At 38.8% G+C, this 57,671-nt stretch carries 45 protein-coding genes and 1 rRNA gene (1 of these 46 running past the window's edge); 24 read left to right on the forward strand and 22 right to left on the reverse strand.

Annotated elements, in window-relative coordinates:
- The 5 genes from ACSQ7D_RS08410 to purE form a co-directional block, all read right to left on the reverse strand.
- Positions 1–1,499: ribosomal RNA gene (locus ACSQ7D_RS08410) — 16S ribosomal RNA — on the reverse strand; the annotation flags it as partial.
- Between the two features lie 332 nt (positions 1,500–1,831).
- A complete protein-coding gene (locus ACSQ7D_RS08415) occupies positions 1,832–2,821 on the reverse strand; it encodes an aspartate-semialdehyde dehydrogenase (protein ID WP_437135931.1) in 990 nt (329 codons plus the stop codon).
- Positions 2,822–2,840: 19 nt separating this feature from the next.
- Entirely contained in the window at positions 2,841–4,769 is a 1,929-nt protein-coding gene (locus tag ACSQ7D_RS08420) for a LysM peptidoglycan-binding domain-containing protein (protein WP_437135932.1), read from the reverse strand.
- A 59-nt stretch (positions 4,770–4,828) separates the two neighbouring features.
- Positions 4,829–6,376, reverse strand: a complete 1,548-nt coding sequence (gene guaA / locus ACSQ7D_RS08425) for a glutamine-hydrolyzing GMP synthase (RefSeq protein WP_437135933.1) — start codon at positions 6,374–6,376, stop codon at positions 4,829–4,831.
- Positions 6,369–6,854 carry a 5-(carboxyamino)imidazole ribonucleotide mutase gene (purE, locus tag ACSQ7D_RS08430; RefSeq protein WP_048746778.1) on the reverse strand — a complete coding sequence of 162 codons (486 nt, stop codon included), beginning with the start codon at positions 6,852–6,854 and terminating at the stop codon, positions 6,369–6,371. The genes guaA and purE overlap by 8 nt, the downstream gene beginning before the upstream one ends.
- A gap of 913 nt (positions 6,855–7,767) precedes the next feature.
- Between purE and clpB the strand changes: the two genes are divergently transcribed.
- The 7 genes from clpB to ACSQ7D_RS08465 all read left to right on the forward strand — a co-directional run bounded on the left by clpB (position 7,768) and on the right by ACSQ7D_RS08465 (position 17,219).
- On the forward strand, positions 7,768–10,362 hold the full coding sequence (gene clpB, locus ACSQ7D_RS08435) for an ATP-dependent chaperone ClpB (RefSeq protein WP_437135934.1): 2,595 nt from the start codon (positions 7,768–7,770) through the stop codon (positions 10,360–10,362).
- A 107-nt stretch (positions 10,363–10,469) separates the two neighbouring features.
- A complete protein-coding gene (gene dnaK, locus ACSQ7D_RS08440; RefSeq protein WP_437135935.1) occupies positions 10,470–12,374 on the forward strand; it encodes a molecular chaperone DnaK in 1,905 nt (634 codons plus the stop codon).
- A 395-nt stretch (positions 12,375–12,769) separates the two neighbouring features.
- Positions 12,770–13,777 carry a DHH family phosphoesterase gene (locus ACSQ7D_RS08445; RefSeq protein WP_437135936.1) on the forward strand — a complete coding sequence of 336 codons (1,008 nt, stop codon included), beginning with the start codon at positions 12,770–12,772 and terminating at the stop codon, positions 13,775–13,777.
- Positions 13,778–13,783: 6 nt separating this feature from the next.
- Positions 13,784–14,356 carry a gliding motility-associated peptidyl-prolyl isomerase GldI gene (gldI, locus tag ACSQ7D_RS08450; protein WP_437135937.1) on the forward strand — a complete coding sequence of 191 codons (573 nt, stop codon included), beginning with the start codon at positions 13,784–13,786 and terminating at the stop codon, positions 14,354–14,356.
- 25 nt (positions 14,357–14,381) lie between these two features.
- A complete protein-coding gene (locus ACSQ7D_RS08455; protein ID WP_437135938.1) occupies positions 14,382–15,512 on the forward strand; it encodes a peptidylprolyl isomerase in 1,131 nt (376 codons plus the stop codon).
- Positions 15,513–15,620: 108 nt separating this feature from the next.
- Positions 15,621–16,130 carry an IS1096 element passenger TnpR family protein gene (locus tag ACSQ7D_RS08460; RefSeq protein ID WP_048746766.1) on the forward strand — a complete coding sequence of 170 codons (510 nt, stop codon included), beginning with the start codon at positions 15,621–15,623 and terminating at the stop codon, positions 16,128–16,130.
- Between the two features lie 30 nt (positions 16,131–16,160).
- A complete protein-coding gene (locus tag ACSQ7D_RS08465) occupies positions 16,161–17,219 on the forward strand; it encodes a nucleoid-associated protein (RefSeq protein WP_009411811.1) in 1,059 nt (352 codons plus the stop codon).
- 77 nt (positions 17,220–17,296) lie between these two features.
- Here ACSQ7D_RS08465 and ACSQ7D_RS08470 read toward each other — a convergent pair whose 3' ends face one another.
- Together ACSQ7D_RS08470 and murB are read right to left on the reverse strand one after the other, a co-directional pair.
- Entirely contained in the window at positions 17,297–18,304 is a 1,008-nt protein-coding gene (locus ACSQ7D_RS08470; protein ID WP_437135939.1) for an aldose epimerase family protein, read from the reverse strand.
- A gap of 83 nt (positions 18,305–18,387) precedes the next feature.
- The gene (gene murB / locus ACSQ7D_RS08475) at positions 18,388–19,371 is read right to left on the reverse strand and encodes a UDP-N-acetylmuramate dehydrogenase (protein ID WP_437135940.1); all 984 of its coding nucleotides are present in this window, start codon (positions 19,369–19,371) and stop codon (positions 18,388–18,390) included.
- A 523-nt stretch (positions 19,372–19,894) separates the two neighbouring features.
- On the opposite strand from murB, the gene ACSQ7D_RS08480 reads away from it, so the two are divergent.
- The 8 genes from ACSQ7D_RS08480 (at position 19,895) to ACSQ7D_RS08515 (ending at position 30,666) form a co-directional block, all read left to right on the forward strand.
- Entirely contained in the window at positions 19,895–21,430 is a 1,536-nt protein-coding gene (locus ACSQ7D_RS08480) for a helicase HerA-like domain-containing protein (protein WP_009411808.1), read from the forward strand.
- Positions 21,430–21,975, forward strand: coding sequence for a hypothetical protein (locus tag ACSQ7D_RS08485; protein WP_009418708.1), 546 nt, complete (start codon positions 21,430–21,432; stop codon positions 21,973–21,975). The genes ACSQ7D_RS08480 and ACSQ7D_RS08485 overlap by 1 nt, the downstream gene beginning before the upstream one ends.
- Positions 21,976–22,058: 83 nt before the next feature.
- On the forward strand, positions 22,059–23,183 hold the full coding sequence (gene ribB / locus ACSQ7D_RS08490; RefSeq protein ID WP_437135941.1) for a 3,4-dihydroxy-2-butanone-4-phosphate synthase: 1,125 nt from the start codon (positions 22,059–22,061) through the stop codon (positions 23,181–23,183).
- A 28-nt stretch (positions 23,184–23,211) separates the two neighbouring features.
- Positions 23,212–24,108, forward strand: coding sequence for a DUF4835 family protein (locus ACSQ7D_RS08495; protein WP_437135942.1), 897 nt, complete (start codon positions 23,212–23,214; stop codon positions 24,106–24,108).
- Between the two features lie 5 nt (positions 24,109–24,113).
- Entirely contained in the window at positions 24,114–25,772 is a 1,659-nt protein-coding gene (gene recN, locus ACSQ7D_RS08500) for a DNA repair protein RecN (RefSeq protein ID WP_437135943.1), read from the forward strand.
- A gap of 44 nt (positions 25,773–25,816) precedes the next feature.
- A complete protein-coding gene (locus ACSQ7D_RS08505; protein WP_437135944.1) occupies positions 25,817–26,782 on the forward strand; it encodes a polyprenyl synthetase family protein in 966 nt (321 codons plus the stop codon).
- 60 nt (positions 26,783–26,842) lie between these two features.
- On the forward strand, positions 26,843–27,373 hold the full coding sequence (locus ACSQ7D_RS08510) for a DUF4136 domain-containing protein (RefSeq protein ID WP_009418713.1): 531 nt from the start codon (positions 26,843–26,845) through the stop codon (positions 27,371–27,373).
- Between the two features lie 116 nt (positions 27,374–27,489).
- Complete coding sequence (locus ACSQ7D_RS08515) at positions 27,490–30,666, forward strand: efflux RND transporter permease subunit (protein WP_437135945.1); 3,177 nt, start codon at positions 27,490–27,492, stop codon at positions 30,664–30,666.
- Between the two features lie 469 nt (positions 30,667–31,135).
- On the opposite strand, the gene ACSQ7D_RS08520 is transcribed toward ACSQ7D_RS08515, so the two are convergent.
- Entirely contained in the window at positions 31,136–31,876 is a 741-nt protein-coding gene (locus ACSQ7D_RS08520; protein WP_437135946.1) for a 16S rRNA (uracil(1498)-N(3))-methyltransferase, read from the reverse strand.
- A 129-nt stretch (positions 31,877–32,005) separates the two neighbouring features.
- Between ACSQ7D_RS08520 and ACSQ7D_RS08525 the strand changes: the two genes are divergently transcribed.
- The 3 genes from ACSQ7D_RS08525 to ACSQ7D_RS08535 are packed head-to-tail and all read left to right on the forward strand — an operon-like array spanning position 32,006 to position 35,180.
- Positions 32,006–32,308 (forward strand): hypothetical protein, encoded by a 303-nt coding sequence (locus tag ACSQ7D_RS08525; protein ID WP_002671767.1) that lies wholly within the window; start codon positions 32,006–32,008, stop codon positions 32,306–32,308.
- An 18-nt stretch (positions 32,309–32,326) separates the two neighbouring features.
- The gene (gene bshC / locus ACSQ7D_RS08530) at positions 32,327–33,925 is read left to right on the forward strand and encodes a bacillithiol biosynthesis cysteine-adding enzyme BshC (protein ID WP_437135947.1); all 1,599 of its coding nucleotides are present in this window, start codon (positions 32,327–32,329) and stop codon (positions 33,923–33,925) included.
- A gap of 34 nt (positions 33,926–33,959) precedes the next feature.
- Positions 33,960–35,180 (forward strand): aminotransferase class V-fold PLP-dependent enzyme, encoded by a 1,221-nt coding sequence (locus tag ACSQ7D_RS08535; RefSeq protein ID WP_437135948.1) that lies wholly within the window; start codon positions 33,960–33,962, stop codon positions 35,178–35,180.
- A 32-nt stretch (positions 35,181–35,212) separates the two neighbouring features.
- Here ACSQ7D_RS08535 and ACSQ7D_RS08540 read toward each other — a convergent pair whose 3' ends face one another.
- From ACSQ7D_RS08540 to ACSQ7D_RS08555, 4 genes are all read right to left on the reverse strand, one after another.
- Entirely contained in the window at positions 35,213–37,942 is a 2,730-nt protein-coding gene (locus tag ACSQ7D_RS08540) for a PD-(D/E)XK nuclease family protein (protein WP_437135949.1), read from the reverse strand.
- A gap of 26 nt (positions 37,943–37,968) precedes the next feature.
- Positions 37,969–38,595 carry a rhomboid family intramembrane serine protease gene (locus tag ACSQ7D_RS08545; protein WP_437135950.1) on the reverse strand — a complete coding sequence of 209 codons (627 nt, stop codon included), beginning with the start codon at positions 38,593–38,595 and terminating at the stop codon, positions 37,969–37,971.
- A gap of 12 nt (positions 38,596–38,607) precedes the next feature.
- Positions 38,608–40,086 (reverse strand): YfcC family protein, encoded by a 1,479-nt coding sequence (locus ACSQ7D_RS08550; RefSeq protein WP_437135951.1) that lies wholly within the window; start codon positions 40,084–40,086, stop codon positions 38,608–38,610.
- 129 nt (positions 40,087–40,215) lie between these two features.
- Entirely contained in the window at positions 40,216–40,368 is a 153-nt protein-coding gene (locus tag ACSQ7D_RS08555) for a hypothetical protein (protein WP_437135952.1), read from the reverse strand.
- A 231-nt stretch (positions 40,369–40,599) separates the two neighbouring features.
- Here ACSQ7D_RS08555 and metG point away from each other — a divergent pair, with 231 nt between their 5' ends.
- Positions 40,600–42,666, forward strand: coding sequence for a methionine--tRNA ligase (gene metG / locus ACSQ7D_RS08560; RefSeq protein ID WP_437135953.1), 2,067 nt, complete (start codon positions 40,600–40,602; stop codon positions 42,664–42,666).
- A 32-nt stretch (positions 42,667–42,698) separates the two neighbouring features.
- Here metG and ACSQ7D_RS08565 read toward each other — a convergent pair whose 3' ends face one another.
- From ACSQ7D_RS08565 to ACSQ7D_RS08600, 8 genes are all read right to left on the reverse strand, one after another.
- Entirely contained in the window at positions 42,699–43,574 is an 876-nt protein-coding gene (locus tag ACSQ7D_RS08565; protein ID WP_437135954.1) for a DMT family transporter, read from the reverse strand.
- Between the two features lie 8 nt (positions 43,575–43,582).
- The gene (locus ACSQ7D_RS08570; protein ID WP_437135955.1) at positions 43,583–43,948 is read right to left on the reverse strand and encodes a diacylglycerol kinase family protein; all 366 of its coding nucleotides are present in this window, start codon (positions 43,946–43,948) and stop codon (positions 43,583–43,585) included.
- A 15-nt stretch (positions 43,949–43,963) separates the two neighbouring features.
- Positions 43,964–44,662 (reverse strand): polyprenol monophosphomannose synthase, encoded by a 699-nt coding sequence (locus ACSQ7D_RS08575; protein WP_437135956.1) that lies wholly within the window; start codon positions 44,660–44,662, stop codon positions 43,964–43,966.
- Between the two features lie 118 nt (positions 44,663–44,780).
- Positions 44,781–46,043, reverse strand: a complete 1,263-nt coding sequence (locus ACSQ7D_RS08580; RefSeq protein ID WP_181832143.1) for an aminotransferase class I/II-fold pyridoxal phosphate-dependent enzyme — start codon at positions 46,041–46,043, stop codon at positions 44,781–44,783.
- A 34-nt stretch (positions 46,044–46,077) separates the two neighbouring features.
- Positions 46,078–47,079: a PLP-dependent cysteine synthase family protein gene (locus ACSQ7D_RS08585; protein WP_437135957.1), complete on the reverse strand. Its 1,002-nt coding sequence runs from the start codon at positions 47,077–47,079 to the stop codon at positions 46,078–46,080.
- 48 nt (positions 47,080–47,127) lie between these two features.
- On the reverse strand, positions 47,128–47,493 hold the full coding sequence (locus tag ACSQ7D_RS08590) for a hypothetical protein (RefSeq protein WP_009418728.1): 366 nt from the start codon (positions 47,491–47,493) through the stop codon (positions 47,128–47,130).
- Between the two features lie 20 nt (positions 47,494–47,513).
- Positions 47,514–48,383, reverse strand: a complete 870-nt coding sequence (locus tag ACSQ7D_RS08595; protein WP_437135958.1) for a nucleoside phosphorylase — start codon at positions 48,381–48,383, stop codon at positions 47,514–47,516.
- Positions 48,384–48,431: 48 nt separating this feature from the next.
- Positions 48,432–50,888: an ATP-binding response regulator gene (locus ACSQ7D_RS08600; protein ID WP_437135959.1), complete on the reverse strand. Its 2,457-nt coding sequence runs from the start codon at positions 50,886–50,888 to the stop codon at positions 48,432–48,434.
- A 315-nt stretch (positions 50,889–51,203) separates the two neighbouring features.
- On the opposite strand from ACSQ7D_RS08600, the gene ACSQ7D_RS08605 reads away from it, so the two are divergent.
- The 5 genes from ACSQ7D_RS08605 (at position 51,204) to ACSQ7D_RS08625 (ending at position 55,821) form a co-directional block, all read left to right on the forward strand.
- On the forward strand, positions 51,204–51,437 hold the full coding sequence (locus ACSQ7D_RS08605; protein ID WP_437135960.1) for a hypothetical protein: 234 nt from the start codon (positions 51,204–51,206) through the stop codon (positions 51,435–51,437).
- Between the two features lie 3 nt (positions 51,438–51,440).
- Entirely contained in the window at positions 51,441–51,575 is a 135-nt protein-coding gene (locus ACSQ7D_RS08610) for a hypothetical protein (RefSeq protein WP_437135961.1), read from the forward strand.
- Positions 51,576–51,809: 234 nt separating this feature from the next.
- Positions 51,810–52,361, forward strand: coding sequence for a DUF4199 domain-containing protein (locus ACSQ7D_RS08615; protein WP_437135962.1), 552 nt, complete (start codon positions 51,810–51,812; stop codon positions 52,359–52,361).
- 422 nt (positions 52,362–52,783) lie between these two features.
- Complete coding sequence (locus ACSQ7D_RS08620; protein ID WP_437135963.1) at positions 52,784–53,923, forward strand: heparan-alpha-glucosaminide N-acetyltransferase domain-containing protein; 1,140 nt, start codon at positions 52,784–52,786, stop codon at positions 53,921–53,923.
- Entirely contained in the window at positions 53,920–55,821 is a 1,902-nt protein-coding gene (locus ACSQ7D_RS08625) for a S9 family peptidase (protein ID WP_437135964.1), read from the forward strand. The genes ACSQ7D_RS08620 and ACSQ7D_RS08625 overlap by 4 nt, the downstream gene beginning before the upstream one ends.
- A 46-nt stretch (positions 55,822–55,867) precedes the next feature.
- On the opposite strand, the gene cysK is transcribed toward ACSQ7D_RS08625, so the two are convergent.
- Both cysK and ACSQ7D_RS08635 read right to left on the reverse strand, forming a co-directional pair.
- The gene (gene cysK / locus ACSQ7D_RS08630; protein ID WP_437135965.1) at positions 55,868–56,776 is read right to left on the reverse strand and encodes a cysteine synthase A; all 909 of its coding nucleotides are present in this window, start codon (positions 56,774–56,776) and stop codon (positions 55,868–55,870) included.
- Positions 56,777–56,861: 85 nt separating this feature from the next.
- Positions 56,862–57,671: the 3' portion of a serine O-acetyltransferase gene (locus ACSQ7D_RS08635; RefSeq protein ID WP_002671719.1), read on the reverse strand. 33 nt of this gene lie beyond the right edge of the window; only the last 810 of its 843 coding nucleotides appear in the window; its start codon lies beyond the right edge, outside the window; the stop codon is at positions 56,862–56,864.

Raw genomic sequence — 57,671 nt, forward strand, 5'->3', positions numbered from 1 at the left:
CACCTTCCGGTACGGCTACCTTGTTACGACTTAGCCCCAGTCACTAGTTTTACCCTAAACAGCTCCTCGCGGTAACCGTCTTCAGGTACTCCCAGCTTCCATGGCTTGACGGGCGGTGTGTACAAGGCCCGGGAACGTATTCACCGGATCATGGCTGATATCCGATTACTAGCGATTCCAGCTTCACGGAGTCGAGTTGCAGACTCCGATCCGAACTGTGACCGTCTTTATAGATTCGCGCCTGCTCACGCAGTGGCTGCTCTCTGTAACGGCCATTGTAGCACGTGTGTAGCCCAAGATGTAAGGGCCGTGATGATTTGACGTCATCCCCACCTTCCTCTCGGTTTGCACCGGCAGTCCCATTAGAGGGCTCGACTCTACTCGTTAGCAACTAATGGCAGGGGTTGCGCTCGTTATAGGACTTAACCTGACACCTCACGGCACGAGCTGACGACAACCATGCAGCACCTTGAAAACTGTCCGAAGAAAAAGGTATCTCTACCCCTGTCAGTCCCCATTTAAACCTTGGTAAGGTTCCTCGCGTATCATCGAATTAAACCACATGCTCCACCGCTTGTGCGGGCCCCCGTCAATTCCTTTGAGTTTCATTCTTGCGAACGTACTCCCCAGGTGGGATACTTATCACTTTCGCTTAGCCACTCAATCCTTAAACCAAACAGCTAGTATCCATCGTTTACAGCGTGGACTACCAGGGTATCTAATCCTGTTCGCTCCCCACGCTTTCGTCCATCAGCGTCAATTAATTGTTAGTAATATGCCTTCGCTATCGGTGTTCTGTGTAATATCTAAGCATTTCACCGCTACACTACACATTCCAACTACTTCACAACCATTCAAGACCAACAGTTTCAAAGGCAGTTGCTCAGTTGAGCTGAGCGCTTTCACCTCTGACTTATTAGCCCGCCTACAGACCCTTTAAACCCAATGATTCCGGATAACGCTCGCATCCTCCGTATTACCGCGGCTGCTGGCACGGAGTTAGCCGATGCTTATTCGTAAGGTACCGTCATCAAACTACACGTAGTCCTTATTCTTCCCTTACAAAAGCAGTTTACAATCCATAAGACCTTCATCCTGCACGCGGCATGGCTGGATCAGTCTTCCGACCATTGTCCAATATTCCTCACTGCTGCCTCCCGTAGGAGTCTGGTCCGTATCTCAGTACCAGTGTGGGGGACATCCCTCTCAGAACCCCTATCTATCATCGCCTTGGGGAGCCGTTACCTCTCCAACTAGCTAATAGAACGCATACTCATCTTTCACCACCAAGGCTTTAATAGTTGTGTGATGCCACACTACTATACTATGGGGTATTAATCCAAATTTCTTCGGGCTATCCCCCAGTGAAAGGCAGATTGTATACGCGTTACGCACCCGTACGCCGGTCTCAGTTACCCGAAAGTAACTTCCCCCTCGACTTGCATGTGTTAGGCCTGCCGCTAGCGTTCATCCTGAGCCAGGATCAAACTCTTCATCGTTAAAATCTTTTATATCTTCTAACCGATTCTTAGTTATTGACTTCAGGTTTCACTCAATTCTTTAAATCTTTTTTGTGCTGTACAACATTATGTCAATGTACGTGTTGTTTTTTCCGCTCCAAAGGCATTACTATCCTCTTTTGCGGGTGCAAAGGTATAACCTTTTTATTTTCCTACAAAATTTTTATACATTTTTTTTTGAAAAAGTTTTATGTGTTTTAGTAAGTGGTTGATTATAAGATTTATAAAATTTTGTATATTTTATTTTCTTATTATCAATGTAACACTTTTTTATATTTTCTAAGCATTAATACTTTTCAAATACATCATTACTATAACAGTCTATGTGCGATGAGATACTCAGCAATCTGTATGGTATTAGTAGCAGCTCCTTTGCGCAGGTTATCAGCTACTACCCATAAGTTAAGAGTATTAGGTTGGGACTCATCACGACGGATACGTCCTACAAATACATCATCTTTGCCGTGAGCGTACAGTGGCATAGGGTAAGTATTCGTATCAGTGTTATCCTGCACCTTAATCCCAGGCGATTGTGCTAAGAGTGCACGCACTTCATCAACATTAAAATCCTTTTTCAATTCTACATTCACCGCTTCACTATGTCCGCCTACTACCGGTATGCGCACCGCTGTAGCTGTTACTGCAATACTGTCGTCTCGGAGTATCTTTTTAGTTTCACGCACCAATTTCATTTCTTCCTTGGTATAACCATTATCTTCAAACACGTCACAATGAGGAATCACATTGCGGTGTATTGGGTAATGATAAGCCATCTCGCCTTTTTCTCCTTTGTATTCGTTTTCTAACTGGCGTACGGCTTTCACTCCTGTACCTGTAATCGACTGGTAAGTAGAGACTACCACACGCTTGATACCGTATTTCTTTTGTAAAGGAGCTAAAGCTACGAGCATCTGTATCGTAGAACAATTAGGGTTTGCAATAATCTTATCGTCTTTCGTAAGCACATCGGCATTGATTTCAGGAATTACCAATTTTTTAGTATCGTCCATACGCCACGCCGATGAGTTATCTACCACTGTTGTCCCTACTTGGGCAAACTTAGGTGCCCATTCTTTAGAGACGGTAGCTCCTGCTGAAAAAAGAGCTAAATCGGGTTTGAGCGATACGGCTTGTTGTAAGCCTATCACAGTATATTCAGTTCCTTGAAAAGTAATTTTCTTCCCTACTGACTTCTCTGATGCTACCGGAATTAATTCGGTTACGGGAAATTTGTGTTCTGCAAGTACTTCTAACATCACGTTACCTACCATTCCGGTAACGCCTACTACTGCTACTCTCATTTTTAATTATAATTTAGTTTTATTTTAATTCTTTTACTTCCATATTGTCATACTGTACAATATACACGCCTTGGTTTTCATAGCCACCTCCCTTATAAGCATTTTTTAAGTAGGCAAATTTATTCTCTAAGTAAGAAGTCTCTCCTATACGTGTATTGGCACTGGTAAGATTGCCCGATACTCCCAAACGCAATACAGCATCCATAGTAAGGTCAAATCCGCGAATAGCATACTTATTAGGTAGAATACCATAAGTCTTTAAATATCGCGCAGAAAAACTATCTGTACCATTAGAATATTTATTTACAGTAGGATAAGTAAAGCGTAAATCGGATAGCTGGTTGTTAGAAAGATTATTAGAATCGTATACTGAACCTCTATCCACAGTCGCCAACATAATCTTAGGGAAGGTGTTGTTCCTTTTAGATTTAAGCGCATTGTGCAACAAACGCACTGCCATCGACACGTAACCTATATCATTCGACTGTAATAAGACCACATTTTCCTTGTTGTAGTTTAGAGCATTAACAAATCCATTAGCCGACATTTCAGTTACTACCTTAGCATTAGGAAATGAACGCTCTAATTTCTCACGCAAAGAACTATTCTTGCTATCAGCTAAGATAATCATATTCTCATCTGAATAGTTTTTGTTCAGATAGTCAATCATTTGTGCTTGCAACACCTCATCGTTCGGTAAGGTCTGATACACATTAGGATTGAGAGTTATATTCTTATTAGATAAAGGAGCTAATAATATCGTATTGTTACTTGTAACCAATGATGCTAAAGTATTAAACGATTTGGTGGTAAAAGGACCTATTACCACTTGTGAGTTCTGTACTGAGGCATTAGAAGCTATCTTCTTTAAGTCACCTTCACTATCGTATACATTCACTTTAAACTTATATCCCATTTTTTGAAGGGAGTCCAAAGCTATTAGGGCTCCTGAATAGAAATCGGTAGCCACAGGAGTTAGTTTATTTTCAGTAAGTCGAGATTTTATAATAGCAACTTGTCCAGTGCTGACATCCGATAGTTTAAAGGGTAAAATATAAGATATCTCCTTCACATTGGCTGGTGAAGATGCTGAACGCAAGGTATTGTTAGAATTCTGAAAGTTGTAGTTTGCTGTATTATTCTGTGAAGCACTCTTATAGTGTTCGTAATTCTCTTTGGGTATCCATATTTGAGCATCGCTTTTCAATCCATCTTTAAGACTAGGATTTAGTTTCACAAGCTCAGCCTCCGATAAACCGAACTTGCGTTCTAAGCTGTAAAATCCTTCCCCTCTCTCTACAAGGTAAAGCACTACTTCTTTCTTAGTATTAGGGCGAGCTGGTGGTTCAAGCTCTGTACTATCAGTAGAAGAGGCTGGCACCCAGATTTCTTGCCCTTCTCTTATACTATTAGGGTTGAAACCTTTTTCGTTTTTGTTCAGCTTTTCCAATTCCTCTACACTCACATTGTGGTTTTTAGCGATGCGCCAAAGTGTTTCTTGTGGTTTTACTACGTACCGTTTTTGTCCTTGTACACTTTTTTGTACCATTTCAGCTGTTTTGCTAAATAGCGGAATAGTAATGCGCTCACCCTCTTGTAACTCTCTTATATAGAGGTCTAAATTATAGCGCTTTAAATCATCAATAGTGATGTTGTATTTTTGCGACAAACCAAAAAAAGTCTCACCTCCTTTTACCAAGTGAGTTGTAAACCCTACAGGACGTTGAGTGTTGTAATGCTTCACTTTACTGATAGGAATATTGATAGTCATTCCCTTTTGTACTCCATCTTTAAGTCCAGGGTTGAGTTTTAAGATGTCAGCAGGCGAAAAGCGATAGGTCTTAGCTATATTTTCAATACTTTCATAGTTATTTGCTGTGTACGTTTGCGGTTGTGCATAGGCAACTCCTAAGCACAATAACAAAGCTAATGTAAAAAGTTGTTTCATAATATTGTCTTATGATTTAATTTTTTAGTGTTAATTGATAATTCTAAATTGTTTATTGTCTATTCCCATTCTATCGTGGCAGGCGGTTTACTGCTGATATCGTATACCACACGGTTTACGCCTTTCACCTTATTGATAATATCGTTAGACACTTTTTGCAGAAATTTATAAGGTAAGTCTACCCAATCTGCCGTCATACCGTCTATGCTTTCCACAGCGCGCAAGGCTACCACACGTTCGTAAGTACGTTCGTCTCCCATTACTCCCACACTGTTGATAGGCAGTAAAATAGCCCCTGCTTGCCACACTTTGTCGTATAGGTTGTTTTCTTTCAGTGCGTTGATGAATATAGTATCTACTTCTTGCAAAATAGTTACCTTTTCGGCAGTGATATCTCCCAAAATGCGGATAGCCAATCCAGGTCCTGGAAAAGGGTGTCTGCCTAATAGTTCATCGCTGATGCCTAAACTGCGTCCTACTCTTCGCACTTCATCTTTGAAGAGCATACGCAAAGGCTCTACTACTTTCAATTTCATATAGTCGGGTAAGCCTCCTACGTTATGATGTGATTTGATAGTCGCTGAAGGTCCCTTTACTGATAGTGATTCAATCACGTCAGGATAAATAGTGCCTTGCGCCAACCATTGAGCATCGGTAATTTTATGAGCCTCATCATCAAATACTTCAATAAAAACGCGCCCTATGGTTTTGCGTTTCTCCTCGGGGTCGGTTTTGCCTGCTAAGGCAGTAAGGAAACGCGATGAGGCATCTACACCCTTCACGTTCAGTCCCATACCCTCATATTGTTTCAGTACGTTTTCGAACTCGTTTTTGCGTAAGAGTCCATTATTTACAAAAATACAATGTAATTGCTTGCCAATCGCTTTGTTAAGTAATACAGCAGCTACCGTAGAGTCTACTCCTCCCGATAAGCCTAATATCACTTTCTCATTACCCACTTGTGCTTTTAGCTGGGCAACCGTCATCTCTACAAAGTTGTCGGACGTCCAATTAGGGGTAAGTTTCGCTATTTTGAAAAGGAAGTTAGCTAATAGCTTCATTCCATCGGCTGAGTGGGTCACTTCGGGGTGAAACTGAATTGCGTAGGTTTCTTCTCCTTCTATGCGATAAGCAGCGTTCACTACATCAGGAGTACTCGCCAAACAAACCGCCCCAGTAGGCAATTGTTTGATAGTGTCACTATGGCTCATCCACACTACACTTCCTTCTGCAATCCCTTCAAAAAGAGGTTCATTAGGCTTAATATAGGTAAGGTGAGCACGCCCGTACTCTCGTATGTTCGAAGGGGCTACTTCACCACCGCCAAAGTGTGCCAAATACTGCGCTCCGTAACATACTGCCAAAAGAGGCTTTTTACCTTTCAGTGCTGATAGGTCTGGGTGCAAGGCTTCTGCACTACGCACCGAATAAGGCGAACCCGAGAGTATCACTGCCGAGAAGTCTTCTAAGTTCTCAGGCAAATGGTTGTAGGGGTGCATTTCGCAATACACGTTCAATTCGCGCACACGGCGTGCAATAAGTTGGGTATATTGCGAGCCAAAGTCTAATAATAAAAGACGTGAGCCTTGAAAAGTATCTTTATTCATCGTCGAGGGTTGCTGCGGCAGTAAGCACCGCTTGTTTCAAATTTTCTTTATAATCAATCATTTTTTGCAAGAGCATAGCGTCGGCACTTGCCAATATTTGTACGGCTAATAAACCTGCGTTCTTAGCAGCATTTAAAGCTACGGTAGCCACAGGCACTCCGCCAGGCATTTGTAAGATAGAAAGGATAGAATCCCAACCGTCAATAGAGTTACTGCTTTTCACCGGCACACCTATCACAGGCAAAGGCGACATCGAGGCGACCATACCAGGTAAATGAGCTGCACCCCCTGCTCCCGCAATGATTACCTGAATGCCTTTTTTATGAGCGTTCTTACTGAACTCCATCAGCTTTTCAGGCGTGCGATGCGCCGATACGATGTCTACCACAGTTGTGATACCAAAGGACTTGAGGATATCAATAGCGTCCTGCATCACAGGCAAATCACTCTTGCTTCCCATTACCACAGCTACTTTCATTTTGTCTATATTTTGGTGCAAAGGTACAAAAAAATATCAATTCACAATATAAAGGCTTTATATTTTGTTCCCCCGTGCTACTTCCCTGCAACCTTGTCATTCGCCATTCGCAACTCGTCATTGATTTGGTATTATTAGTATTTTGGGTATTGTAATATTAAATTCGTCTTCGCACTTTCTTCTAGTAAGCCTTGTCTTTTAGTCTAATAGCTATCTATATTTTTTTCTCTTGAAGAATGTTTATTTTTCTATTTACCTTTGCTCATCTCACATTTTTGTATCGCCACACTCTCCTTTTAAAAAGATTACTTCTTTCTCTTATTTTCGTTTTTCTTCTACTTTAAATCTGCTTAAATCTCTTTTTTCTACTCATTCTTAACCTCTCATTATTAACTACTTATATACCTTTTCTATATCTATCTTCCAAGATTCGTATAAGCTTCCTATAAGCTCTCTATAAGCTACCACCACCCTCTCAACAGCTACTTTACCTCTTGTTTTTTACCTTTTACCTAAATTTTCTCTTCCGAATCCCTCCGTTATCTTTCGAAACCTTCAACCTGCCAAGTAACTTTTTTCATTCCACCTCATATTTTCAGTAAGTGTTTTGAAGTAGAGGCACTATTACTCTTTAGCTTCAAAAATAGATAGGTATCAGCACCTACCCGTTAATGAACAGAGATTCAATTAGTCACCGACATTTTGTCACTTGTTACACATTTCTTGTCAAGTAGTTATTATTAAATAATAATCAGATTGTTAATTATTTTTTAGATTTCTATTTAATATTACATTTGGTATAAAAATCCTTTTAAAAAACTGCCTTTTTGTCAGTTAAAAGCTGTTGGCACAACTCTTGCCCTATTGGGAGTGAACAAATCATAAAATGTTGAACACACTAAATTGAAAATATATGAATTTTAATAACTTTACTATCAAAGCGCAAGAAGCGGTACAAACCGCTCAGCAAATTGCCCAACAGTATGGGCACCAGGAATTGCAAAACGAACATTTCTTCAAAGCTATTGAGCAAGTAGATGAAAACGTATTGCCTTTCCTATTCAAAAAATTGAATATCAACCGCGAGCAATTAAATAAACAGTTAGAAACTGCTCTGCAAGGCTTTGCCAAAGTCAGCGGTGGCGATATGGGGCTCTCACGCGAAGCAAACACTATGCTGAACGAAGCTGCTAACATCGCTAAAAAATGGAATGACGAATATGTATCCTTAGAACACCTTATATTGGCTATCTTCAAATCAAACAGTAAAATCGCCCAAGCCCTCAAAGACCAAGGCGTAAGTGAAAAAGAGTTGGAGAAAGCTATTCAAGAATTGCGCAAAGGCGAACGCGTAACTTCGGCTTCAGCTGAAGATACTTACAATTCGCTCAACAAATACGCCAAAAATCTTAATCAGTTAGCCGATAGCGGGAAACTCGACCCTGTCATTGGTCGTGATGAGGAAATACGTCGTGTATTGCAAATTCTTTCACGTCGTACCAAGAACAACCCTATGTTGGTGGGTGAACCTGGGGTAGGTAAAACGGCTATAGCCGAAGGATTAGCGCACCGTATTGTGAAAGGTGACGTACCTGAAAACCTAAAAGACAAGGTAATTTACTCCCTCGATATGGGTGCCCTTATCGCAGGTGCGAAGTACAAAGGTGAGTTTGAAGAACGACTCAAATCGGTAGTGAAAGAGGTTACCTCTTCCGATGGCAATATCATTCTGTTTATAGATGAAATTCACACCCTTGTGGGAGCAGGAGGAGGCGAAGGTGCGATGGACGCTGCTAATATATTAAAACCTGCCTTAGCTCGTGGTGAACTCCGTGCCATTGGTGCCACTACTCTCGATGAGTACCAAAAGTACTTTGAGAAAGACAAAGCTTTGGAACGTCGTTTTCAAAAGGTAATGGTAGACGAACCTGATACCGAGAGTGCTATCTCAATATTGCGTGGTATCAAAGAAAAATACGAAACTCACCACAAAGTGCGTATCAAAGACGAGGCGATTATTGCAGCAGTAGAACTTTCTGAACGCTATATTACTAATCGTTTTTTGCCCGATAAGGCAATAGACCTAATGGACGAGGCAGCTGCCAAGCTTCGTATGGAAATCAATTCTAAACCCGAAGAGTTAGACGTACTCGACCGCAAGATAATGCAACTCGAAATAGAAATTGAGGCTATCAAACGTGAGAAAGACGAGGATAAGCTCAAAATGCTATATGTAGATTTGGCAAATCTTAAAGAAGAACGTAACGCCATCAATGCTAAATGGCAGAGTGAAAAAAGCGTAATTGATGAAGTGCAAACCACTAAGGAAGCTATTGAGAAATACCGTTTGGAAGCCGATAGAGCTGAACGTGAAGGTGACTACGGTAAAGTAGCCGAATTGCGTTATGGAAAAATCAAAGAAGCGGAAGACAAGTTAGTGGAATTGCAAAAGAATTTAGACAGCAAATCACACGAAAATGCTCTTGTAAAAGAAGAAGTAACCGCCGAAGACATCGCTGAAGTAGTCGCAAAATGGACAGGTATACCTGTAGCTAAAATGTTACAAGGCGAACGCGAAAAACTCTTAAACTTAGAAAAAGAATTGCACCGTCGTGTAGTAGGTCAAGAAGAAGCCATCGAGGCAGTTTCCGATGCCATACGTCGTAGTCGTGCTGGTTTGCAAGACCCACGTCGTCCTATAGGTTCATTCCTTTTCTTAGGAACTACGGGGGTTGGTAAAACCGAGCTTGCCAAAGCTTTAGCCGAATATCTATTCGACGATGAAAATGCAATGACGCGTATAGATATGAGTGAATACCAAGAGAAACACGCTGTTAGCCGATTAGTAGGTGCGCCTCCAGGATATGTGGGTTATGACGAAGGTGGTCAGCTTACTGAGGCTGTACGTCGCCGTCCGTATTCCGTAATACTTTTAGACGAAATCGAAAAAGCTCACCCCGATACTTTCAACATCTTGTTGCAAGTACTCGATGAAGGTAGGCTTACTGACAACAAAGGTCGTACCGCCGACTTTAAGAATACGATTATCATTATGACCTCCAATATGGGTAGCCATATCATTCAGGAAACTTTTGAGAAGTATCCTAAGGATACCGAGCGCGCTATCGACGAGTCACGTGACGAGGTGTTACAACTCCTCAAACAAACTGTACGTCCTGAGTTTTTGAACCGTATAGATGACATTATAATGTTCACACCGCTCAACGCTAACAATATCCGTAGTATTGTGCGTTTGCAATTGCAATCAGTGTTCCGTATGGTTGCCAAAGAAGGTATTTTACTCGATGCTACCGATGAGGCTATTGATTACTTAGCACAAAAAGGTTTTGACCCTCAGTTTGGTGCTCGTCCAGTGAAACGTATCATTCAGAAAGAAGTGCTTAACAAGCTTTCTAAAGAAATTTTGAGTGGCACAGTACAACGCGATGCTGTCATCTTATTAGATGCTTTTGATAACCAATTGGTATTTAGGAATAGTCAAAAATGACAATTTGTCAGTTTTTAGCCCTTTGGCACAGTGATTGACTGCAACTAACTGCGTAAGCGTAAGGCTTACAAAAATAATGTTGAACTTAAAAAAACGATAATATTAATATGAGTAAGATTATAGGTATTGACTTAGGAACCACAAACTCTTGTGTTTCTGTAATGGAAGGTAATGACCCCGTGGTGATTACCAATGCCGAAGGTAAACGCACAACCCCTTCAGTGGTAGCTTTTACCGAAGGTGGCGAAATAAAAGTAGGTGACGCTGCCAAACGTCAGGCAGTTACCAACCCTAAAAATACGGTATATTCTATCAAGCGTTTTATGGGGAACAAGTTTTCTGAATTGGAAAAAGAAATCGCTCGTGTACCTTATAAAGTAGTGCGTGGCGACAACGATACTCCTCGTGTGGACATAGACGGACGTTTGTATACTCCACAAGAAATCTCAGCTATGATTCTTCAAAAGATGAAGAAAACTGCAGAAGACTTCTTAGGGCAACCCGTAACAAGCGCGGTAATTACTGTACCAGCTTACTTTAACGACGCTCAACGTCAAGCTACTAAAGAAGCAGGTGAAATCGCAGGATTGAAAGTAGAACGTATCATCAACGAACCTACTGCCGCTGCATTGGCTTATGGCTTGGATAAAGACCATAGCGACCATAAGATTGTTGTATTCGACTTTGGTGGTGGTACTCACGATGTGTCTATCTTGGAACTTGGCGACGGCGTGTTTGAAGTACTCGCTACTGATGGTGATACCCACTTAGGAGGTGATGATGTAGATGAAAAAATCATCAACTGGTTGGCTGAAGAGTTTGAAAAAGAAGAACAAATCGACCTTCGTAAAGACCCTATGGCGTTGCAACGTCTTAAAGAAGCTGCTGAAAAGGCTAAGATTGAACTCTCTTCAACTACTGAAACCGAAATTAACTTGCCTTATATCACTGCTACAGCTTCAGGTCCTAAACACTTGGTGCGCAAGCTCAGCCGTGCTAAATTTGAACAACTTATCGACGACCTAGTAAAACGCACAATTGAACCTTGCAAAAAAGCGTTAGAAAATGCAGGTCTCAGCGTAAGTGATATCAACGAAGTAATCTTAGTAGGTGGTTCTACTCGTATTCCTGCCGTACAAGAAGCCGTTGAAAAATTCTTTGGTAAAAAACCTAATAAAAGCGTAAACCCCGATGAGGTAGTAGCCATTGGAGCCGCTATTCAAGGGGGCGTACTTACTGGTGATGTGAAAGATGTATTGCTTTTGGACGTTACTCCTCTTTCTTTGGGTATCGAAACTATGGGAGGTGTGATGACTAAACTGATAGAAGCCAATACCACTATCCCTACTAAGAAATCGCAAGTGTTCTCAACTGCTGCCGACAATCAACCGAGTGTGGAAATTCACGTATTGCAAGGTGAAAGACCTATGGCAAACGACAACAAGACTATCGGTCGTTTTCACTTAGATAACATTCCGCCTGCCCCACGTGGCGTACCACAAATTGAGGTTACCTTCGATATCGATGCTAACGGTATCATCAACGTATCGGCAACTGATAAAGGTACAGGCAAGTCTCACAATATCCGTATAGAAGCATCTTCTGGACTTTCAAAAGAAGATATCGAGAAGATGAAACGCGAAGCCGAAGCCAATGCCGAAGCTGATAAGAAAGCCAAAGAAAAAGTAGATAAACTCAACGAAGCTGATGCGATGATATTCCAAACTGAAAAACAACTCAAAGAGTTTGGCGATAAAATCCCAGCCGACAAGAAAGGCGCTATCGAGACTGCTCTTAGCGAACTTAAAACAGCTTACGACGGCAAAGACCTCAGCTCTATTGAAACTGCTTTGGGCAAAATCAATACTGCTTGGCAACAAGCCTCTGAGGACATCTACAAAGCCCAACAGGGAGGTGGTAGCTCTACCGCACAAGAGCAACCTAACACTGGTGGGGCACAAGACGTCAATACAGACAACGTTCAAGACGTAGATTTCGAAGAAGTAAAATAGCGGAGAGCCTCCGCAGGCAAATAATAACAGCCCCATCTAATAAATAATTAGATGGGGCTCTTTATATAGCTTTTGCAGAAAGAATACTATACAATAGTTTTTCGTGTAATATTTTTGTAATTCTACAATAATCCTATCCCCTACTCTGTTTTCTTTTTATCATCAATTGATAATTATTTGTTACACCAGCGGAACTAGTTGTTATCAACTGATAATTACTTATTATCGCTAAGAGTTCATTATCAACGAATATCCATTAAAAAACAAAATTATTTTTTTGTCATTAAAAATTAATTACTACCTTTGTCCTGCAAATTAATCATTTCTTTTTCAATTTTAAAATTTTTCAGATATGAAAACATTAAGAACAAATTAATGTCGTACTTTCGCACCCTATGAATATATATGATATAGAAAACGTTAAGCTACTACTTAAAAAACAGCTGAAAATAAGTATCATTCCTCACAAAAGCCCTGATGGAGATGCCATAGGGAGTTGCTTGGGACTATACTTGTATTTAAAGCAATTGCACCAAGATGTAACGGTGGTGTCGCCCAATGATTTTCCTGATTATTTAAAATGGTTACCCTCAGCCGATGAGATTCTCATCTATGACAATGCTCCTGAAAAGGCAAAAAAACAAATAGAAAACTCTACGCTCATCTTTACGCTTGATTTCAATTCGCTTAAACGCGCTGATGGACTCACACCTTTATTAGAAAACTCGGCAGCTACATTTGTGATGATTGACCATCATCAAGCACCTGAGACTTATGCCAAAGTAACTTTCTCTAACCCCAATGCCAGCTCTACCTGCGCAATGGTATATTCGTTTATTGATGCAATGGGCGATAAAAACCAAATAGATAGAGAAATAGCTACTTGTTTGTACACAGGAATAATGACCGATACGGGAAATTTTAAATACCCCACCACTACTAGCAACACGCTAAAAATAGCTGCTTTCCTTATCGAAAAAGGAGCTAAAAACAGTCAGATTAACAGTAATGTGTTTGATAATAATTCATTTAACAAATTGCAATTACTGAGTGTAGTTCTGAAAAATATGACGTATTTAAAAGAGTACGACACGGCTTACACAACGCTTAATTCGGAAGAACTACAACAATATGACTGCCAAAAAGGAGATACTGACGGTTTCGTAAATTATGGGCTTACCATTAAGAACACCAAGCTGGCAGTAATCTTCATTCAAGAAGGCGATTTTATAAAAATGTCGTTGCGTTCCAAAGGTGATAACGATGTAAACCTGTTTGCACGCAAATATTTCAACGGCGGAGGGCACATCAATGCTGCAGGAGGTAGATTTGACGGTACAATGGAAGAAGCCGTAACTTATTTTAAACAAGTTTTGCCAGATTTTATTCACAAGAATATTTAAAATACAATGAATATACTCAAAAAAATAGCAATAATAATGGTTGCTGGCATAATTTTCATAAGTTGTGCCGACCGACAAGCACGCCACCCTGTAACCAAGAAAACAAGTACCTTTTTAAAGGAATCGGCTAAGAAAAACAAAGCGCTATTAGCTTCAGAAGAAGCTCTTATTGATTCTATTATCAAAAAAGATACGCTCCACACCTTTATAGATTCACAACACGGTTTTAAATTCTATTACCTAAACCAAAATCCTAATACTGACTACACAGCACAGTTTGGCGATATCGTAACTTATGATTACAGTCTTTCGGATTTGCAGGGTAACGAACTCTACCAAGAGAAACCTGATGGTGATTATAAGTATAATGTAGATAAAGAAGAGGTATTCCAAGGGTTACGTTCAGCACTAAAATTGCTAAAAGAGAAAGAAAGTGGTGTTTTCTTTTTCCCCTCGAGCGTAGCCTATGGTTATCGTGGTGATAAAGATAAAATAACTTTCAACCAGCCTATTATTGCCAAGATAGAGGTTTTTAAAATTGAAAAGAACAAAGAGAAAATAGAACCACGACCTGAATAAGTAGAAATTTTAATTAATTTTATATATGAGACGACTCAATTTTATCGCATTGCTTTCTGCAATGTTTGTATTTTTCAGTTGCAATTCGCAAAAGAAAGCCTATAAAGATTTAGGCGATGGCTTATTTGCGGATATTGAAACTACTCAAGGAAATATTATTGTAAAACTAAACTACAAAGAAACTCCTGTAACAGTAGCCAACTTTGTTACTTTGGCAGAAGGTAAAAACACTTTCGTAAAAGCTGAATACAAAGGTAAACCGTTTTACAACGGAACAATTTTCCACCGAGTAATCAAGGATTTTATGATACAAGGAGGTGACCCTACCGGCACCGGAATGGGAGAACCCGGTTACCGATTTGAAGATGAGATAGTGCCCACTTTAAAACACGATAAAAAAGGAATCTTGTCAATGGCAAACGCAGGACCAGCTACCAATGGCAGTCAGTTTTTTATTACCCAAGTGCCTACTCCTCATTTAGATGGTCGCCACACAGTATTCGGCGAAACGGTGAAAGGTTTAGAAGTAATAGATGCTATTGCTAATACTAAAACAGTAATGAACGACAAGCCTGAAAAGGATATCAAAATCAATAAGATTACTATTATTGCCAATGGTAAAGATGCTAAAAACTTCAATGCTGTAAAAGTTTTTGAAGATTACTTCAAAGAAATTAACAAGAGAGAACGAGAAAGAGAGGCTAAGACGAAAGCCGCTGCAGCTAAGTTCTTAGAAGAAGTAAAAGTACAGGAACCACAAGCCAAAGCACTTCCTTCAGGAGTAAAAATCTTTAAGTTAGTTGATGGCAAAGGCAAACAACCTAATCACACACATCAAGTAATGGTAAACTACGCAGGTTATTTGAAAAACGGAACCCTTTTCGATTCTAACGTAAAAGAAATTGAAGAGGCTTATGGTAAATACAACTCATTACGTGAACAACAAGGAGGATACCAAGCCTTCCCTATGCCTTACAACACTTCTGCACAACTTATACCAGGCTTCAGAGATGCTTTGCTTACAATGAAAGTAGGTGATAAAATACGCGTATTTATTCCTGCTGCTTTAGGATATGGCGAAAGAGGTGCTGGCGATGTGATTCCACCTAATAGCGACCTTATTTTCGATATTGAAATTACAGATATAGCTAAATAAGTATAAAAAATAAGGATATACAAACTTTGTCAAAGTCTCTAACAGCCTGTCGTGCTACGACCTTTGACAAAGTTTTTTACTAACAACTAAAATAACTAAAAACTAAAAATGGTATACAAATTCAGAGTGATACTCGACGTTAAAGAAGACGTTTTTAGAGATATTATCATTCAGGGAGAAGCTACTTTGGAAGATTTACACAATGTAATCAACCAATCATTTGGCTTTGCTGGTGACGAAATGGCTTCTTTCTATCTTACCGATGAGGATTGGAATCAGGGAGAGGAAATCACCCTTTTTGATGTATCAGAAAGTGGAGAAATGCGCTTGATGGAAGAGACAACCATCGAATCGGTAGTAAGTGAAGAAGAGCCTAAACTGTTGTACGTATACGACTTTATGTCGATGTGGACGTTCTTCGTAGAATTAGTAGAGATTGATGAAGAAGAAACAGGCGCCTCTTATCCTGCTTTGATATACGCTCACGGTTCTATTCCTGCTGAAGCTCCCGAGAAATCATTCGTAGCTGATGATTTTGATGAGTTTGAAGATGAATTTAACGATTTTGACCTCGACGAAGACGATTATGGAAGTTTCAGTGAAGAAGAATCCTACTAATTACGTAATAGTAAGAGATAACAAGTAACTATGCTAAATTTATATACAACAAACATTGAAACACTTTCTATTCACAGGGTAGGTAATCTAAGCAAAGGAGAACCTTTATTCCTTTCAGAAAAACCTTATGCACTAAACGATGAGATTATAGGGCTACTGAAAGAATACTTCTTTAAACCTTTCCGTGAAAAAGAAGAAAACTACTTTCACTTAGTACACGATACCGATGTTGAGTTCAATGAACTTTACCAGCTGGTAACTCCTATTTTTGAGAACGAGAGCTCTATTCACGAGCAATCTAAGAAGATTGCGCAACACTTGTACAATCAGTCTAATCACCCACATATCAAAAGCGGAGAGGTGTATGTAGCGCTTCTTCACGATAGTTATTTAGATAATGAAAAGGTAAAAGCAGTAGGTATCTTCAAATCGGAAATGAGGAACAGCTTTTTGCAGTTTGAAGAACAGGCTAACCAGTTGGAGATGATTATCCAAGAGGGAGTGAACATTCACCGATTGGATAAAGGTTGTATTATCTTTAATGTGAATAAAGAGGACGGATACAAAATACTTTCCATCGACAGCAATCGTTATGACACTAAGTATTGGTTGGAGAACTTTCTAAATGTCGATGCGTTAATAGACGATAATTTCTATACTAAAAAGTACTTAAAATTCAGCCAAGACTTTGCCAAAGATGTAATCTTGCCTGCTGAGGATAAAAAAGAAGAGGTTTTGTTTATGAACCGTGCGATTAATTACTTCGCTAAGAATGATGATTTTGAAGAAACCTCGTTTATGAATGAAGTGTTTGAAAATCCTGAATTAATACCAGAGTTTAAGCACTACAAAGTAGAGAAAGGACCTAAGTACCAAATAGAAGATGTATCAACCTTCCCGATTGTTAATAAGGCTGTATCGGATGTGCGCAAAAAAATTAAAAATGTGATTGATTTAGACACTAATATCCAAATACGTATGGACTTTATCAATCCAGAATCAGCTGATAAGTTTATTGAGAAAGGTTGGGACGAAGAAAAACAAATGTATTACTATTTGGTGTACTTCAATAAAGAACAAAAGAGCTAGATTTTAAATGGTAATAGGATAAAAAAGAGTCTGATGTACAGACTCTTTTTTTTATACTTCTATGTATCTTATACCTTCTACGAAAGGTGCATAAACTTAAATTCAGTAAAGAAATTATATTCTTCTTTAGGTCTTAACACTACATTATCGAACTGTGGATGTTTAGTAGCATCGGCATAACCTTGTGCTTCAAAACAAATTCCTCTGCTTTGCCCTATAGTTTTGCGATGAAGTGGTTGCAAATCAGGCAAATAATATCCTGCATAGATATGCAACACAGGGTGATCGGTACGCACTTCCATTGCCAATGAACCTTCTCCGTTAGTAAGTGTAGCCATTACTTCCTCAGAGGGAATCTCACGTACAAACGAATTATCAGTATGAGCATATACCTTTTGCCCTTTTCGGTAATCCAAACGTGTGCCAGCCACAGGAGGACGTTCACCTGTAGGGGTAAAGAACCCTTCTTCTAACGGTACGTACTTATCGGCTTTTATTTGTAAGGTATTGTTAAGCACATCGGTATTGCTTTCATTGAGATTAAAATACGTATGCTGAGTGAGATTTAAAATAGTAGGTGCATCGGTGGTGCCGTGATAATCAATTCGCAAACGGTTATCGGAAGTAAGCGTATAGGTTACACGCACCGTTACCTCACCTGGATAACCCTCTTCGCCGTCTTTAGAAACATATTGTAAGGTTACTGAAGAATTATCATCTCCCCTATTTACTGCCACTACGTCCCAAAAGACACTATCAAAGCCTACTGAGCCTCCGTGTATTTGATTTTCTCCTAAATTGCAGTTCAATTGTATTTCCTTGCCATCGATAATAGCTTTTCCATACTTTATACGACCTGCATTACGCCCTATAATCGCACCAAGATACGGATACTCTTTGCGGTAAGCCTCACTTACGTACTCTTCAAACGTGTCGAAGCCCAATACACACTCTACTTTTTTCCCCTTTACAGGCACTTTAATAGAGCTAATCACACCACCAAAATTAAGTACGGTTACTTCCATACCTCCCTTATTAGAAAGTACAATAGTTTGTAATTTTTCTTTATGATATTCTTTTTTCATCAATAATTATTTTTTTAGATAAAGATATTGAAATAATGCGAATCAAGAGTTGGATTGAGTTGTATGTAAATAGAGTATATTCATTAAAATATATTCACTTCAAACTCCAAGGCAATACCAAACTTTTCTTGCACTTGAGCTTTTACATAATTAGCCACCGCTAAAATTTCTTCACCTGTAGCTTCACCATAATTCACCAATACCAATGCTTGATGCTTGTGCACTCCCGCATCTCCTTTCCGATAACCTTTGAGTCCTGAGCGATCTATAAGCCAACCTGCTGGCACTTTCACTTCGGTTTCATTTACTGGATAAGAAGGAATTTCAGGATATTGCTGTTGTAGTTTTTCGTAATCAGTTTTTAGAATAATTGGGTTTTTAAAGAAACTGCCACAATTACCCAAAACATTAGGATTGGGCAATTTACTTTCGCGAATGGTTATAATCGCATCGGACAACTCTTCGGGGGTAGGTTTGGTAATTCCTCGCTCTGAAAGGACTTGCTGAATAGCTCCGTATTGCGTGTGCAATTGGTGGTTCTTTTTAGTAAGTTTAAAAGTAACCGAAGTAATGATGTAATTGCCCTTCTCTTTCCCCTTAAAAATAGATTCTCGGTAAGCAAAAGCACATTCTGCATTTGTGAATATGCGTTTTTGCAGTGTATGAACCTCAATAGTCTCACAACTCTCCATTACATCTTTTATTTCCACCCCATAAGCCCCTATGTTCTGTACAGGAGTAGTACCTACATTACCGTAGATCAGTGAAAGATTTTCAAGTCCGCCATAGCCCTGTTGTAAGGTATAACGCACAAATTGGTGCCAATTCTCTCCAGCTTGTGCTTTAAGCCATATGTATTCATCAGTTTCTTTTACAGTGCTAATGCCTTTAAGCAAAATGTGAAACACAGGTTGCGTAATATTTTTAGTGAGAAGCATATTGCTTCCACCCCCTAAAACAAATGGATTGTGATACTCTTGTAACGCACTGATGAGTTCCTTTTCACTATGGATAGGAATATATTTTTCAGCTTGAACTTTAAGGTTAAAAGTGTTAGGTATTTGCATAACTTACGGTCTACTTACAAGTGCAAAGGTATGCAAAAAAAATGAATTAGCAAATGTGAAAAATTAGTAAATTAGCAAATGGAGATTGATGGCTTAGTGATAGGGTCACGAAGAAACGGAAGATAACGGAGAGGTTCGGAAGATGATTGAAGGAGATTTTGGTGAAAAAAGGTTATTAGGAGGGTATGCTTAGCTTATAGGAAGCTTATAGGAAGCTTATACGAATCTTGGACGATTGGTATACAATAGCTATGTAAATAATTAAAAATGAGGAGTTAAGAGTTAATGAAAAACCGTAGTTTTGAGGGAAATAAAGCGACATAAAACGAAAGGAAAGACCGTTGTTTGCTCTTAGTCTGTAAATCTCATAAGGTTATTAACAAACCCTTTTATTGCACTAAAAATAAATTTGTTACCTAATAAATTTTGGCTTTTCAACTTTTTTTTCTACCTTTGTGCCTTGAAAATGCCAACTACCTATCGAATAAGTAAAACACTACTAACAGCTTAAAACTAATAACAAATGGCTAAAATAGATTCTTTTAAAGAAACAATGCTCGCTGGATACTCCTTTAAAGGTGATTACATTACCTTAGGAGGGGCTATCTACGAAGGGCAACCTATTGAAAACGTATTGGTAAATTTACCTTTAAAAACACTTAACCGCCACGGGCTTATCGCAGGAGCTACGGGTACAGGTAAAACTAAAACTCTGCAAGTTATCGCCGAAAACCTTTCTAAAAAAGGTGTTCCTGTATTGCTAATGGACTTAAAAGGTGACCTCAGTGGTATTGCTGAATCTGGTGAAGTAAAGCCTTTTATCTTAGAACGTTTAGGTAAGATAGGCTTAGACTTTCAACCACAGGCATTCCCCACCGAACTACTGACCATTTCGGAGCAAAAGGGTGTACGTATGCGTGCTACTGTATCAGAATTTGGCTCTGTGTTACTTTCACGCATCTTAGACCTAAGCGATGTGCAAGAAGGTGTTTTGGCAGTGGTTTTCAAATACTGCGATGACCACGCACTACCCTTGTTAGACCTAAAAGATTTAAAGAAAATACTTCAATATGCCACTGATGAAGGAAAGACCGACTTCGAGAAAGAGTACGGAGCGGTTTCTAAGTCCTCAACAAGTGCTATCTTGCGTAAAATTGTGGAATTAGAGCATCAAGGTGCTGAACTTTTCTTCGGCGAGCGCAGTTTTGAACCAGCTGACTTAATGAGAACCAATGCACAGGGCGAAGGTTATGTAAACATCATTCGTCTTACGGACATTCAAGACCGTCCTAAGATGTTCTCGACCTTTATGTTGAGTCTTTTGGCTGAAATTTACACTACTTTCCCAGAAGAAGGCGATATGTCGAAACCTAAGTTGGTTATCTTTATCGACGAAGCGCACCTTATTTTCAATGAGGCTTCCAAAACGCTTCTCAACCAATTAGAGAACATTGTAAAGCTCATACGTTCAAAAGGTGTGGGGCTTATTTTCTGCACTCAAAACCCTACCGATATCCCCGATGCGATACTCTCTCAGCTGGGTATGAAGGTACAACACGCTCTGCGTGCTTTTACTGCTAAAGACCGTAAAGCCATTAAGCTGATTGCAGAGAACTATCCTTCATCAGAATTTTACGACACTACCGATACGCTTACTTCCTTAGGAACAGGAGAAGCACTGGTAACAGTACTGAACGAAAAAGGAATACCTACCCCATTGGTAGACACAATGATGCGCGCACCGATGAGTAGAATGGATATCCTTAGTGATAGTGAAATTGAAGCGTTGGTAGGGCGTTCGGAGTTAGTGCGCAAATACAACGAAGTTATCGACCGTGAAAGCGCTTATGAAATCTTAAATAAGAAAATAGAGGACGTGCGGAAAGAGGAAGAGAAGCAAAAAGAAGCTAAGGAAGCCGAAAAAGCTTCTGCTCCTAAGCCCACTACACAAAAAACCACTACTAAGCGTTCGGGTACTAATCCTTTGATAAAAATGGTTACAAGTGCGTCGTTCGTGAGAGGAGTTTTAGGAATATTAAATAAAATCATCAAGAAATAATGAAAAAATACTTTATCATCATTACTGTTCTTTTAACTATTGTGGCGTGTAACAATAAAAAGAATGAGTTCCTCATCACTAATAACAGTGTAGGAGTCCTCCAAAAAGACACCCCCATACAAAAGTTAGATTCTATCTTTGCTAAGGACTCCATAGTAAACTCGACTATGGAAGGAGAGTTGCGTTATGCAAGTGCTGAGCGCATTACTATTTTAGACAAAGAAGGTAAAGAGCTTCTTGAAATTACTCCCACTACCAATGATAAGGGGGACAAAATAGTAGAAAGTGTATTGATATTGTGCGATAAATACGCTACCGAAAAAGGGATTTCGTTACAGAGTACTTTTAAAGACGTAAAGAGCAAATATCCCGATTTAGAAATTGAGCCCTCTATCAGTAGCGTAATGGTTACTCCAAAAGGAAAGAATTACTACTTTACTTTTGATAAATCGGCTCTTAAAACAGCTTTTGACCTTACCGATAATATCTCAGAAGGAGATATTGAGGAAAGTGCCAAAATCGCTCGTATTACAGTTAATTTTTAAGTTGAACGAAGATTAATAACTATTTATAATTTTAACACGAGTGATACACTCGTGTTCATTTTGTATAAAATCAATTGATAAAGATGAACAATATCAAACTAAACAGCATTGAAGATGCTGTTGAAGATATAAAAAAAGGAAAGGTCGTTATAGTAGTAGATGATGAAAACCGCGAAAATGAAGGCGATTTTATTGCTGCTGCTGAAAAGGTAACTCCTGAGATGATTAATTTTATGATTACCAACGGTCGAGGGTTAGTCTGTGCTCCTCTTACTGAAAAACGTTGTGCAGAGCTTGACCTTCCGATGATGGTACAAAACAACACCGTACTACACGAAACTCAGTTTACTGTTTCAGTAGATTTGAAAGGTCAGGGTTGTACTACCGGTATTTCAGCTTTCGACCGGGCAAAAACTATTCAAGCATTAGTAGACCCAAAGACCACTCCTTTCGACTTAGGGCGTCCTGGACATATATTCCCTTTACGCGCTAAAGAAGGCGGAGTGCTTCGCCGTACAGGACACACAGAAGCAGCTATTGACCTCACTCGTATTGCGGGACTAAAACCTGCGGGTATTTTAGTAGAAATCTTAAATGAAGATGGTACGATGGCACGATTACCTCAGTTGGTGGAAGTAGCTAAGAATTTCGACCTTAAAATCATTTCTATTGAAGACCTTATTGCTTATCGTATGCGCAAAGATACACTTGTGATAAAGAAAGAAGATTTCTTGTTGCAAACCCCTTATGGAGAATTCCGCTTGCGCGCCTATGAACAAACTACTAACAAGCAAATACACTTAGCCTTTACACAAGGCACTTGGAAAGCAGATGAACCTGTGCTTACGCGCGTTCATTCATCATTTATCAGTAATGATATTCTGGAAGTTATAGCAGGAGATAAGGACAACCCTCTTGAACGCATTTTCAGAAAAATTAATGAGGAAGGCAAAGGAGCTGTGATAGTAATTAATAAAGAAGGTTATTCGAAAACGTTGTTACAGCACATTACCGAAATCAAAGAACACCAAACAGGGCACCCTCTTCCTCAAGTAGGTAAAGATACCAAAGATATTGGGATGGGAGCTCAAATACTCAACGATTTAGGTATTAGGAAACTTCGATTACTTACCAACTCTAAAAATGCCTCTAATTACGTAGGAATGTCAGGCTACGGTCTTGAAATTACGGAAGAGATACCGTATTAATTAGAATGGGAAGATAGGAAATAATTATATGACACATATTATTATGAGAAAAATAACACTCTTTTTAGCCCTAATTGCCAGCTCATTTTCTTTCTCACAAGAGTTGAATGCCTTGGTAACCGTTAATACACAACAGGTAAATTTAAGTAATCGCTCAGTCTTTAAGACCTTAGAAAAATCTTTACAAGAATTTATCAATCAAACCCGTTGGACAGATTTAAAAGTGCGCGAAAACGAACGTATCCGTTGTAGTTTTACTCTGGTGATTAATAAGTTTGAAAATTCGCATTATGAAGCAAGTCTTTTGGTGCAATCTTCTCGTCCTGTATACAATTCCGCTTATCAATCTCCTGTATTTAACTTGCAAGATAAAGAAGTAGCTTTTGACTATCAAGAGTTTGCTCCTCTTACCTTCAATGAAAATGCCTTTGAGTCGAACCTCACGTCGGTAATAGCTTACTATGCCTATTTGCTATTAGGGTTCGATGCTGATACGTTTGCTGAAAATGCAGGGAGACCTTATTTCTTAAAGGCACAACAAATTGCTAATATAGCACAAAACAGTAGTTATACAGGTTGGGCTGATAATGGTAAAAACAACCGATTCTTGTTAATAAATGAGCTCATTTCAGAAAATTACACTGATTATCACAAAGCTTTATACCAATACCATCGTTTGGGCTTAGACATAATGAGCACCAATGAGAAAGGCGGAAAAGAAGCTATCCAGAATGCTATTATTTTACTTGAAAAAATACCGAGCCTACGGTTGAGCTCCTATGCAATGATATTGTTTTTTAATGCAAAAACTGATGAAATTGCCTCTATTTACTCAGGTGGAATGATTTTTAATACCAAAATGCTAAAAGAAGCCTTAATGAAATTAGCTCCCACCCAAGTAACTAAGTGGAATGAAATAAAATAAGGAATATGCTCAACACTCTATCTATAAAAAATTATGCATTAATTGATGACCTAAAAGTTGACTTCCCTAAAGGCTTTATTATTATCACAGGCGAAACAGGTTCAGGAAAATCTATAATGCTTGACGCTCTTTCCTTAGTATTGGGGAAACGTGCCGATATGTCTGCTTTGAGGAATAAAGATGAAAAATGTGTAATTGAAGCCGAATTTTCTTTGCAAAATTATGAATTTCAATCTCTCTTCAATGAGCTGGAAATAGATTATGACCCTCAAACTATTATACGTCGTGAAATTCTTCCTTCGGGAAAATCTCGAGCTTTCGTGAATGATTCTCCTGTAACATTAGACGTGCTTTCACGTTTAGGTGAAGTACTCGTAGATATTCATTCTCAGCATCAGACGCTTTCTTTAAGTGACACAGCTTTTCAGTTTGAAATTATAGATGCAATGGCTGAAAATAAATCTTTATTAGAGGAATACCAACGTCTTTTAGTACTACTTAAAAACGAACAAAAAAAACTACAAGAGCTCATAGATTTCCAACAGACAGCTAATAAAGAATACGATTACAATCTGCACCAACTCAAAGAACTGAAATCGGTTACTTTAGGAGAAGGCATTTTGGAGGAATTGGAAGAAAGCTATGAAGAAGCCTCTAACATCGAAGAGATAAAAGAAAATGTAGCTGAAAGTTTATATTTACTCAACGATGAAAACATAGGTATTTTGAATAATTTGCGTGAACTGCGTCGCGCTTTTTCAAATCTTACAGAATACAAACAGCAATACCGCGAATTATATGAACGCATTGACTCAGCTTTCTTAGATTTAGAAGATTTGAGTAGAGATGTAGCAGACATAGATGAAAACATAGAAACAGACCCAGAAAATTTAGAGGAAATATCTAAGCAACTCAATAAAATCTACTCACTTCAGCAAAAGCACAAAGTAACAACCGTTGAAGAGTTGATGAGTATTCAAGAGCGTTTAGAGAAGGCTGTTTCTAAAACTGAAAGTGCAGATTTCGACCTTAAAGAACAACAAGAGTTAGTTGCAAAACATCAAGCAGAAACTTCTAAAAAAGCAACTGAATTACACAAAACTCGTGAAAAAGTAGTTCCTTCTCTCACTAAACAATTAGAGAGCTTTATGCACGAATTAGGAATGCCCAATGGGCGTTTTGATATCAAGCTAACACCTACTTCACATTTTTTTAATAACGGAAATGATGAGCTTTCATTTTTATTTTCTGCCAATAAAGGAGGAGATTTTGGACCATTAAAGAAAGTAGCTTCAGGAGGAGAACTGTCGCGTATAATGTTAGCTGTAAAAGCTATAATGGCAGCACATACAGCACTCCCTACTATTATGTTCGACGAAATTGACACAGGAGTATCAGGTGAAATTTCTCAAAAAATGGGTGATATAATGAAACAAATGAGCAAAAACAGACAGGTTTTTGCTATTACCCATTTACCGCAAATAGCTGCTAAGGGTGCTTATCATTTTAAAGTGTTTAAAGAAGATATAACTGGTAAGACGACTACCCATCTTAAAATGCTCACCGAACAGGAACGCATTTCAGAACTCTCAGAAATGCTTGAAGGAAAAAATAGTGGTGAATCAGCTCGTAATCACGCAATAGAGCTTTTAAGAAAAGGATAAAAAAACAGACAAGTATTAACTTTCTAGACTAATAATAATTTATTATGCTTCCCATTGAAGAGTATAAAACAGCTTTTTTACAGCATATAGAAAAAAAATTTACTCCCAAAGAGCCTATTCACCTCTATGAACCCATTCAGTACATTCTTAACTTAGGGGGAAAGCGTATTCGCCCTATACTTACCCTTATTGCAACCGATATTTTTGGTAAAGACTATCACAAAGCACTTAATGCAGCTACTGCCATAGAGGTTTTTCACAACTTTTCACTTATCCACGACGATATTATGGATAATGCTTTTCTAAGGCGTGGCAAACCTACTGTACATCAAAAATGGGATACAAATGTAGGTATACTTTCAGGAGATGCTATGCTTATCATTGCCTATAAATTATTAGAGGATTATCCTTCAAAAATATTTCAAGAATTAGTAAAAACATTAAGTGAAACAGCCCTTAAAGTATGTGAAGGACAGCAAATGGATATGGATTTTGAAAAGCTACAAGAGGTAAGTATTGAGGCATATATGCAAATGATTTCTTATAAAACTTCAGTTCTTATAGGAGCTGCTTTACAAATGGGTAGTATTATCTCTGAAACCACTAAGGAAAACCAAATAAATATGTACAATTTCGGTTTAAATTTAGGAATAGCTTTTCAGTTACAAGATGATTATTTGGATACTTTTGGAGATGCTTCATTTGGTAAAAAAATAGGAGGTGATATTATAGAGAATAAGAAAACTATACTCTATTTAAAATCTTTAGCACTAAGCAATGAAAAACAACGTGAAGAACTATTGAGAGCATATGCTTTAAATGAAGTTGATAATAAAATAGCAAGAGTAAGAGAGATTTTTCAGATAACAAATGCAGATAAAGCAGTTCGCCAGCTGATAGAAAATTATACTCAAAAAGCTCTTATGATATTAGAGAAAATAACTATAGGAGATGATAAACGAGAATATCTCAAAACTTTTGCCCTACAATTAATGGATAGAAAAATATAAAACGGTATAGATTTTGTGCTTATAAAACAAGAATTTATAACCTTTTAAATAACTTATGATATGAAAAAAACAACTTTTTTTATACTCCTAATTATGGCTGTTGTTCTTAGTTCTTGTGCTAGTGTATATGTAGCTACAGATTATGACCAACAGGCCGATTTTTCTGCATACAAATCATTTGCTTTCTTTAAAGAAGGTATTGATAAAGTTCCTATCTCAGATTTGGATAAGAAACGTATTCTACGAGCTATTGAGCGTAATTTAACTTCTAAAGGAATAACACTTTCTGAAAAACCAGACGTTTTAGTAAATATCTTTACACGTGAACAAGAAAATGTAGATGTATATAACAATTCTCCATACTATTGGGGCTGGGGAATGGGTTGGGGGCCTTTTTGGGGAGGCGCAACCTATAATGTAGCTCGAAGTACAGAAGGTTCTCTTTATATTGAAATTATAGACGCTCATAAACGTGAACTTATTTGGCAAGGTAAAGGTATAGGTAACCTACCTCAAACAACGGAACGCAAAGAAGAAGCTATTAATAACTTCGTAAATAAAATATTAGAAAAATATCCTCCAAAACAGTAAGTTTCACAAATTATTCAAGTACTTACTCATAATAAAAGTTTCCTAAAATATGGAAACTTTTTTTGTTTATTAAGTTTTTTATCGTACCTTTGCCCCCGATTTAGAACAAACAAAAGATGGATTTAATTAAACTTTCTATTAAGCGTCCCAGTGTACTTATTGTGATGCTCTTGTTGTTGCTACTTGGTGGCTTCTATTCGTATAAGTTATTGAACTACGAACTCATTCCTAAGTTTGAGGTGAATGTAGTTACGATTTCTACTGTGTATGCGGGAGCCTCTCCTTCGGAGATTGAGAGCACCGTGACAAAGAAAATTGAGGATGCCGTTTCGGCTTTGGAAAATATCAAAAAGATATATTCATACTCGTACGAAAGCCTTTCAGTGGTAGTAGTACAACTTACTAACGATGCGAATGTAGATAACACCCTTAATGAGGCACAGCGCAAAATTAATGCAATAAGAGCTGATTTGCCCGATGATGCTAAAGAGCCATCATTGAGTAAATTCTCTCTTTCCGATTTGCCTATTGTGTCTATTGGGGTAACTTCTAAGTTATCAGCACAAGAATTGTACGACTTGGTAGATAAAAAAATACAGCCAGAGTTATCACGTGTTCCAGGAGTAGCACAAGTGAATATAATAGGTGGTCGCAAACGCGAAATACGCGTGAGCATTGATGCTAAGAAGTTAGAAGGTTATGGTCTTTCTATTGCTCAAGTACAACAATTGATTGCAGCTTCGAATATGGAAATTCCTGCGGGTAAAATTAAAACTCGTGAGAATAGCACTTCTATACGTTTGCTTGGTAAATTACAAGATGTAGAACAATTGCGCAACCTTATACTTGCTTCACAGAATGGAGTAGAGATACGACTTTCGGATGTAGCTGATGTACAAGACACCGAAGAAGAAGCTACCAAAATAGCGCGTATAGACCAAGAAAATACTCTCTTGTTACAAGTATTGAAACAAACCGATGCCAATGCAGTATCGGTGAGTGAGTTGGTGCGCAAAAAAATGGCTCAAATAGAACAAACGTATAAAAATGAAGGTGTAAAGATGCTATTAGCAGAAGATACCAGTGAGTTTACCTTGGAAGCGGCCAACTCTGTAATGTCCGATTTGATATTGGCAATTGTATTAGTAGCAGTAGTGATGTTCTTCTTCCTTCACAGCCTACGTAATGCTCTTATCGTAATGGTATCTATACCTACTTCTCTCATTGCTACTTTTATAGGTATGTATTTCTTTGGTTTTACACTGAACTTGATGAGTTTGGTAGCTCTTTCAATGGTAGTAGGTATCTTGGTGGACGATGCTATTGTAGTATTAGAAAACATTCACCGCCATATGGAGATGGGTAAGAATAAAGTGCGTGCTGCTTTTGATGGCTCTAAGGAAATTGTGCTTACTGTAATGGCAATTACCTTAGTAATTGTGGTAGTGTTCGTTCCTATTTCATTAGGTAATGCTATTGTAGTAAAAGTATTGCGTGAGTTCTGTTTGACTGTAGCTATTGCTACAATGCTTTCATTATTGATGTCTTTTACAGTAGTCCCTTGGTTGTACTCTAGATTTGGAAAATTAGAGCACGCAAATCCCAATTCATTTTTAGGAAAGATGACCATAGGATTTGAAGGATACCTCAAACGCTTTACACAGTTCTTCTCTGACTTATTGGTATGGGTATTTGCCAATAAATGGAAAACTATTATTTTGGTATTTTTCCTTTTTGTAGGTTCTTGTTCATTGATTCCTACTGGATTTATCGGATCTGAGTTTATGCCTAATATGGATAGAGGAAAGTTTTTAGTGCAGTTTGAATTGAATAAAGATGCTTCCTTAGAGCAGACTAACTTTATGACCCAAAAAGCTGAAAATTATCTTCGTAGCTTAAAAGTAGAGGGTACCAATAAACCTTTGGTAGAGAGTATGATTACTACTGTAGGACAGTCTACCAGTGGTATGGGAGCTTCACAAGCAACCCCTTACAAATCGGAAATACAGCTTACTATTATCGATAAGAAAGAACGTAATGAATCGACTAACGTAATTGCGGCAAAGCTGAAACGCAAACTGAGTCAGTATTTAGTAGAAGCTAAAGTGAAGACTGTACCGGTAGGAATGATGGGAGCTGAACAATCCCCAATTGCTTTGGTAGTTACTTCTGACAATGTGGAAGTAGCCCAACAGTACGCTGAGAAAACAGCTGAGCTTCTTAAAACTGTTGAAGGTGCTACTGAAATTAAGCTTTCCTCAGAATCTGGTAATCCCGAAATAAATGTACAGATAGACCGCGATAAGATGGCAATGTTAGGACTTAATATTGCTACTGTAGGGGGAACGATGCGAACCGCTTTTAATGGTAATGACGACAGTAAATTCCGTACAGGAGATTCAGAATACAATATTAACATAGTGTTTGAAGAAGGTAGCCGTCAGTCTATAGACGATATAGAAAATATGATGTTTATCAACTCAGTGGGACAACAGGTAAAACTATCACAATTTGCGACTATAGCTTACGCTTCAGGACCTACACAGCTGGAACGTTATGACAAATCTCCTTCGGTAACAGTACAAGCTCAATCGGTAGGTCGTCCTACAGGTACTATAGTTTCAGAATGGAAAACTAAGATAGACCAATTAGAAAAACCTGCTAACGTACACTTTGTGTTTACAGGTGACCAAGAGATGCAAGACGAAGGGTTCGGCACCTTGTTTATATCACTCTTTGCAGCTATTCTTTTAGTTTATATGGTAATGGTAGTGTTATACGACAGTTTTTCACGACCTTTTGTGGTATTGTTCTCTATACCGCTTTCGTTCATTGGAGCTTTAGTAGCTTTGGCATTAGCCAATATGTCACTTAATATCTTTACTCTTTTAGGTATCATTATGCTTATCGGGTTGGTTGCTAAGAACGCGATTATGTTAGTAGACTTCGCCAACCACCGCAAGCAAGAGGGGGAAGATACTGTAACTGCATTAATACAAGCAAACCACGCCCGTTTACGCCCTATCTTGATGACGACTATCGCAATGGTAGCAGGTATGATTCCGCTTGCTATTGCCAATGGAGCAGGTGCCGAAGTGAACAATGGTTTGGCGATTGTAATTATAGGTGGACTTATTTCCTCATTATTCTTAACACTTATTGTAGTGCCTTTGGTATACCTTATTTTTGACAATATTGGCAGACGTTTCGGTAAAGGTACTAAGACTGATTACGAAAAACTGATGATTGCCGATTACGAGCACAGAGACATCAAAGGCGAACACGAAGTATAACTATAATTCATCTTATTTTTTACTTATCTCTTAGACGGTGCGAGGTCGTAGCACGACAGGCAGATAGAGCGAGACGCATAGGCAGATAGGAAAAAAACGAACGAACGAATGACGAACGAATGACGAACGAATGACGAACGAATGACGAACGAATGACGAACGAATGACGAACAAATGACGAACAAATGACGAACAAATGACGAACAAATGACGAACAAATGACGAACAAATGACGAACAAATGACGAACAAATGACGAACAAATGACGAACAAATGACGAACAAATGACGAAGGAATGACGAACAAAAGACGAAGGAATGACGAACAAAAGACGAAGGAATGACGAACAAAAGACGAAGGAATGACGAACAAAAGACGAAGGAATGACGAACAGAAGACGAAGGAATGACGAACAGAAGACGAAGGAATGACGAACAGAAGACGAAGGAACGACAGACCTAAGATGATATTAAGTTGAACTAATGTTAGTCAGTTCATTTATTACCGCAACGGTATGGCACGCTACTATGGCTGCTGTTTCGGTGCGTAAGCGAGTATCTCCTAATGAGATAGGCACAAATGCTTGTTGCAAAGCGGTGTTTATCTCATTAGTAGAGAAATCGCCTTCAGGACCTATAAGCACAGTAATACGCTCAGGAAAGGACTTGAGTGCGCGAGAGAGCAAGCGTTTTTCATTTTCTTGACAGTGAGCTATATATTTAGCTGAACTATCTGTTTGCATCGTTTTGAAAAATTGAGCTGATGCAATAGGTGCATTCAGTTTAGGCAAATAGCATTGCAACGATTGTTTCATTGCTGAAAGGAGTATCTTTTCAAAACGTTCTACTTTGATAGTGGTACGCTCAGAATGTTCACAGATAATAGGAGTAATTTCATCAACGCCTATTTCGGTGGCTTTCTCCAAAAACCACTCATAACGTTCATTCATCTTGGTAGGTGCTACCACCAAATGTAAGTAGTAAGGACGGGGAAGCTGAGGAATACATTTCAGTATAGACACCTCACATTGTTTAGGTGTAGCAAAGTCTAATTTTGCTTCAAAAAGAAGTCCTTTACCATTGGTAATATGGAGTATATCGCCTGCTTTTTTGCGCAGTACCTTTACTATATGTTGGCTTTCTTCCTTATCAAAAAAGCAATTTGTGCTACTTGAATGAAGGTTGGAGTGGAAAAATAATTGCATACTCATAATTTTATTTTCTTAGAAAAAATGGGCTTTATTGCGGGACAAAGATACAACAAAATAAAAAAAAGTAGATTTTTTATTTTGTAATTATAAAAATTGACTTACTTTCGCCCCGTGAAAAGTAATATTAATATGAAACGTGTAATAGTAGACTACAACAAACTAACTAATGAGATTCTCTCAATGTTGGTAGAGAAATACCCCGAAGGGTATACAGATGCAGATGTGATTCGTTTTAAGAACGCTAAAAATGAAACAGTTGATGCCTTGGAAGTCCGTACTGATGACACTATATATTTAGTGAAAGTAAGTACCCGCTTAGCTGACACTATGGAAAACTTCGACGAAGATGATGACTTTATGAATAACGAAGAAGATGATATGAGTGTAAGCAATTTAGATATACCTGATGACTCTTCATTAGACGACGAATAATAAAACACTAAAAAGCGTATGATTACCGCTTATATTCCTTATCAAAATATTCGTTTTTTCTCTAAACTCATCACTGATTATGTAGGTGAGAATAAAAAATTACGTCCTTTTTATCATAATTTCCCTTCATTGTTAGAATTTAAAAAGCAAATAGACGAAAAAGCTCTTGATTTTACTGAGGAGAAACGCCATATTTTGGTCAGTAGTTTAAAAGAACAATACGCTGAGGTGAAAACTACTCCGAAAGTACTTAAAAATATCGAACTTTTATCCAAAAGTAATACTTTTACCATCACTACGGGACATCAATTAAGTCTTTTTACAGGACATCTTTACTTCATTTTCAAGATAATTTCGGTAATTAATACAGCTAAACAGCTCGCCGAAAAGTACCCTGATAAGCACTTTGTACCTGTATATTGGATGGCTACAGAAGACCACGATTTTGAGGAGATTAACCACTTTCACTTCAACAATCGCACAATTTGCTGGAATAGCGACCAAACAGGAGCCACAGGCAACTTTGCTACTGACACACTTGAAGCGGTGTTTCAGACTTTTGACAAAGCCATAGGTCTAGGCAAAAATGCTAATACTTTGCGCACACTCTTCCACGATAGTTATCTGAAAAATAAAGATTTAGCCTCTGCCACTCGTTACTTAGTAAATGCTCTCTTCGAAACATACGGAGTTGTAGTAATAGATGGCAACGATAAAGCCCTAAAAAGGCAATTTATCCCTTACATAAGCGATGATTTACTGCACAGTGTGGCACATACTGAGGTTACTAAAAGTATTAAGGCTTTACAGACTGTAAATAGCTCTTATCCCGTGCAAGTGAACCCTCGTGAGGTGAATATGTTTTATCTTACAGAAGGAGGACGACATCGTCTTGTGCGCACTGCGGACGGCTTTGAGGTACACGGTACGGATATTCGTTTTTCTGAGGAGGGGATTTTAGAGGAACTACGCACCTATCCAGAACGATTTTCGCCCAATGTAATCTTACGACCTTTATATCAAGAGGTAATATTACCCAATTTGGCATATATTGGTGGAGGCGGTGAAATAGCTTATTGGCTGGAATTAAAAGGCTTTTTCAATAAGGAGAAAGTACCCTTCCCGATACTAATGCTACGCAATTCAGCAATGCTTATTTCGCAAAGACAAGCTGAAAAACTACAAAAACTAAAACTTTCAGTAGAAGACTTATTTCTAAAACCAGAAGATTTAAAAAACAAGAAAGTAAGACAGTTAAGCGAATTTCCTATAGATTTTACCCCTGAAAAAGAGTTACTACACAAGCAGTTTGAGCATTTATATGAGTTAGCTAAACACACTGATATTACTTTTGAGAACGCTGTAAAAGCACAAGAAGTAAGACAACTGAAAGGGTTAGACAAACTGGAAAAACGCCTCTTAAAAGCCCAGAAAAGGAAGTTTGCAGAGGAATTGGAACAGACTATTTTTTTACAAAATGAACTCTTTCCTAACGGAGCCTTACAGGAGCGTTTTGCTAACTTCACAGATTTCTATTTGATGAAAGGAGAAGAACTCATTCCTGAGTTAATAAAAGACTTTAATCCGTTTGATTTTAGGTTTGTGGTAATACAATAAAAATGTTGTATCTTTGCACCCAAAATAACGAACAATGAAAAGTATTCTTGAAATAAGAACGGACTTCCCTATACTCTCACGTACTATTCATAACAAACCTCTTATCTATTTTGATAATGGAGCAACTTCGCAAACGCCTACACAAGTGATAGAGGCAATAGTGCATTATTACAGTTATCAAAACGCTAATATACACCGTGGAGTACATACTCTCAGCCAAGAAGCTACTGATGCTTATGAAGAAGCGAGGAAGAAACTACAACGCCATTTCAATGCCCGTAAAAGCTCTGAAATTCTTTTTACTACGGGAACTACGCACGGTATTAATTTAGTGGCTAACGGTTATGGCTCACTGATGCAAGAGAGAGACGAAGTAATTATTTCGGCTTCAGAACACCACAGCAATATAGTGCCTTGGCAATTAGCTTGTCAACGGAGTGGGGCTACCCTAAAGGTAATCCCGATGAATGAGAAAGGAATTTTGGACTTAGAGGTGTATAACCAACTGCTAAATAAACGTACGAAGATAGTGTGTGTACAGCACGTATCGAACGCCTTAGGAAATATTCACCCTATAGAAGAAATTATAGAAAAAGCACACCGTGTAGGAGCTGTTGTTTTAGTAGATGGAGCACAAGCAGCCCCACATTTGCAACCCGATATGCAAACTCTCGATGTTGATTTCTATGCTGTTTCAGCTCATAAAATGTACGGACCTACGGGGATAGGAGTGTTGTATGGTAAAGAAGAATTACTATTACAATTACCTCCTTATCAAGGAGGGGGAGAAATGATAAAAGAAGTGCATTTTGAAGAGAGTACTTATGCCGACCTCCCTTATAAGTTTGAAGCAGGTACTCCTAATATTTGTGGAGGTATTGCGTTTGGAGCAACAATTGACTATATACAGCAATTGGGAATGGAAGCTATTGCTACACACGAACACAAATTATTAGAATATGCTATCGCTAAATTACAAAATATAGAAGGCATTACTCTTTACGGTAATGATGATTTGAGTAAGCGTACCGCTGTTATATCATTTAACTTACAAAACATTCACCCTTACGATGTAGGTGTAATTCTCGACCAATTGGGAATTGCTGTACGTACGGGGCATCATTGTGCCCAACCTATTATGGACTTCTACTGTATACCAGGTACAGTTCGTGCCAGCTTTGCTGTTTACAATACCTTTGAAGAAATAGATACCTTTGTAGAAGCTGTAAAAAAAGCTCAGAAAATGCTAAGCTGATAAACGTATAAAAGGAATTTAAGATATAAATACTATAGTTTCTCGTAAAAAGGTCTCTCTATATCAAAGATTTCGCGCAATAGTTCTTCGGTATACTGACTGTACAAAGCAAGAGTTTGAGCGGTTACATCATACTCTTTTACCTTGTCGATATAGGTGTGGAAACGCAAGAATCCTTTTTGCAAACGCTTGAATGATAGGTTGGCAACTATCATCGGTTCATTAATCTTGAAATGCTGGGTAATCATATAAGCATAAGTGAGGAGTTGGAAGGCTTTGCCGTACTTGATGTCAGTAATAAGACTCTCCCAATCTTTGATACGCACATCGGTTTCTTCTACAATTCCTGTTTTGTAGTCAATGATATGCAACACTCCGTTACGTCTATCCACCCGGTCGATAATCCCTTTGAAATTAACAAGAAAAGGCAAGTGAGAAGCTTGGAAAGGTATTTTTATTTTCTGTTCTAAATACAGAGGAATGATTTCGATACCACTCTTTATTTCGTTGAGTTCTAAAGTTAAAAAACTACGCACATATTTCTCTATTACATTGAAAATAAGCCAGTTTTTACCCGTCCTAAAATCAGTGCTTCTATATTCTTCCTCAAAGCGTTTTTCGATAGTAGGGAGTACCAAAGGGTACATTTTTTTGATGTGCTCTTCGGTGAGTATTTCGTTTAAGAAAGGTGTATACAAATCTTCTAAAGTTCCGTGTACGATATTTCCAAAAGTACGGGCTTCAACAGTTTCTTCTACCTCTTTTTCTTCGTATACCTGTAGTACTTGTTGCTCATAGAAAGTGAGTGGATTGCGGATATAGGTAGTTAGTGCTGAAGGTGAAATGCCTTTCTCGGCAAGTGCCTTTAGTGCATCGATTACAGAGGTTGTTTTTTTGATGTTAAGAGGTCGCAACACAGCAGGATATACCTCAGGGGCTTTTATTTGGTGTATCACCTTGTGGGTGGGAATTTTCTCTGCCAACAATTGGAGGATAAACCTACTTTTTTCCTTACTTTTCAGACTATTCATCTCGGTATCGTAGAATAGGTGTACTTGTTTGGCGCGCTGTAAAATACGGTAGAAGTTGTAACTGTACACCGCATCACGCTCTTTGTAGGTGGGCAATTCCAGTTCGTACTTCACATCGTAAGGAATCAGAGAGTTGTCGCTTTTGCCTAAGGGTAATACGCCTTCGTTTACCGAAGTGATAATCACGCGCTCAAAATCCAAACTACGGCTTTCCAGTACCCCCATCACTTGCAAGCCTTCCAAAGGCTCACCGCGGAAATTGAGCGAACTCTTCTGTAATACATCTAAGTAAAAATGATAGAGCGTTTTCACCGAATCGATATAGTTGTACTGCTCTTGCAACTGCTTCAACTGATTGAATAACTGGAAGAAGCGATAAGCATACTCTTGAGTGAGTAGGTGAGTATTGCTCTTAGGGTTGATTTGTGCTTTTAGGCGATAGATAAGCGTAATAGCATTGTCGATAAGGGTAATGATGAGTGCTTTGCCTTTGGCATCGGGGAATAGTAAAGTGAGCATCTCGTGTTCAGTATCATCTACCGACTCGAATAGCTTTTTACGGGTGATATAGGTGAGGTTGTGCGTTTTGATATACTGCGAAATATGGCGCACCTCTTCTTCTTTTAGCAAGGTGTGTAAGAAAGGTTGAGAGAGCAGGTTCAGTATATCTTTATGGTAAAAACTCTTGGAAAGATGCAAGCGGAAATAGGCGACAAAAAGGTCGTTGAGAGGCGTTTGTTGCAAAGGGTAACCCATAGTGATGTTCACACTTGTTTTGGGTTGTACGGCTTGTAGTACAGGTATGAGCAAATTCTCATCAGCGATGATGAGGGCGGTTTTTTCCAATGCTTTGGCAGGGGTATTTTTGAGCAGTTCGGCTACACTATGTGCCTGATTGATGCTTTTGGGCACTCCCGTGAGATAGAGTTCTTTGTCTTTTTCGTAGTTGCTTTGTATAAACTTAGGTTTATGGGTTTGGTAATAACGCCAACTGTTTATATATTTACGCAAGAAGAATCCCGCATCGTGGGCAGGATTGTTTAAAAAATAAGTATCGCCGTCCCAATAAATTTCGCCACCTAAATCCATTAATATAGATTGTATAACTTTCTGTTCGGCTTTGGAAAGGGCGTTGAAACCGACGAATATATGAATGCTATTGCTGTGTGTTTGCAGGTATTTTGGGAGTTCTTCTACAGCTTTTTTAGCGATGAAACCGCCATAACCTTTACCCATTTCGGTGAGTTTACTGTTGAGAGCAAAATAGTAATCGCCGAGGCTGTTCCAAAATGCTAAGTGTTTCTTCTGCATCTCGCTAAGTTCGTCCATACCCGACCAATGTTCTACTTCTTTGAGAGCGTGAATATAAGGGAATATCTTATCGGGATTTACCAAATATTGGTCGATTTCACTAAAATCTTTGAGAGCCGTTTGTCCCCAGCTGAGGAACTCTTCAAAGCTATCGGGGGTATCTTTACAAGTTTTTACATAACAATCGTAAAACTCGAAGAGCAAAGGCAAATTGCTGATAGGTTGCAGGTCCGAAATACGCGTAAATAGGTCGGCTATGCCGATGAACTCAGGGGCAATGGTAGCGTGCTTTATCTGCTCGGCAAAGTGTTTTTTGAGGAAGAGTGCAGGGCGTTTACCCGTAGTAACAAACACAAGACGCTCTATCTTATCAGAATAGTTTTCTAAAACATCAGTAATAACTTCTTGTAGATAACTCATAATGATTTGCTAATTTGCTAATTTCCTCATTTTTTTAACAATCGCACTCCCATATAGCCCAAAGGCAATGCCATTATTCCCAAATAGAAAGCGTGGCGTATCACTACCTCAGGAGCGTAGACTATTACTACTGCCAAGCCAAAGAGTGCCCCACCTAAATGAGCTGCGTGCCCTAAATTATCTCCTTGTTGTGGGTTGAACATCATAAATACCGAATACCCAAAATACAATGCTCCAAAGAGCCATCCTGGCAAGAAGTTTACACTTAATGCTGTAGGATATAGAGCAATAGCTGCAAAAATAATCCCCGATACAGCTCCCGAAGCCCCTATGGCGGAGTAATAGGGCTGTTTTTTGTAAATGTACAAACTAAACACACTCCCTAGTAGCATTGAACCAAAATAGATAAGCAAGAATAGTAGGTTCCCCATAGAACCGATAATCACATCTTGAAAGAAGTAGAGTGAAATCATATTAAAAATGAGGTGTTCCCAGTTGGCGTGCAAGAAGCCCGAGGATACCAATCGCACATAATCGCCCTTTTGCACTGCTCCTACATTAAACTTATAACGGTTGAAAAAAGTAGGATTGTTAAATCCATAATAACTCATTGCTATAGTCGCAAGAAGAATAATAATAAAAGTGATATTCATAAGTTTTATATTTTAAATCCACAATAAGATAGTGAGTACTACTGCAAAGATAATCACCAATGGCATACAAAACTGCAACCATTGTTTGTAGTTAATATTCACCATTGCCAGTGAAGGTAAGATAAGTCCCGTAGGGGTGATAAGCCCCATAATACCCATTCCAAAAAGATAAGCACTCACCACACTATGCCCTTCTACTCCTACAACCGAAGCCAGTGACCCTATGATAGGCATCGTGAGTACCGCCATTCCTGAGGAAGAAGCTATAAATAAACTCAGTACACCAAATACTAACATTAGCATTGGCAAAAAGACCATTGGCGACATTCCTTGCACAAGGTCAGTGGCGTAATGCAAAATCGTACCCGATATTTGTCCGTCGTTCAGTATAAACGATACCCCTCTGGCTATCCCTATGATAAAGGCTACGCTCAGCAAATCGCGTGCTCCTGCCATAAACTGACTAATAAACTGTTGTTCACTACTACGTTGTAAGATAGCAATCACAACAGCAGCTACCAAGAAGAGAGCTGTCATCTCTTGAAACCACCATTCCCATTGCGACACACCTACAATCATCACTATAAACGAGAGCGCAAATACTAAGAGCTCTATTTTAGTAGAAAGCTCTAAGGAAGTGGTCTTTTCTGGGGCATTAGCACTGTAGATTTCAGGGAGGACTACTCCATACACAATTGACTTTTCGGGGTGTTTGCGTACTTTCTCGGCATAACGAATAATATAAATAATGCTTATCAGTACACATACCGCTAAGGCTATCACACGTACGCTAAGCCCTGACGTCCAATCTACTCCGGCGGCATCTGAGGCAATAATCACCGCAAACGGATTGGTAGTCGATGTCATAGAGCCCACATTTGAACCTATGTAAATCACTGCTAAGGGTACCATTAGGTCGTAGCCCGCTGCTAAAAAAATAGGCACTAACATAGGGTAGAAAGCAAGTGTCTCTTCAGCTAATCCAAAGGAAGTGCCACCCAGCGCCAACAGGGTAGTGAGCAGAATGATAAGGATACCCTCGCGCCCTTTGAGTCGGTGTGCCAAATAGCCTACGCCCATATTCAGTGCTCCCGAACTGTTGAATACCCCTATAAAGCCCCCTAATATGAGTACGAAGAGAATCACCTCTATACTGTCGTAGATTCCTCGTATAGGTGCAAAAAGTACAGATTTAGCTCCTTGCGGGTGAGGTACACTCTGCACATAAGTATTAGGTATCGAAATAGGTTTCTTAATTTTTTCATCTTTAAATTTGCTCAACTGAATATGAATACCCAAGCCGTCGAGTTGTTCTTGAGTAGCAGGTACAATATAAGAATTATTTGCAGTGTGTATCACAAAAGAGTCTTGTTGCTTATCATATTGCAAAGTGCTATATGACCCCGATGGCAACAAAAAAGTAAGGCTCGCAGCCAACACTATCACCAGCATCAGTACGGTGTAAGGGGTAGGAAATTTGAGTTTTTTCATCAGTTCTGTTCAAGATTATTAAAAATCGACTTGCCTCCAAATATTCATTAGGCAAAGATATGGTTTATTTTTTTATTTGAGCAAATTTTTAATACTTTTCTGAACCAAGTACATTAAATTTGCTCCAACTTATCTTTGCGTTAGATTCACTTTATCCCCATCCTTTCTTCGTTCATTGTTCGTCTTTTGTTCGTCTTTTGTTCGTCTTTTGTTCGTCTTTTGTTCGTCTTTTGTTCGTCTTTTGTTCATCTTTTGTTCATCTTTTGTTCGTCTTTTCTCCATCTGCCCGTGCGGCTCGCTCCGTCTTTTGTTCGTTCATTTTTTGTCTCACTTTTTCCGTTGCTACACTCCCTCTCCTTCGGAGAGGGTTGGGGAGAGGATATTTTATTCGTCTTTTCCCCATCTGCCCGTGTCGGTCGCACTCGTAGAATATACTTTTTCACTTTTCACTTTTTACTTTTCACTTTTATTCGTACCTTTGCCACCCAAAATATATAATTCAAAACTCAAAAAATGTCTAAACGTTATACCATTACGGCAGCCCTACCCTATACCAATGGACCTATTCACATCGGTCATTTGGCGGGAGTATATGTGCCAGCTGATATTTTTGCACGTTATCAACGCTTAAAAAACAACGATGTAGCCTTTATTTGCGGAAGCGATGAACACGGAGTAGCCATCTCTATCAAAGCCAAAAAAGAAGATACTACCCCACAGGCTATTATCGATAAATACCACGCGATTATCAAGCAATCGTTTGCCGATTTTGGCATTTCATTCGACAACTATTCGCGTACTTCTGCTCCCATTCATCATCAAACAGCTTCCGATTTCTTCAAAAAACTATATGAACAAGGTGATTTTATCGAAGAAATATCCGAACAACTCTATGATGAAGAAGCTCACCAATTCCTTGCCGACCGCTTTGTGATTGGTACTTGTCCAAAATGTGGCAATCCCGAGGCTTACGGCGACCAATGTGAGCGTTGTGGTAGTTCACTCAACGCTACCGACCTCATCGACCCTAAATCGTCAATCACAGGAAGCAAACCTACGTTAAAAGCTACCAAACACTGGTTTTTACCCCTCAATCGCTACCAAGAGTTTTTGGAAAAATGGATATTAGAAGGTCACAAATCCGATTGGAAACCTAATGTATATGGGCAGGTGAAAAGTTGGTTAGACGACGAACTCAAACCGCGTGCTGTAACTCGCGACCTCGATTGGGGAATTCCCGTACCCGTAGAAGGCGCTGAAGGCAAAGTACTCTACGTGTGGTTCGATGCGCCTATCGGTTATATTTCTTCTACTAAAGAGTGGGCTGAACGCGAAGGCAAAGACTGGCGTCCTTATTGGCAAGACAGTGATACCCAATTGGTACATTTCATCGGGAAAGACAATATCGTATTCCATTGCATTATCTTCCCAGCAATGCTCAAAGCTGAAGGTAGCTTTATACTGCCTGCAAATGTGCCTGCTAATGAGTTCCTAAACTTAGAAGGCAACAAGCTCTCTACCTCCAAAAACTGGGCTGTGTGGTTACACGAGTACTTGCAAGATTTTCCTAATCAGCAAGATGTATTGCGTTATGTTCTTACCGCTAACGCTCCGGAAACCAAAGACAACGACTTTACTTGGAAAGACTTCCAAGCGCGTAACAACAACGAACTTGTGGCTATCTTTGGAAATTTCATTAACAGAGTAGCGGTGCTAACGCAGAAATATTACGAAGGAGCAGTGCCTGCAGCAGGAGAATTCAACGACATAGACACCGAAACGCTTCGCCAAATCACAGAACTTACCGAGAAGATAGAACAATCGTTAGAGCGCTACCGTTTTCGTGAAGCTCAACAAGAACTGATGAATATGGCGCGCTTAGGCAATAAATATTTAGCTGATGAAGAGCCTTGGAAACTCATCAAAACCGACCCTGAGCGCGTAAAAACAGTAATGTACGTCGCTTTACAGATTGCCACTGCTTTGGCTGTTGCCAGCGAACCTTTCTTACCTTTCACTTCCGAGAAACTCAAACGTATGTTGCAATTGGGGTCTATCACTTGGGAGAACCTAAAAACAAATGCTACTGAGCTCCTCAAAACAGGACATCGCATAGGTATTGCGGGACTTCTTTTTGAAAAAATTGAAGATGCCACTATCGAAAAGCAATTACAGCGTTTAGAGAATACCAAATTAGCTAATAAGCAAGAAGCGCAAGCCAATACTGAAACTGAAGTAGCTCCACAAAAAGAGCTCATCAGTTACGATGATTTTGCAAAGATGGATATTCGCATTGGTACTATCTTGGAAGCTGAAAAGATGCCTAAGGCAGATAAACTTCTCGTTTTAAAAGTAGATACAGGTATTGATAAACGCACTATTGTTTCGGGTATAGCACAAAGTTTTGCTCCTGAAGAGATTATAGGTAAAAAGGTAACTGTATTGGTAAACCTTGCTCCGCGCAAACTACGCGGTGTAGAAAGCCAAGGAATGATACTAATGGTAGAAAATTCCGAAGGCAAATACACCTTCATCAATCCTGATGCCGATGGAATTACTAATGGTACAGAAGTAAAGTAAGAATATTATAAAAGTAGAGTTACATTGTATCTCTACTTTTTTCTTTTTAAAATATCTATCATTACCGCAATAATAATGAGTAGCACTCCTATAATGAGGTTTGTAGTAAGGCTTTCTTGTTGAAATATCCAAATACTGATAGCTACTGCTACAATGGGTTCCATTACCCCAATAATAGCCGTAGGAGTTGAACCTATCATTCTGATAGCATAAATAAGGGTGATGATAGAAAACAAAGTAGTTACTATACCGAAACTTGTGAGTAGTAAACACATCTTTACTTCGGGGATAGGAAGAGGTGTACCTATAACCCATAGTTTTACAAGAAAATAAACTGAAGAAAATAAAGTAGAATAAAACGATACTTTTATTCCTGAAGCCGATATTTTAGACTTATTGACAATGAGCATATAGAGTGCATACGAAACTGCCCCAAGTAATGATACTCCTGCCCCTACATAGTTGATTGAAAAGTTTGTTACATCTTTTACACTGAGTAAGAAAACGCCTATTAATACAATAAAAAGTGCTAAAATCGTAGGAAAAGTAATATGTTCTTTGAAGAAAATACCCAAGGCAAGTGCTACTATAAGCGGATACATAAAAAATATAGTAGAAGCAATTCCTGGGGAGAGCAAATCGTAGGCAAGAAAGAGAAATTCAGCTGAAAGGGCGTACAACAATCCTAAAATAAGGAAGATAAACACTTCACGCGGGGTAATATGCAGTGTTTCCTTTCGGTAGAAAAGATACCCCATAATAAAGAGACTTGTTGTAATGAAACGATAGAAAAGTGCCGCATCTACTGAAAAACCTTGTTGTTTGATAGGAATCATAAACAGCGGAATCATACCATAAGTAACCGCCGAAATAAAAGCTGCTAAATACCCTTTTACTATATCTTTCATAGTAAAAATTAAAAGAGTTCCATTACATAAGGATAATAGATGATACAGAGCACAATGCTTACAGGTATCACAGCGAAGCCTACACTTCCAGCAGCTACATCTTTGATAATCCCAATAGTTTTATGATGATCGGGGTGGATGAAGTCGCAGAGTTTCTCAACGGCTGTATTGAGACCTTCAACCGAAAGTACTAACCCTATACACAAAAGCTGTATAATCCATTCGTTAGTAGTAATACCAAAACAAAAGCCCAAAATTACCCAAGCTAAAGAGATGAGGATATGTACTATCACAGGGGGCTCATTCTTCACTAAATAGAATACCCCTTGAAACACGTACTGCAAGCTTTTAAACCTTTTTCCTATAAATTCCATATTTTTTATGCTGATTTATTTTTTAAATCGCATTCCGATAACGCCAAAGATAGCTTCACGGATAATGCTTTTATTCATTTTTGATTTTCCTTTAATTCTATCGGTAAAGATGATAGGTACTTCAGTGATTTTAAACTTCTTGAGGTAAGCACGATACTTCATTTCTATTTGAAAGGCATAGCCTATAAATCGGATAGTATTCAGGTCGATGCTCTCTAATACTCTTCGGTGGTAACACACAAAGCCAGCAGTAGGATCTTTGATTTTCATTCCTGTAATCACCCTCACATAGATAGAAGCCCCATAGGACAACAAGATGCGTTGCAAAGGCCAATTCACTACATTCACACCTTTTACATAACGCGACCCAATCGCAACATCAGCACCTTGCTGACAAGCCTCATAAAGTCGTAAGAGGTCAGTGGGGTTATGAGAAAAATCGGCATCCATCTCAAAAATATATTCATAGTCGCGTGCTAATGCCCATTCAAAACCGTGAATATAAGCTGTTCCTAAGCCCTTTTTCTCTGTGCGTACCTCTAAAAAAAGTTGGTTAGGGTAAATATTTTGTAATTCGCGTACCTTATCGACAGTACCATCAGGAGAATTGTCGTCTACAATGAGGATATGAAACTTATCACTTTGGGCAAATACTGCCTTTATGATAGCTTCTATATTCTCAATTTCGTTATATGTAGGGATGACAATTAACAATTAACGATTAGCAATTAATAATGAACAAGGTGGAGATACACAAAAACTTTGCCAAAGTTGGTTGTAGCACAATAAGCTATCTCACTTTGGCAAAGTATTTTTTTCAATTAATAATTAATTACATATCTCCCATTTCTTTAGTAAGTTCAGCATTCATAGCGCGGTATACGCCTGTTTCGAGTTTCTCACGAATCGCTGAGAATGCTTCCAAAGTACGGTCGATATCTTCTTTACTATGTGAAGCGGTAGGGATAATACGCAAGAGTATCATTCCTTTTGGAATCACAGGATAAACTACAATAGAAAGGAAAATACCGTAGTGCTCGCGTAGATCGTTTACCATAGCCATTGCTTCTGGAATACTACCGTGCAAGAATACAGGCGTTACGCAAGTATTGGTATTACCGATATTGAATCCACGCTCTTTAAGTCCGTTTTGCAAACGATTTACGTTATCCCATAACTTTTGTTGTAGTTCTGGCATTGTTTCCATCATTTCCAAACGTTTCAAAGCACCTTTTACATAAATCATTGGAAGTGATTTAGCAAACATTTGAGAGCGGAGGTTATATTTAAGATAATCTACTACTTTGGCATTTCCAGCTACAAAAGCCCCAATACCAGCCATTGATTTGGCAAAAGTAGAGAAATAGACATCAATTTCATCTTGTACTCCTTGGTGAACTCCTGTTCCTTCACCACGAGGACCTAAGGTACCAAAACCGTGAGCATCGTCTACTAAAAGGCGGAAAGGATATTTCTTTTTAAGGGCTACGATTTCTTTAAGTTTGCCTTGTTCGCCACGCATCCCGAAAACACCTTCTGAAATCACCAAGATACCGCCTCCTGTAGTTTCAGCTAATTTGGCAGCACGCTCTAAGTTTTTCTCAAAGCTCTCCATATCGTTGTGTTGATAGGTATAGCGTTTACCAAAATGCAAGCGTACCCCATCGATGATACAAGCGTGTGAATCGACATCGTACACGATAACGTCATTCTTAGTTACCAAAGCATCAATGATAGATACCATTCCTTGGTAACCGAAGTTGAGCAAATAAGATGCTTCTTTGTGTACAAATTTGGCTAAACGTTTTTCGAGTTCTTCGTGCATTGTAGTATGCCCACTCATCATACGAGCCCCCATAGGGTAAGCTGCACCATACTCGGCAGCTGCTTCGGCATCTACTTTGCGCACTTCAGGATGATTGGCAAGCCCTAAATAGTCGTTAATACTCCAGTTTAGGATTTCTTTCCCTTGGAATTTCATATGAGGACCTAATTCACCTTCTAATTTAGGGAATACATAATACCCCTCGGCGTGGTCAGACCAACGCCCTATACTTCCTTTATTTGCATAAATATGCTCAAATAAATCTTTCATTCGTTCTTTATCTTATTTTGTTAATTGATAATTGTTAGTCAATAAATCCTTGTTTTTTCATCCAGTCGTCGCTGTAGATTTTGTTCATATAACGTGAACCGTGATCGGCGAGGAGGGCAACTACAATACTATTTTCCTCGAATTTACCTGCCTCAGCATATTGTTTTACCGCTTGCATAGCAGCCCCACTGGTATAACCCATAAAAAGTCCTTCAGTACGTGCCAATTCACGAGCGGTGAGTGCCGCATCTTTATCGGTTACTTTGATGAACTCATCAATAACATCAAAATCAGTAGCAGTAGGAATCAAGTTTTTACCTATTCCTTCTATCTTGTATGGATATACCTCGGCAGGGTCAAACTCTCGTGTCTCGTGGTACTTTTTGATAGCCGAACCATATGCATCTACCCCTAATACTTGCACTCTTGGGTTTTGCTCTTTTAGGTAGTGAGCAATACCTGAAATGGTACCGCCTGTTCCACTACATACCACCACGTGAGTAATCTCGCCTTGTGTTTGTTCCCATATCTCACGACCTGTCTGGTAATGAGATTCTGGGTTTAGTGGATTAAAATACTGATTGATGTAAATTGAATCGGGGATTTCGCTGTGTATGCGTTTGGCTACCTCGTAATAAGAACGAGGATCATCGGGAGCAACATTTGAAGGACACAAATGCACTTCAGCTCCTAAAGCTTGTAGCATTTCCACTTTGTCGTGAGAAGATTTATCGCTAATTGCAATGATACAGCGGTAGCCTCTTAGGGCACTTATCATCGCCAAACTGTAGCCTGTATTGCCAGAGCTAGTTTCTACGATGGTACTACCTGGTTTAAGTAATCCCTTACGTTCGGCATCTTCTACAATGTACTTAGCCACCCTATCCTTAGCAGAATGACCCACATTGAAAGCTTCGAGTTTAGCAAAATAACGCCCTTTGAGCCCTTTGGTAATTTTATGTAATTCCAAAAGAGGCGTATTACCAATGAGTTGTAGTAAGCTACTATGTACGTTCAATGATTCATCTATTTTCATTAGTTACTTAGTTTATTTTGAGTGGCAAAAATACGAATAATTTATCAATTAGCAAATTTCGATAAGCCCTTGAAAGTTGAGTTTATAAGGTTCATCTTTATATAGAGGGAGGGTTTCATCTGTTACATTGCTAAGCCCTACACCAGCGTAGAAAGTGCGAGCATTGTGTTTTTCGGCGTGTTTGCGCACCACTTCCATAAATACGATATCATACTCGGTAGGGTCGTCGCCATAAGGCACAGCCCGCACAATGATGAAGTACTTTTGGTTGTTTTTATCTACACACACAAACTGAGGGTCGCGCTTGAGTTCACTATTTACCAATAGGAATTCCCATTGTAGTTCCTTTTGTAAGGCTTCACCTACAATGTTCATCGCTAAATTGTGGAGTTCTTGACCTGTGAGAGGTGTCATATTCACTTTTTATATAGCGACTATTTTGCCAATTGTTCTAAACCATATACTATCAAATCTTCTACTACTTTTTTAGTATCCTTGGTGAAAGTACCTGTAGGGCGATTGGCAATGATAGCATTGAGTGAAACAGCTTGGTGTCCTAAGAGTTTAGAAAGCCCATAGATAGCTGAGGTTTCCATTTCGAGGTTCGTCATACGATGCCCATTATGATTAAAACTGTGTAGTTTATCATTGAGGTCAGGGTCTTGCACTGGTAAGCGCAATACGCGTCCTTGAGGACCGTAGAAGCCTGGAGCAGTTCCTGTAATACCTTCAAACACTCTATCGGTGAGGAGGCGTTTTTTGAGTTCCTGTCCGCAAGCGATGATATAAGGGCGACCTTTGAGAGGATTCCAACCTGTATGAGCGATAAAAGCCTCTTCCATAGCGAGTTCACGTACCTTAGGACTATCTTTATACGAGTGGAACATATTGTCCATACCCAATCCGTGAGAAGATAGCACAAAACTATCTACGGGTATATCGGCTTGTAGAGAGCCAGAGGTACCGAAACGCACTATATTGAGCGAGGTGAGCTGTTCTTTGGGCTTACGGGTGTTCAAATCAATATTGGCAAGGGCATCGAGCTCGTTGATCACAATGTCGATATTATCAGGACCTATACCCGTAGAAATTACAGTAAGGCGTTTGCCTTTATAAGTACCTGTATGGGTGCAGAATTCGCGTTTTTGGGTGCTAAATTCTATATTGTCAAAATAAGCACTCACACGAGGCACACGATTAGGGTCGCCTACCAAAATAATGGTATCGGCTACTTGTTCAGGTCGCAAATTGATGTGGTAAATACTACCATCGGGATTCAAGATAAGTTCAGATTCTTTAATCATAGTATGGTGGGTTTTAATTCTAAAATATTATTACTTATTATATTTAACTTATTGCATTATTTTCTTTAAATAACTTTCAATAGCTGGTTTGCATTCATTGTTAAACAGCTGTTCTAACTTATGAATTTGAGAATGTAAATCTGAAATGCTTTCATTAGTTACCTTATTTAAGTAGATAAGTATTTCGGATTCACGCTTGGCATTTATCTGTGCGAACATACTAGTCATTTTATGAGCTATTGCCTTAATACCTTTGTAATCCTTATTATCAACATAGATTTTTAAGTTTTCGAAGTTAGTATCTGTTTCGGCTAAGAAATGTTGATAAATATTAACAATACCTTCTATATCATCTCCCATAAAGTTCTCCAATACCTCAGGAGTATATCCTCCTGTGGTAACATTATCGGTTAAGATAATTGTCTTTTGTTCTACTTTGGCGTCGAGCTTAGGGAAAAAGACTTTTAGTTTCTCATAAAACTGCTCAGGAGTAAAGGGTTTAGGAAGGATACCGGAGAAGCCACTCTTCATATAAAAACTTTCGGGCACGTCGCGTCTGCCTGTAATGGCTAATACAGGAAGCGGGTTGTTCTTATACTGTTCATTGAAGAGCGTTACAAAGTGGAAGCCATTCATTTCGGGCAATTGTATATCGGTAATTACCAAGTCGAAATTATGGTTAGTCATTTGAGTAAACGCATCTCTACCATTGTTAAACGTAATAGCGTTAATATTTTTCTGCTTTAACAGTTCTTCAATGAGACTAAGTATAGAGAAATCGTCATCAATTACTATAATTGTAATCTTATTGGCGGGCTTGTTTGAGGTTATAATTTGAGGTGCTTTGGTACGCTCTACTACTTTTTCAGCTAAGAAGCGTAAGGTAAAGGTACTGCCCTTGCCTTCGTTACTCTCTAAATATATCTTACCTCTGAGCAAATGTGCTAATTTTTGAGAGATATGCAAGCCTAAACCAGAACCTCCATAACGCTTAGAAATCTCATCGTTGGCTTGAGTAAACTCATCAAAGATGTGTTGTTGCTGTTCTTTCTTTATACCAATACCCGTATCGGTAACGGCAATACCTATTTCATACACATCGTTGCTTAACGGACGTGCATCGGCTTGTATGTGTACGTTCCCGCGTTCGGTAAACTTAAAGGCATTAGAAATGAGGTTATACAATATCTGCTTCACACGATAAGCATCACTTGAAAAGTTTAGATTATTTACCGTTTCGGAAAAAGTAAAGGTAAGGTTTATTTCCTTAGTTTTATAAGCTGACTTCACATTATTGGCTACCTCATCAATAATTTCGGCGGTATTGAAAGGAACTTTTTCAACAGATATTTTTCCTGCCTCGATACGAGTATAATCTAATAGTTCATCTACTAATTTAGATATATATTCTGATGAATACTTGATATGTGAAAGATAATTCTTACCCTTATCGGAGATTTTCTGTTTGCTAAGCAATTCGGAATATCCCACAATAGAACTCAATGGAGTACGCAAATCGTGGCTTACCATAGAAATGAGTTGCTCACGGTTTTTCAGTAGGTTATACGATTTCCGGTTAGCGGTTTCGAGTTTACGACGATAACGTTGAGAGGTAACAAAATCATTGATAATCACAATAGAAGAAATGGCAATAATGCCCAAAGCTACCAAAAAAGCTAACATCAATAGGTTTTTACTATTCTCAAAAATAGCTCGACGCTCTTGACTTAGTTTTTGTGAATTAGCCAATACCTCTTCTTCAAAATTATGTAGTAGGTCGTCAAGTTTTTGAGATAAACGCACATCGTTTTGCCAAAGGCTTTGCATTCGCTCATTAATTTGGCTTTTAGATTCTTGCGTATCTTCATTTACCTTATTGAGCAAGGTAAGCGTTTCCATTACTACCTTATCGAATTTGGTATTTTTGAACGTCTTTGGAATCTTGATGTTCTTATATTTCTTTAAGATAGAAGCAATATCAGTAGCGGGAACAGGGGTATATTCTCTATTTTTACGTCGGGAATAGGTTTTGTTATATACTTCATAACCTAAATAAGGTTCCAAACTTGAGAGCTTACTGATGGCACTGCGAATAATGATAGAAGTACTATCGCTTTCTTGAAAAGCTTTTAACTCCTGCAAGTTTTCACTTTTAAGATTTAGCAAAGAAGTAATAGTATCGAGGGTTAAGAGCTGTCTTTCGGAAGTAATATCACGACGAAATTTTAGTACCTCATTCTGTAAAGTAACATTTTTTTCTAAGAAAACTTGAAGTGCTTCTCTATCATCGGTACGTATAGCAACCCTTCCTGCGCTTTCGGTATCGTTCATCAGGGTGAGTATCTTGCTAATTTGGATAATTTTATTTCTGTCTTGCTGGTTAATTTCTTCTTGGTGTGAGAGTTTTTGTATTTCTTTATAGACTACATATCCTGCTACAATAGACACGCAGATGAGCAATACATAGCTCACAATAACTTTAAGAGTTACTTTGTTTGACTTCATTTTGAGTATTTTAGTGCGTAAAAAAGACATTTATTAACCGACAAAAGTACGACTTTTTTTTTAATGTACAACTATAATAAGAAAAATCTATGTTTTTAAGAAGTAAAAGACAAAAAAATGGTTAATGATTAATGATTAATGATTAATGGTTAATGATGAATGGTTAATGATGAATGGTTAATGGTTAATGATTAATGATTAATGGTTAATGGTTAATGATTAATGGTTAATGGTGAAATTGGGAGAGGATTATATAAAGCTTATAGGATAATTGAACAATGAGAGACTTTTCAGTGGCTCTACAGTGGCTCTACAGTGGCTCTACAATGGCTCTACAGTGGCTCTACAGTGGCTCTACAGTGGCTCTACAGTAGGTCTACAATGAATAAAAGACGGTGCGAGTTGCACGGGCAGATAGAGAAAAGAGGAACAAAATATCCTCTCCCCAATCACATACTCTCCTTTTCGGAGACTACTCCCAAGGAGAGGGAGTGTAGTAACGGAAAAGTGAGACGAACAAAAGACGGTGCGAGCCGCACGGGCAGATAAAGAATGAACGAACAAAAGACGAACAAAAGACGAACAAAGAACGAAGAAAAGACAAACAAAAGACGAACAAAGAACGAAGAAAAGACGAACAATCAACGAAGGAAAGATGAAGGTAAGTTAACGTTAAAACAGAGATAAAAAGAAGGTTATTGGAGGACTCCTACTTTGCCAAAGTTAAATCTTGGCAAAGTTCATAATACTAAAACGAAGATAACATTGAGAGCAGAAGATAATTTGTTGTAGAACTGGTGTTTATAAGAAATGATTTATACAAGGGGATTTCCAGGGTGAGAAAAAAAGAAGAAAAATTAAAATTTTTCATTGCACGTATTAATATTTTTTCTACTTTTGTGGCATTAACTTAAATATTCAATGTTTATGGAAACAAAAAATGTAAATTTCCTAAGTATTGCACTTAGAAACGGTATTTTATTAGGGGTTGCTTGTGTAGTTTTAAGCGTATTGCTGTACGTAACTAACCTTTTGTACACTGGAAGTTTTTTGATAGGTGCTATCACTTGGCTATTGAATTTAGCTATCTGTGTAGTTTTTATCGTGATGGCTGTTCACCAGTACAAAACGGCTAACGACGGTTTCTTAACTGTAGGTGAAGCTATTAAAGTGGGGGTAGTAACCGCTCTCGTGGGAGGGGTAATCGCTGCTATTTACAGTGTAATCTACACTACTGTTATTGACCCTAACTATTATGAAAAAGTAGTAGAGGTTACAATGGAAAAAATGAGTGCCTTTACCTCTAATTTCAGTGAAGAGCAAATGGAAGAGCTTCGCGAAAAAACACTTCAAAGCAAGCCTTCTGTGGTATGGACATTCTTTTCATCGATATTGGGCTCTGCCATTGGAGGGGTTATTATCTCGGCTATAGTAGGAGCTGTGAAGAAGAAAGAACGCCCAATGCCTCTTTAATGGTTGCTCCCTCTCAATAGATAAAAACAACTGATTATCAGTAATAAAACTTTGCCAAAGGTTGTAGCACAACAAGCTATTGAAACTTTGGCAAAGTTCTTTTATTATAAAAGAGCTAACATTGCTCGTTGCTTTTTGATATTATTAAGCCAAACACATAAAATTTCGTTTTAAAAAGAAGAAACAGAAATTGAAATAAATTAGTTTCAAAATTTTAAAAAAATCGGTAGTAAGCTACCTAAAATACTTTGCTAAAACCTTTCACACAAGGAAAAACCTCAATTTTTGTTTAATTCATAATGACGTAAGCCTCACTTCTTTACTTATTGAATTTCGTACGTTTTCCTTAGTTAGTTCTTAACTATTACTTGCTAATTGTTATTTATTTTGTACCTTTGCACTCTCTTTATGATATTAAGATTATGGAAAAAATAAAGAAATTCAGACTTGACTTCATAGATGTGATTCGCGCCTTTGCTATCTGTATGATGCTACAAGGGCACTTTATAAATGGACTACTTGCTGACCGCTACCGCGACGAAAATAACTTTATATACTGGCTATGGCACTACTGTACTGGTATTACCGCTCCTGTGTTCTTCACTGTTTCGGGGTTTATCTTCACTTTTTTATTGGTAAAAGAAAGTGATGCAACCAAAATAGGCTGGAATAACCCTCGCGTGAAGAAAGGTATTAGGCGTGGACTGATGCTCATCGGTATTGCTTACTTCTTGCGTATGAGTTTCCAAAGTGTAGATGTACTGCACTGTATTGGGCTTTCACTCTTGTTGCTCATCGCTACTTACTTACTTTCATATAACCACAAGTCGTGGGTAATGCCTACGATATTGCTCACCGCTACCCTACTGGCGTTCACTTTTGAGCCTTTTTACAAGGATTTGCGCTTTGATTCACTACCCTTGCCGATTGCTAATTACCTAACTCGTGCACACGGTAGTTTCTTTCCTATTTTTCCTTGGTTTGGCTATGTGTCGTTTGGAGGGTTTATGGGATATCTATTTCAGCGATATAAAAATCACCCTCACCTATACCGCAATGCTATTCTGCTATTTCTAAGCGTAGGAGCATTCTTGTTGTGGGGTTTTCACTTTATGATAGAACAACTGTTCTATATTAACCATTCGCCATTTTTTGAGCGACTAATGCAGGATTTTGCTTATTTACGTTTGGGGAATGTGTTACTCGTGTTTGGTTTCTTTGCCCTAATGCGCAATGTGATTACTTCACAACTGATTAAAACTATTGGGCAAAACACCCTATCGATTTACGTTATACACTGCTTTATCATATATGGTAGTATTACCTCACACGGGCTTATACAGCACTTCGGAGGGCAGTTGAAACCTTATCAAGTGGTATTGGGAGCGCCTGCCTTTATAGCCGTGTGCGTATGGTTATCGTTTATTTACAACCGCATAAAACCTGTTATCAAATCAGGGATTGCTTTTGTATTAAAAGAAATCAGAGCTTTTTTGGTAGAGAGTTACCAATTTATTGTAAAATTATTAGGAAGGCTTGTTGCCTTATTTGTTAAGGAATGAAAAAACATCTTATTATTTTAGCTTCGGTTATGGCATTTAATAGCATACAAGCACAACAACCTCTCACCCCCGAAAAACTATGGGAACTACATCGTGTGAATGGTATAGGTATTACCCCCGACCAGCAATATGTATTGGTGAGTGTGAGTACTCCAAATATAAAGGAAAATACTTTTAACAAAGAATACTATAAACTTGCCGTAAAAGGAGGTGTACCCATTCCTATAAGCAAAGAAGAGGTAGAAAAGCTCACTGCTAAATACAATACCGATAAAAGCCTAAAATTGACTCATAAGGAAGTAAAATTAAAGTCGGTTTTAGGGAAAGACTTCTATACTGACTTAGAAAAATCATCGGGGAAGCTATACAGTAGCTTAGACCACCGCCATTGGGACACGTGGAATGAAGGTAGTTACAATCACGTGATGATAGAAGATAGTAATGGTAAGCAAACCGATATAATGGAAGGACTGCCCTATTACTGTCCGCAGTTACCTTTTGGAGGTGATGAGGATTATATATGGAGTCTAGACGGTAAAAAGGTACTTTATGTTACCAAAGCCAAAGTAGGCACTGATTATGTACTGAGCACTAATACTGATATCTATGAGTACGACCTCATCTCGAAAAAAACAACAAACCTCACCGAAGGAATGATGGGGTATGACACCAACCCTCAGTATAGCAAAGAGGGCGTACTTGCGTGGCTCAGTATGGCACACGATGGTAATGAAGCTGATAAAAACGACCTTTATATATTGAAGGACGGCAAGCGTATTAACCTTACAGCTAACTGGGATAATACTGTTTTCAGTTACCGATGGAGCAATGATGGGAAGCAAATATACCTAATTGCGGCTACCCAAGGAACAGAGCAAGTGTTTGTAGTATCTCCTTTTAGTAAAGATACCACCCCAAGACAACTCACACAAGGCGTTTTTGATGTGAATAGTATAGTAGGACAAGCAGGTGACCAATTGGTGGTGATGCGCACGGATATGAACCACGCAGCTGAACTGTATACTATCAACTTAAAAGAGAAAAAAGGACGCATAACACTATCACAGCTTTCACATTTTAACGATGAGCTATACAAAGGGATTGCTGAATGTCCTATCAAGGAGCGTATCATCAAAACTACTGACGGCAAGAGAATGCACGCTTGGGTAATTTACCCACCCAACTTTGACCCTAACAAGAAGTACCCTACCCTACTCTACTGCCAAGGAGGACCACAATCTGTTGTGAGCCAGTTTTACAGTTTCCGTTGGAACTTCCAAGTAATGGCTTCACAAGGTTATATAGTGATAGCTCCCAACCGCAGAGGATTACCAGGTTTTGGAGTAAAATGGAATGCGGAAATTAGCGGAGATTGGGGCGGACAGCCGATGCGCGATTACCTATCGGCTATTGATGATATTGCTAAGGAACCTTATGTAGACAAAGAACGATTGGGAGCTATAGGTGCCAGCTACGGAGGATATTCAATCTACTACTTAGCAGGTATTCACCAAAAACGTTTCAAGACGTTTATTGCCCATTGCGGAGTATTCAACTTACAAAGTATGTATGGCACTACCGAAGAGCTCTTCTTCAACAATAACGAAATAGGAGGTGCTTATTGGGATAAAAAGAACGCTGTAGCGCAAAAATCGTATAAAGAGTTCAATCCTATAGAGAAGATTACAGAATGGGACACCCCTATTCTCATCATTCACGGAGGGAAGGACTACCGAGTACCCGAAGAACAGGGATTCCAAGCCTTTACAGCAGCTCAACTGAGAGGCATCAAAAGTGAGTTACTTTATTTTCCTGATGAGAACCACTGGGTATTACAACCTCAGAATGGACTCTTATGGCAGAGAACATTCTTCAAATGGCTAAAAGAAACATTATAAAACTAAAAGAGGCTACCCTAATCGGGTAGCCTCTTTTTTCTATATATTAGAAGAGTCCTTCTACTGACCAATAACGTTCGCCTGTATCATAGTTTACAGTAAGGACACGTGCTTTAGGGTCTTTTTTGAGTACTTTGGCTACGGCTGCCAAAGAAGCTCCCGTAGAAATACCAGCTAAAATACCTTCTTCTTTCGCTAACTTGCGGGCATATTCAAAAGCCTCATCTTTACTTATTAATAGAATATCATCTACAAGCTTCGCATCATAGTTCTTTGGCACAAAACCAGCGCCTATCCCTTGTAGAGGGTGAGGACCAGCTGCCCCTCCACTGAGTACGGGTGATAGTTCAGGTTCTACGGCTATGGTTTTAAGATGAGGGAAGTGTTGTTTAAGCACTTTGGATACCCCAGAAATATGTCCACCAGTACCGACTCCTGTTATAAAATAATCAAAGCCATCGGGGAAGGATTGCAAGATTTCTTGAGCAGTAGTGCGCTCGTGTACCTCAGGGTTAGCAGGGTTCTCGAACTGTTGAGGCACCCAATAGTTAGGTTTACCTTCGGCTATTTCGAAAGCTTTGGCAATGGCACCTCCTGTTCCTTTTTCTTTTGGCGTTAATACAACCTCAGCCCCATAAGCCGATACCAGTTTACGGCGCTCTATACTCATAGATTCGGGCATTACCACAATGAGCTTATAACCTTTTACGGCAGCTACTAAGGCAAGTCCAACCCCTGTATTACCTGAGGTAGGCTCTACAATCACAGTATTTTTATTAAGGATACCTTTGTTTTCAGCATCTTCAATCATTGCGAGCGCGATACGGTCTTTAATACTACCGCCTGGGTTCAAGCGTTCTAACTTGATAAATACGTTGGCATCTTTACCAAACAATCGATTAATTTTCACTTCGGGAGTACGCCCGATAAGTTCTAAAACATTTTTGTACAACATTATATAATTATTTATTAGTTACGTATTTGTTAATAGTTAGTGGTTAATGATTAGTGAATTGGTATTAGGAACTAATGTTTAAAGACTAAATTACAAAATTAATAGGTTCTTCATACACTTCGTTGTCTTTTACTATAATTTGACTCTTGTGGAAAACTTTGGTAAAAGGTTCTATACTATGAGTAAGCCATACGTTCCCGCCAATAACGCTATCGTGACCTATTACGGTTTCACCTCCTAAGATTGTGGCACCTGAGTAAATTACCACATTGTCTTGAATAGTAGGATGACGCTTGGTATGAGCCTTATCTACCGATACTGAGAGTGCCCCTAAGGTAACCCCTTGGTATACTTTTACGTGGTTACCTATAACCGTAGTTTCACCAATAACAATAGCCGTACCGTGGTCTATCATAAAAGGGACGCCAATGGTTGCTCCTGGGTGAATGTCGATACCTGTTTTGCTATGGGCGTATTCAGTAAGTATACGGGGCAAGAGTGGTACTTCGCGCGTCCATAGTTCGTGAGCGATACGATATACCATAATAGCAAAGAAACCAGGATAGGTAACTTGTACTTCTCTGAGAGAGGTAGCTGCTGGGTCACTATCGATAAAATACTGAGCATCTTGTTTTAATTGAGCATAAATAGTGGGCAAAATACAATCGTAATAATCAGTCAGTTGCTCTTTTTGTGGTTCGTTTTGCAGAAAATCATCTACAATACTGATAAAATCATAACGCAATTCCTCATAACGTGCTTCTATATTCGCTTTAGAGAGACAAGTACGCTCATCTATGAGAAATAAGAACTGAAAGAGTTCTTCTACAAAGGCGTTAATACGCTGTTTGCTTACGTGATGTTTGATATTTTTACTTTCTTGATAGAGTTCGAT

Source organism: Capnocytophaga sp. G1920, assembly GCF_051417515.1.

Excerpts from the sequence above, each read along its gene's own strand:
- ACSQ7D_RS08415 (WP_437135931.1), bottom strand. The coding sequence starts at position 2,821 with ATGAGAGTAGCAGTAGTAGGCGTTACCGGAATGGTAGGTAACGTGATG.
- ACSQ7D_RS08420 (WP_437135932.1), bottom strand. The coding sequence starts at position 4,769 with ATGAAACAACTTTTTACATTAGCTTTGTTATTGTGCTTAGGAGTTGCC.
- guaA (WP_437135933.1), bottom strand. The coding sequence starts at position 6,376 with ATGAATAAAGATACTTTTCAAGGCTCACGTCTTTTATTATTAGACTTT.
- purE (WP_048746778.1), bottom strand. The coding sequence starts at position 6,854 with ATGAAAGTAGCTGTGGTAATGGGAAGCAAGAGTGATTTGCCTGTGATG.
- clpB (WP_437135934.1), top strand. The coding sequence starts at position 7,768 with ATGAATTTTAATAACTTTACTATCAAAGCGCAAGAAGCGGTACAAACC.
- dnaK (WP_437135935.1), top strand. The coding sequence starts at position 10,470 with ATGAGTAAGATTATAGGTATTGACTTAGGAACCACAAACTCTTGTGTT.
- ACSQ7D_RS08445 (WP_437135936.1), top strand. The coding sequence starts at position 12,770 with ATGAATATATATGATATAGAAAACGTTAAGCTACTACTTAAAAAACAG.
- gldI (WP_437135937.1), top strand. The coding sequence starts at position 13,784 with ATGAATATACTCAAAAAAATAGCAATAATAATGGTTGCTGGCATAATT.
- ACSQ7D_RS08455 (WP_437135938.1), top strand. The coding sequence starts at position 14,382 with ATGAGACGACTCAATTTTATCGCATTGCTTTCTGCAATGTTTGTATTT.
- ACSQ7D_RS08460 (WP_048746766.1), top strand. The coding sequence starts at position 15,621 with ATGGTATACAAATTCAGAGTGATACTCGACGTTAAAGAAGACGTTTTT.
- ACSQ7D_RS08465 (WP_009411811.1), top strand. The coding sequence starts at position 16,161 with ATGCTAAATTTATATACAACAAACATTGAAACACTTTCTATTCACAGG.
- ACSQ7D_RS08470 (WP_437135939.1), bottom strand. The coding sequence starts at position 18,304 with ATGAAAAAAGAATATCATAAAGAAAAATTACAAACTATTGTACTTTCT.
- murB (WP_437135940.1), bottom strand. The coding sequence starts at position 19,371 with ATGCAAATACCTAACACTTTTAACCTTAAAGTTCAAGCTGAAAAATAT.
- ACSQ7D_RS08480 (WP_009411808.1), top strand. The coding sequence starts at position 19,895 with ATGGCTAAAATAGATTCTTTTAAAGAAACAATGCTCGCTGGATACTCC.
- ACSQ7D_RS08485 (WP_009418708.1), top strand. The coding sequence starts at position 21,430 with ATGAAAAAATACTTTATCATCATTACTGTTCTTTTAACTATTGTGGCG.
- ribB (WP_437135941.1), top strand. The coding sequence starts at position 22,059 with ATGAACAATATCAAACTAAACAGCATTGAAGATGCTGTTGAAGATATA.
- ACSQ7D_RS08495 (WP_437135942.1), top strand. The coding sequence starts at position 23,212 with ATGACACATATTATTATGAGAAAAATAACACTCTTTTTAGCCCTAATT.
- recN (WP_437135943.1), top strand. The coding sequence starts at position 24,114 with ATGCTCAACACTCTATCTATAAAAAATTATGCATTAATTGATGACCTA.
- ACSQ7D_RS08505 (WP_437135944.1), top strand. The coding sequence starts at position 25,817 with ATGCTTCCCATTGAAGAGTATAAAACAGCTTTTTTACAGCATATAGAA.
- ACSQ7D_RS08510 (WP_009418713.1), top strand. The coding sequence starts at position 26,843 with ATGAAAAAAACAACTTTTTTTATACTCCTAATTATGGCTGTTGTTCTT.
- ACSQ7D_RS08515 (WP_437135945.1), top strand. The coding sequence starts at position 27,490 with ATGGATTTAATTAAACTTTCTATTAAGCGTCCCAGTGTACTTATTGTG.
- ACSQ7D_RS08520 (WP_437135946.1), bottom strand. The coding sequence starts at position 31,876 with ATGAGTATGCAATTATTTTTCCACTCCAACCTTCATTCAAGTAGCACA.
- ACSQ7D_RS08525 (WP_002671767.1), top strand. The coding sequence starts at position 32,006 with ATGAAACGTGTAATAGTAGACTACAACAAACTAACTAATGAGATTCTC.
- bshC (WP_437135947.1), top strand. The coding sequence starts at position 32,327 with ATGATTACCGCTTATATTCCTTATCAAAATATTCGTTTTTTCTCTAAA.
- ACSQ7D_RS08535 (WP_437135948.1), top strand. The coding sequence starts at position 33,960 with ATGAAAAGTATTCTTGAAATAAGAACGGACTTCCCTATACTCTCACGT.
- ACSQ7D_RS08540 (WP_437135949.1), bottom strand. The coding sequence starts at position 37,942 with ATGAGTTATCTACAAGAAGTTATTACTGATGTTTTAGAAAACTATTCT.
- ACSQ7D_RS08545 (WP_437135950.1), bottom strand. The coding sequence starts at position 38,595 with ATGAATATCACTTTTATTATTATTCTTCTTGCGACTATAGCAATGAGT.
- ACSQ7D_RS08550 (WP_437135951.1), bottom strand. The coding sequence starts at position 40,086 with ATGAAAAAACTCAAATTTCCTACCCCTTACACCGTACTGATGCTGGTG.
- ACSQ7D_RS08555 (WP_437135952.1), bottom strand. The coding sequence starts at position 40,368 with ATGGAGAAAAGACGAACAAAAGATGAACAAAAGATGAACAAAAGACGA.
- metG (WP_437135953.1), top strand. The coding sequence starts at position 40,600 with ATGTCTAAACGTTATACCATTACGGCAGCCCTACCCTATACCAATGGA.
- ACSQ7D_RS08565 (WP_437135954.1), bottom strand. The coding sequence starts at position 43,574 with ATGAAAGATATAGTAAAAGGGTATTTAGCAGCTTTTATTTCGGCGGTT.
- ACSQ7D_RS08570 (WP_437135955.1), bottom strand. The coding sequence starts at position 43,948 with ATGGAATTTATAGGAAAAAGGTTTAAAAGCTTGCAGTACGTGTTTCAA.
- ACSQ7D_RS08580 (WP_181832143.1), bottom strand. The coding sequence starts at position 46,043 with ATGAAAGATTTATTTGAGCATATTTATGCAAATAAAGGAAGTATAGGG.
- ACSQ7D_RS08585 (WP_437135957.1), bottom strand. The coding sequence starts at position 47,079 with ATGAAAATAGATGAATCATTGAACGTACATAGTAGCTTACTACAACTC.
- ACSQ7D_RS08590 (WP_009418728.1), bottom strand. The coding sequence starts at position 47,493 with ATGACACCTCTCACAGGTCAAGAACTCCACAATTTAGCGATGAACATT.
- ACSQ7D_RS08595 (WP_437135958.1), bottom strand. The coding sequence starts at position 48,383 with ATGATTAAAGAATCTGAACTTATCTTGAATCCCGATGGTAGTATTTAC.
- ACSQ7D_RS08600 (WP_437135959.1), bottom strand. The coding sequence starts at position 50,888 with ATGAAGTCAAACAAAGTAACTCTTAAAGTTATTGTGAGCTATGTATTG.
- ACSQ7D_RS08610 (WP_437135961.1), top strand. The coding sequence starts at position 51,441 with ATGAACGAACAAAAGACGAACAAAAGACGAACAAAGAACGAAGAAAAG.
- ACSQ7D_RS08615 (WP_437135962.1), top strand. The coding sequence starts at position 51,810 with ATGTTTATGGAAACAAAAAATGTAAATTTCCTAAGTATTGCACTTAGA.
- ACSQ7D_RS08620 (WP_437135963.1), top strand. The coding sequence starts at position 52,784 with ATGGAAAAAATAAAGAAATTCAGACTTGACTTCATAGATGTGATTCGC.
- ACSQ7D_RS08625 (WP_437135964.1), top strand. The coding sequence starts at position 53,920 with ATGAAAAAACATCTTATTATTTTAGCTTCGGTTATGGCATTTAATAGC.
- cysK (WP_437135965.1), bottom strand. The coding sequence starts at position 56,776 with ATGTTGTACAAAAATGTTTTAGAACTTATCGGGCGTACTCCCGAAGTG.